General features: G+C 33.5%; 38 protein-coding genes, 1 tRNA gene and 1 rRNA gene. 10 read left to right on the forward strand and 30 right to left on the reverse strand.

Translation table 11 applies throughout. From position 1 onward, the window contains the following. Positions 1–194 precede the first annotated feature (194 nt). Both B8963_RS11295 and B8963_RS11300 read left to right on the forward strand, forming a co-directional pair. Positions 195–1,019, forward strand: coding sequence for an SGNH/GDSL hydrolase family protein (locus B8963_RS11295; RefSeq protein WP_084061624.1), 825 nt, complete (start codon positions 195–197; stop codon positions 1,017–1,019). A gap of 127 nt (positions 1,020–1,146) precedes the next feature. Next, a complete protein-coding gene (locus tag B8963_RS11300; protein ID WP_084061625.1) occupies positions 1,147–1,572 on the forward strand; it encodes a DUF1801 domain-containing protein in 426 nt (141 codons plus the stop codon). Positions 1,573–1,655: 83 nt separating this feature from the next. Here B8963_RS11300 and B8963_RS11305 read toward each other — a convergent pair whose 3' ends face one another. The 3 genes from B8963_RS11305 to B8963_RS11315 form a co-directional block, all read right to left on the reverse strand. Then, positions 1,656–2,288, reverse strand: coding sequence for a response regulator transcription factor (locus B8963_RS11305; protein WP_084061626.1), 633 nt, complete (start codon positions 2,286–2,288; stop codon positions 1,656–1,658). Between the two features lie 781 nt (positions 2,289–3,069). After that, complete coding sequence (locus B8963_RS11310) at positions 3,070–4,860, reverse strand: PorP/SprF family type IX secretion system membrane protein (protein WP_084061627.1); 1,791 nt, start codon at positions 4,858–4,860, stop codon at positions 3,070–3,072. An 85-nt stretch (positions 4,861–4,945) separates the two neighbouring features. Further along, complete coding sequence (locus tag B8963_RS11315) at positions 4,946–6,187, reverse strand: cell envelope biogenesis protein OmpA (RefSeq protein WP_234989656.1); 1,242 nt, start codon at positions 6,185–6,187, stop codon at positions 4,946–4,948. Between the two features lie 247 nt (positions 6,188–6,434). Between B8963_RS11315 and B8963_RS11320 the strand changes: the two genes are divergently transcribed. Beyond that, on the forward strand, positions 6,435–7,286 hold the full coding sequence (locus B8963_RS11320; RefSeq protein ID WP_084061629.1) for a glycosyltransferase family 2 protein: 852 nt from the start codon (positions 6,435–6,437) through the stop codon (positions 7,284–7,286). 3 nt (positions 7,287–7,289) lie between these two features. Here B8963_RS11320 and pafA read toward each other — a convergent pair whose 3' ends face one another. Beyond that, positions 7,290–8,975 carry an alkaline phosphatase PafA gene (gene pafA, locus B8963_RS11325; RefSeq protein WP_084061630.1) on the reverse strand — a complete coding sequence of 562 codons (1,686 nt, stop codon included), beginning with the start codon at positions 8,973–8,975 and terminating at the stop codon, positions 7,290–7,292. A gap of 184 nt (positions 8,976–9,159) precedes the next feature. Here pafA and B8963_RS11330 point away from each other — a divergent pair, with 184 nt between their 5' ends. Beyond that, positions 9,160–9,897 (forward strand): MlaE family ABC transporter permease, encoded by a 738-nt coding sequence (locus B8963_RS11330; RefSeq protein WP_084061631.1) that lies wholly within the window; start codon positions 9,160–9,162, stop codon positions 9,895–9,897. Position 9,898: 1 nt separating this feature from the next. Further along, positions 9,899–10,666: an ABC transporter ATP-binding protein gene (locus tag B8963_RS11335; RefSeq protein WP_084061632.1), complete on the forward strand. Its 768-nt coding sequence runs from the start codon at positions 9,899–9,901 to the stop codon at positions 10,664–10,666. 16 nt (positions 10,667–10,682) lie between these two features. Here B8963_RS11335 and B8963_RS11340 read toward each other — a convergent pair whose 3' ends face one another. The 9 genes from B8963_RS11340 to porV form a co-directional block, all read right to left on the reverse strand. Then, positions 10,683–12,149 carry a DUF389 domain-containing protein gene (locus tag B8963_RS11340; protein WP_084061633.1) on the reverse strand — a complete coding sequence of 489 codons (1,467 nt, stop codon included), beginning with the start codon at positions 12,147–12,149 and terminating at the stop codon, positions 10,683–10,685. 7 nt (positions 12,150–12,156) lie between these two features. After that, entirely contained in the window at positions 12,157–13,239 is a 1,083-nt protein-coding gene (locus B8963_RS11345) for a mannose-1-phosphate guanylyltransferase (RefSeq protein WP_084061634.1), read from the reverse strand. A 4-nt stretch (positions 13,240–13,243) separates the two neighbouring features. After that, the gene (locus B8963_RS11350) at positions 13,244–13,846 is read right to left on the reverse strand and encodes a SprT-like domain-containing protein (protein WP_084061635.1); all 603 of its coding nucleotides are present in this window, start codon (positions 13,844–13,846) and stop codon (positions 13,244–13,246) included. A gap of 53 nt (positions 13,847–13,899) precedes the next feature. Beyond that, complete coding sequence (locus B8963_RS11355) at positions 13,900–14,580, reverse strand: SDR family NAD(P)-dependent oxidoreductase (RefSeq protein WP_084061636.1); 681 nt, start codon at positions 14,578–14,580, stop codon at positions 13,900–13,902. A 2-nt stretch (positions 14,581–14,582) separates the two neighbouring features. Further along, positions 14,583–15,617 (reverse strand): M28 family metallopeptidase, encoded by a 1,035-nt coding sequence (locus B8963_RS11360; RefSeq protein WP_084061637.1) that lies wholly within the window; start codon positions 15,615–15,617, stop codon positions 14,583–14,585. 83 nt (positions 15,618–15,700) lie between these two features. Next, positions 15,701–17,341, reverse strand: a complete 1,641-nt coding sequence (locus tag B8963_RS11365) for a pyruvate dehydrogenase complex dihydrolipoamide acetyltransferase (RefSeq protein ID WP_084061638.1) — start codon at positions 17,339–17,341, stop codon at positions 15,701–15,703. 4 nt (positions 17,342–17,345) lie between these two features. Then, positions 17,346–18,344 carry a pyruvate dehydrogenase (acetyl-transferring) E1 component subunit alpha gene (pdhA, locus tag B8963_RS11370; RefSeq protein ID WP_084061639.1) on the reverse strand — a complete coding sequence of 333 codons (999 nt, stop codon included), beginning with the start codon at positions 18,342–18,344 and terminating at the stop codon, positions 17,346–17,348. 192 nt (positions 18,345–18,536) lie between these two features. Continuing rightward, positions 18,537–19,022, reverse strand: coding sequence for a cytidine deaminase (cdd, locus tag B8963_RS11375; protein ID WP_084061640.1), 486 nt, complete (start codon positions 19,020–19,022; stop codon positions 18,537–18,539). A 144-nt stretch (positions 19,023–19,166) separates the two neighbouring features. Further along, positions 19,167–20,321, reverse strand: a complete 1,155-nt coding sequence (porV, locus tag B8963_RS11380) for a type IX secretion system outer membrane channel protein PorV (protein WP_084061641.1) — start codon at positions 20,319–20,321, stop codon at positions 19,167–19,169. 432 nt (positions 20,322–20,753) lie between these two features. Between porV and gldJ the strand changes: the two genes are divergently transcribed. Beyond that, positions 20,754–22,412 carry a gliding motility lipoprotein GldJ gene (gene gldJ, locus B8963_RS11385; protein WP_084061642.1) on the forward strand — a complete coding sequence of 553 codons (1,659 nt, stop codon included), beginning with the start codon at positions 20,754–20,756 and terminating at the stop codon, positions 22,410–22,412. 69 nt (positions 22,413–22,481) lie between these two features. After that, a complete protein-coding gene (locus tag B8963_RS11390) occupies positions 22,482–23,756 on the forward strand; it encodes a UDP-N-acetylmuramoyl-tripeptide--D-alanyl-D-alanine ligase (protein WP_084061643.1) in 1,275 nt (424 codons plus the stop codon). 28 nt (positions 23,757–23,784) lie between these two features. On the opposite strand, the gene B8963_RS11395 is transcribed toward B8963_RS11390, so the two are convergent. The 16 genes from B8963_RS11395 to B8963_RS11470 form a co-directional block, all read right to left on the reverse strand. Then, positions 23,785–25,527 (reverse strand): hypothetical protein, encoded by a 1,743-nt coding sequence (locus tag B8963_RS11395; protein WP_084061644.1) that lies wholly within the window; start codon positions 25,525–25,527, stop codon positions 23,785–23,787. Next, positions 25,520–27,739: a DUF4175 family protein gene (locus tag B8963_RS11400; protein WP_084061645.1), complete on the reverse strand. Its 2,220-nt coding sequence runs from the start codon at positions 27,737–27,739 to the stop codon at positions 25,520–25,522. The genes B8963_RS11395 and B8963_RS11400 overlap by 8 nt, the downstream gene beginning before the upstream one ends. Beyond that, on the reverse strand, positions 27,739–29,037 hold the full coding sequence (locus B8963_RS11405) for a BatA domain-containing protein (protein ID WP_084061646.1): 1,299 nt from the start codon (positions 29,035–29,037) through the stop codon (positions 27,739–27,741). Before B8963_RS11405 ends, B8963_RS11400 begins: the two co-directional genes overlap by 1 nt. After that, positions 29,037–29,936 carry a DUF58 domain-containing protein gene (locus B8963_RS11410; protein ID WP_084061647.1) on the reverse strand — a complete coding sequence of 300 codons (900 nt, stop codon included), beginning with the start codon at positions 29,934–29,936 and terminating at the stop codon, positions 29,037–29,039. Before B8963_RS11410 ends, B8963_RS11405 begins: the two co-directional genes overlap by 1 nt. Continuing rightward, the gene (locus tag B8963_RS11415; protein WP_084061648.1) at positions 29,933–30,943 is read right to left on the reverse strand and encodes an AAA family ATPase; all 1,011 of its coding nucleotides are present in this window, start codon (positions 30,941–30,943) and stop codon (positions 29,933–29,935) included. Before B8963_RS11415 ends, B8963_RS11410 begins: the two co-directional genes overlap by 4 nt. A 10-nt stretch (positions 30,944–30,953) precedes the next feature. Next, positions 30,954–31,574: a DUF4159 domain-containing protein gene (locus tag B8963_RS11420; protein ID WP_084061649.1), complete on the reverse strand. Its 621-nt coding sequence runs from the start codon at positions 31,572–31,574 to the stop codon at positions 30,954–30,956. Between the two features lie 99 nt (positions 31,575–31,673). Next, on the reverse strand, positions 31,674–32,990 hold the full coding sequence (locus tag B8963_RS11425) for a TldD/PmbA family protein (RefSeq protein ID WP_084061650.1): 1,317 nt from the start codon (positions 32,988–32,990) through the stop codon (positions 31,674–31,676). A gap of 27 nt (positions 32,991–33,017) precedes the next feature. After that, complete coding sequence (locus B8963_RS11430) at positions 33,018–34,658, reverse strand: TldD/PmbA family protein (RefSeq protein WP_084061651.1); 1,641 nt, start codon at positions 34,656–34,658, stop codon at positions 33,018–33,020. Between the two features lie 325 nt (positions 34,659–34,983). Continuing rightward, positions 34,984–36,636, reverse strand: coding sequence for a glycerol-3-phosphate dehydrogenase/oxidase (locus B8963_RS11435; protein ID WP_084061652.1), 1,653 nt, complete (start codon positions 36,634–36,636; stop codon positions 34,984–34,986). A gap of 236 nt (positions 36,637–36,872) precedes the next feature. Continuing rightward, a tRNA-Val gene (locus tag B8963_RS11440) sits at positions 36,873–36,947 on the reverse strand. Positions 36,948–37,026: 79 nt separating this feature from the next. Beyond that, positions 37,027–38,238: a bifunctional folylpolyglutamate synthase/dihydrofolate synthase gene (locus B8963_RS11445; protein ID WP_084061653.1), complete on the reverse strand. Its 1,212-nt coding sequence runs from the start codon at positions 38,236–38,238 to the stop codon at positions 37,027–37,029. 3 nt (positions 38,239–38,241) lie between these two features. Beyond that, positions 38,242–39,129: an energy transducer TonB gene (locus B8963_RS11450; RefSeq protein WP_084061654.1), complete on the reverse strand. Its 888-nt coding sequence runs from the start codon at positions 39,127–39,129 to the stop codon at positions 38,242–38,244. Next, entirely contained in the window at positions 39,129–39,515 is a 387-nt protein-coding gene (locus tag B8963_RS11455; RefSeq protein ID WP_084061655.1) for an ExbD/TolR family protein, read from the reverse strand. Before B8963_RS11455 ends, B8963_RS11450 begins: the two co-directional genes overlap by 1 nt. 9 nt (positions 39,516–39,524) lie before the next feature. Next, on the reverse strand, positions 39,525–40,217 hold the full coding sequence (locus B8963_RS11460) for a MotA/TolQ/ExbB proton channel family protein (RefSeq protein ID WP_084061656.1): 693 nt from the start codon (positions 40,215–40,217) through the stop codon (positions 39,525–39,527). Between the two features lie 50 nt (positions 40,218–40,267). Further along, the gene (gene nhaD, locus B8963_RS11465; protein ID WP_084061657.1) at positions 40,268–41,638 is read right to left on the reverse strand and encodes a sodium:proton antiporter NhaD; all 1,371 of its coding nucleotides are present in this window, start codon (positions 41,636–41,638) and stop codon (positions 40,268–40,270) included. Between the two features lie 14 nt (positions 41,639–41,652). Then, entirely contained in the window at positions 41,653–42,879 is a 1,227-nt protein-coding gene (locus B8963_RS11470; protein ID WP_084061658.1) for a Glu/Leu/Phe/Val dehydrogenase dimerization domain-containing protein, read from the reverse strand. Between the two features lie 322 nt (positions 42,880–43,201). Between B8963_RS11470 and B8963_RS11475 the strand changes: the two genes are divergently transcribed. From B8963_RS11475 to B8963_RS11485, 3 genes are all read left to right on the forward strand, one after another. Next, positions 43,202–44,344, forward strand: a complete 1,143-nt coding sequence (locus tag B8963_RS11475; RefSeq protein ID WP_084061659.1) for an acyl-CoA dehydrogenase — start codon at positions 43,202–43,204, stop codon at positions 44,342–44,344. A gap of 329 nt (positions 44,345–44,673) precedes the next feature. Then, positions 44,674–49,182, forward strand: coding sequence for a glutamate synthase large subunit (gltB, locus tag B8963_RS11480; protein ID WP_084061660.1), 4,509 nt, complete (start codon positions 44,674–44,676; stop codon positions 49,180–49,182). A 9-nt stretch (positions 49,183–49,191) separates the two neighbouring features. Then, on the forward strand, positions 49,192–50,661 hold the full coding sequence (locus tag B8963_RS11485) for a glutamate synthase subunit beta (RefSeq protein ID WP_084061661.1): 1,470 nt from the start codon (positions 49,192–49,194) through the stop codon (positions 50,659–50,661). 165 nt (positions 50,662–50,826) lie between these two features. Here the strand turns inward: B8963_RS11485 and rrf are convergent. Beyond that, positions 50,827–50,938, reverse strand: a 5S ribosomal RNA gene (gene rrf / locus B8963_RS11490). Positions 50,939–51,008 lie beyond the last annotated feature (70 nt).

Genomic DNA, 51,008 nt, shown 5'->3' on the forward strand with positions numbered 1-51,008 from the left:
GCATTATGAATATTAGAAAACGAGTGAATGGAATACAAAAAAATAAAGATAACCCTCTAAATAATTTATAGCTCGTTTTAGCTTACTTACGAAATTCCTTGCGGATTTTCTAGTCGGTTTTTATTTGCTAAATTAGGTGTTTACACCCAAAAACTTTCCCTTACTTTCAACACAGATTACACAAAAAACAAGCAATGAATCTTAGATATATATTAGGAGCTTTTGTTTCTTTTCCTTTATTACCAATTATGTATTTTCAAGGAAAGCGTATACGCGCTAGTGTGCCAAAACTACCCGAAGCAGAAGGAACAGAAGGTTTTTGTGATGTATGTAAAAATTCGGATCATGCAATGAATGTGATATTCCTTGGCGAAAGCACCTTTGCCGGCGTAGGTGTTGATACCCATAAAGAGGGTTTTGCAGGTACATTTGCTAAAGAACTTTCTATGCTGTTTAATACAAATTTATCATGGCGTGTTTACGCACGGAGTGGCTATACTGCCAAAAGATTAACCGACAAACTGATTCCGAAAATAACCGAAAAAAATCCAACGCTAATAGTTATTGGTTTAGGTGGAAATGATGCCTTTACCCTAAACAGACCTTCTAAATGGAATACAGAAATTAGATTGGTAATTGAATCTCTGACAGCCAAATTTCCTGGCGCAATGATAGTATTTTGCAATATGCCTCCAATAAAAGAATTTCCTTCCTTTACATCGCTTATTAAATTTACGGTTGGTAACCTTGTTGAGATTTTGGGTGAAGAATTACGTAAAACGGTGAAGGAGTATGACCATGTGTTTTACTTTGGCGATAAAATTACCTTACAAGGTTGGATAACTAAGTTTAATTTAAATAATAAAAAGCAAGACTTTTTTAGCGATGGAGTGCATCCTTCTAAATTAACTTATCAAATTTGGGGAAAAGATATTGCCAGTGAAGTATTTAAGAATGAAACACTGAACAAAGCTCTAACAACAAAAACCACAGCGCAAAAAGCCTTAAAGAAAAATTAAATTTAGATGGCTTTCTGCTTTAGTATAAAGATTTTACTTTCTTAATTTCATTCGCTATTTTAGTTACTTCATAAAACTAGATTTACCAACCAAATACTTTCAGCTGTATATAAAAAAACGATATCAAATGTCCCTAGAATTACATTCCAACCCAGAAGTTGAAAAAGTATTTAGCAACTACCCAAAACTGGTGCAAAAACAAATGTATGCGCTCCGTGAATTAGTATTGGAAACAGCAAAGGAAATTGAAGAAATTACAAAACTAGAAGAAACTTTAAAATGGGGAGAACCTAGTTATATTACCAAAACTGGCAGTACACTTAGAATGGACTGGAAAGCTAAAACACCAACCCAATATGCCCTATATTTTAAATGCACTAGTAGATTGGTAGAAACATTTAAATTACATTTTAAAAATACGTTTACGTACGAGGGAAAAAGGGCTATTGTGTTTAATTTAGAAGATGAAATTCCGAAAGAGGCGCTTAAACATTGTATTAAAGCAACATTGATGTATCATAAAGTTAAACATTTACCAACATTAGGCATTTAAATTACCCTCTAATAACAAGAAGCCTTTTCAGAAACGTTTAAGTTTCTAAAAAAGCTTCATCAACACTGAAATTAAATCCTATTTTAAGTATATGCTTCCATTTCTTTTAATTTCACCAAAGCCTCTGATTTAGAGTTTACATTAAGTTTTAGGTAAATATTCTGAATATGAAAATTCACTGCACTTGCTGTGATGAATAATTGTTGCGCAATCATTTTATAGGTATTTCCTTGGCACAGATATTCTATAATTTGATTTTCGCGTTTAGAGAAAGAAGCATATTTTTTTTGCTGAAACATAGCGATTAGCTTTTTAGCAATTTCATGACTCATAGCGGCACCTTCAAACTTTATAGAGTCTAAAGCATGATGCAATCGTTGCTTAGTTACAGGTTTAGTTAAATAACCATGAGCACTGTTTTTGAAAGCGCGTTTAACTTGATCAAAATCACTATCAGCACTCAGCATGATAACATTTATGTTTGCGTTTAATTTTCTAAAATGTTTAATAGCTTCAATACCGCCAATTTCTGGCAAAGCAACTTCCGATACAATAATATCGGGGTTTACAGAGTTAAAGTTTAGTAAGGCTACTTTTACAGAAGTATACATACCAACTAGTTTATAATCTGTGTAGGTCTGAAAAAAATAACGATAGCCTTCATGATATTGCGTTTCGTTATCAATGATCATAATTTTAAGAACATTTGACTTCATATTGTAGGGGTTTTAGTAGTAATGTCTCTAGTGTTTGGGCAACAAAAGACATTAATAGTTATACTTAATTTAGTTTAAATACCTCGAAAAAAAAGACAAGAATTCCTATGGGATAGTTATGGGGAACTATCCAAATAAGCTAAAGTAATGACTACATCTAAAATAAAGGGGGACTATATTTAGACGAAAAAATTACAATAAAATTGCCTTGATTAAGGGAATTAAAGTTTATAAAGTTTGATGGCTATGCCTAAAAAACAAAGCCTTGGTTTCGAGTAGCTGAACCGTTTCTTTTATAAATGTAAAAGTGTCTTTGCTTTTTTTGAAATGGAGTTTAAAAAATCCGTGAATAGGATGATTTTTGAGTAGTACTGTTTTCATAAGATTGGGGGATTAAAAATTTAGTAAAAGTATTTTTATATGCTTGTATTTTTAAAATTAAACTTTAGTGTCTACTATATTTATATTGTTTGCCTATTCTAAATTTAACAAATAATAAACAAACTTAACACAAATAAGTAATATTTTTCCTACAAAATGAAATAAATATTGCGGTCTGAAACGTAGTTCATCTACAACATATTGTTTTTCAACAAAATAAATTTATTTTTTGCCCAATGCAGTTCATCGAAAAGTTTTTAGACGCAGTATTTATATCCTTTTTAAAACAAAAAAATCTACTAAATCACCTAGATAGTTTAGAACCATCTTGGGTAATTTAGCAGATTTTAGACTTAAATTAAAACTGACTAACTCAAATAAAAACTATTGAAATACTTTTTTAATCTTCATATACATTAGCTACAGTAGCTGTTGCATTCATATTATCTATCTGCATAATCCACTTTTCGTCGTTGTACTTTCCGTTTAAATTGGAAACAAAAGCTGATTCTGCATCTTGCTTAACATCATAATCTGCTAAGTAGACATAGTAAAGTCCATTTTCTTTATTGTAAAATTTCTTAGGACTAAGACCTCTATTTTGTAAGTTCTTCATAAAGGCATTTAAATACTTTTCTGTTTTATAAACATTTGCAATAACATAATAACCTGTTTTTACACCTTCTATATTTGCCTGATTCAACACCTTTATTGGTAATTTTTCATAGCTTTTTTGATTGTGATCGTTATTAATTGCATAGGTTTTCTTAACCGCAGCGTTATTATTTGCCAAAACATCATTAGGGTTGTTGTAAGCCAATCTTGACATTTCAGTACTATTTGCAGTCTTTACTTCATTCTTTAAAATTCTTACCATAGCTTCAAATCTTTTTTCGAATTCATCATTTCTAGTAGACTCCAAAGAATCTAATCTGTAAATTAATTCATCTAGTATTAAGCTATTTTGGTATGCTAAAGAATTTACATCTTCTTTTACTTCATTTAGGGCCATTCCAGTAGATCCAGCACCTCTTTCTATAGTTTTTCTTCCTTTTCTTGGCGCAGCTTTCTTGTTTGATTTAGATGGTGAGTCGTCTGCCTTTTCCATTGCATTTTCTTTTTCACCTTCAATTTTCTTTTGTTGCTGCGCAGACATTAACTGTAATATTTGCTCTTCATAGTTTCTAATTATAGCATCTACTTTACTGTCTTGTGAACTATCCACATAATCCGCTAAAGTTTGTTTATTGTTCTTAAACGTATACGCAACAGAAAGTTCATGGTTCCAACCCAAATCTGCTTCCGTATTGGCAACATCTTTTTCCATTAAATAACCTAAAGACATTTTATCATTTAAGTTAAAACCAAAACCAGCCGAAAGTCCGTAATCTTGATCAAATGTGGTTTGTAACCAACCATATTTAGGTAGTTCTAAAACCATAGATCCAACGTAAGCTATACTATTATCACTATTACGGGCAACTTGCACCATAGGCGTTAATCTACCATTAGCAAATAAACCTCTTGTAGCACCAAGCATATGTGTATACTGTACCGCTGCTTTTATACTCTTATCATTAAAATTGGTTAAAAATTCATTTGTAGATTGATTGTATTTAAACAAATCTTGTGCATATACACTAAAATCGAACTTACCAATAGATAAAGTAATACCTGGTTGAATAGCAATTTTACTTTCTTTTTGAGCTTGTGCTAATTCTGGATCGCTTTCGTCTGCAACAATTCTGTTTTTATCTAATCCATCACTAAAATACGTAACATTAGTTCCAAAGGTTAAGCTACTTTTATTCCCTAATTGCACCGATGTGGCATAATTAGCGTTAAATCCAAATTCTTGTACAACACCAGACCATTGACTATAGACCCCTAAACCTAAAGCTGTATTCTCATTTATTTTATTGCTAAAACCAATAAAATAATTTTGGTTATTGTCTTCAAAGGTGCTGTATTGATTTCTATGCAAAATATTGATATAAGATTTGTTTTCTCTTACCAAAGAAAAGGTAGGGTTTATTAAAAATCTATTAAAGAACAATTGATTATGATACGTGGTTTTTGAACCAAAATTAGTTGTTGCTTGTTCTTGACCAAGTACACTTTGCATGCCTATAGTAACTACTATTGCAGTAATCACTACAGTTTTATTGAATATGTGGGTTAAGTAGTTCATCTTTGGGGAAATTAATTGGGTTTTTTCAGTTGTTATCTAATGCTATAATTGTAGGATGCATTAGTAGCCGTCATAAATAATGGGGTTATTTATCTTCGAAAATAGAAGTTGCATAGTTTATTTTAGACTCTGTATTTAGTGCTTCTAAAATGCCATCTTCTTTTTTATCAGGAGTAAATCCATTTGCAGATTTAGAGTAACTAAAGGCCACTTTTTGAGATTGTCCTTTCTCCTCTCCTCTATTTAGCAATACATAGCCAACTCCGTTTTCGCTAACAATATCTAATGAAAACTCATCTTGGTTGCTGTTAATGGGACTACCAAGGTTGACTGACCAGCCAACCTTGTTATTAGCTACTTCCACCATAAAAACATCTAGTCCCCCATAGCCTTTATGCCCATTTGAGGCGAAAAATAGCGAAGTCCCTCCCACAATATTTGGATACAGATCATTTTCATCTGTATTAACTTTTTTACCTAAATTTTTTGCAATTCCAACAGTACCATCTTTACTGATATCTGCAACATAAATATCGAACTTTCCAAAGCTACCTGGCATATCTGATGCAAAAAACAAACGCTTACCATCTTCTGATAATGCTGGATGCATAGCAGATGAATTCTTTGGACCTAAAGCAACTTCTTCAAGTGTTTTCCATTGTCCGGAAACCTTTGCTGCCTTGTAAATTTTAGTTACTAATTCTTTTTTTGAGAACACTCCGTATTCAGGCTTTACATATATAGATTTGCTATAATACGCAGTACTACCGTCTGGAGCTATGGCAATATGCACCTCGTTAGTTGCTGATGTAGTAGTATTACTTGCTGATATTGGCTGTGCTGTTTCGCGAGCAACAAAATCTTCTAATACTTTTCTACTAGCTGTTGGATTAATAAAAAAGTCATTAAACTTACTTTCTCTATCTTCTTTCTTATAATAATCAGACTTAACATCAGCTACCCAGTCCTTTTTCTCAGCAACTTTTTTCACATTAGTATTATCTGTCATTTTTAATGCATGATTGTAGCGCTCTAAATAGCTATTACTTATAGCATTTCCATCGGTTAGCTTAAAAAGCTTTGTATACCAGAATAACGCTGTATCATAATTTTCACTTAAGAAATTAGCATTACCTAAATCTTCATAAATTTCTTGTTCACTATAGCCCAGTTGCTTCAGAGCATTATAGTTTTCTTGGCGCTTATTAGCCTCACTTATTTTGGTAGTTTCACCCTTAAGTGATTTTAAATTTTGAGCTTGTAGTGTTAGGCATGAAAATGCAATAATCACTGCAAGAAATACGTTGTAGGTTAAATTATTTTTCATAACAGTTTCGATAAAGGGGTTAATATCTTCGACAAAATTCACGAAATATTTCAGAGTAATTACTAATAAAATTTCATAGGTTTTTTATGAAATTGTGTATTTCATCGAAAAATAAGACACTTAATCGATGAAATGCTCGAAAAAAATTTAATTACAGCTCATAAAAACCAGTAGCTGAAAACAATTTTAGAGGCAACTGCATAATTCATAATTCAATAGTATCTTTGAAAAATTATAAATTATTAGGATGAATTATTACGTTGTTATTCCCGCGCATAATGAGGAAGCTTTTATAGAAAAAACGTTACAATCTCTTTTAGCGCAATCATTAGCACCTAAAAAAGTGCTTGTGGTAAATGACAATTCTACTGATAAAACAGAAACAATCATTAACCAATACCTTTTAGCTAGTCCAATTTTCGAAAAAATAAATGCTACATCTACAACGGATCACATGCCTGGCAGTAAGGTAATACAAGCTTTTAACAAAGGCTATAATACCTTGGATAGTGATTATGATTTTATAGTAAAACTAGATGCCGATATTATTTTGCCCAATAATTATTTTGAAGTTGTAGCTGCCACATTTGAAACTAACAAAAAAGCAGGTGTTGTAGGTGGGTTTATTTATGAACAAGACTCCACAGGTGACTGGAAACTTAACCACCCCATGAACAAAGATCATGTTAGAGGTGCCATAAAAGCCTATTCTAAAAAATGTTTTGAAGCAATAGATGGCTTAAAAACTGCAATGGGCTGGGATACAGTTGATGAGCTTTTAGCTAAATTCTACGGCTATGATATTATTACTTTGACCAATTTAAAAGTTAAACATCTTAGACCAACTGGCAAAGCTTACAACAAGAAAGCAAAACTATTGCAAGGCAAGGCAATGTATAGTATGCGTTATGGTTTAATAATTACACTTATTGCTTCGTTAAAAATGGCCTGGATGCAAAAAAAACCGAAAGCCTTTGTAGCTAATATGTCTGGTTATTTAACTGCATATAAAGAAAAAGCCCCCTACATAGTAACACCAAGAGAGGGCAAATTTATTCGCAGTTTACGATGGAAAGGAATAAAACAACAATTTATTTAATTGCTATTCTAATACCTCAACTATAGGATTTCCAGAAGTACCATTAGGGTATTCAATACCTAATAATGCCGAAATTGTTGGTGCAATATCCGGAATCTCAGTTCTATTCAATGTTTCACCTTTTTTAATTCCTTTTCCAAAAAACAATAAAGGAGCATGGGTATCATAAGAATATGCCGAACCATGAGTAGATCCCGTTTTGTTATACCCTATTACATTTGGTTTCATTACCATTAAAATATCGCCAGATCTTTGGTGATTGTAACCATTTTGAAGAACATAAGAAACTCCACTAGTATAATTATTCTCCCACATCTGTACTCCTGTATACACACGATCGTAAATACCATAAGACATTAATTCTCTAGCTATTTGTTTTTCAACCTCTTCCAATCCTAAATCAAGGTTTTTAACAATTTTATGATCTAGAAATATTTGATCGTTGGATATGTTTTTTACAATGTCTGTAGTTCCAAAAGAGTACTTTAAATAGTCATTAAATTTCTCTTTTATTTGACTGGTTTTAAAATACCCTGCAGGTATTTTTTGATCTGCTAAATATGCCGGAACATCTACCGCTGCATGGTCCGATGTTAAAAAAACAGTATAGGCACCTTTACCTACTTTTGCATCTAACGTATTAAATAGTCTTTCTAAATCAGCATCTAACCTAATATATGTATCCTCTACTTCTTTAGAATTTACGCCATACATATGCCCAACATAATCAGTACTGGAATAACTAATAGCTAAGAAATCAGTAATAGCATCAGAACCTAAATTTTCTCCTTCTAGAGCAGCTAAAGCAAAATCGGTTGTTAAATTATTGCCATAAGGTGTAGCTTTTATTAAGTCGTACTGACCATTAGCATCCCATAGCGCAGGTACATCATGCGGAAACGCAGAATTTACTTCTCCTTTAAATAGTCCTTCATAGGCGTTAGCATCAGTACCACTTGCCGTATATGTGTTACTATTTTTCAAGGTTGTCCATGGCTTTTTATAAGATTCTGCTTTATCAGCAGCATTAAAATCAACTACCCATTTTGGTAATTCGTTCATATAAAAAGTACTGGTTATCCATTTACCTTCATCTTTACCATGAAACCAATAAGCTGCATTGGCGGTATGACCTCCAGGCAATACAGCTCCCCTATCTTTTAATGCTACGGCAATTACTTTTCCTTGCATCTGTGTATGTAATCGCAATTGATCGGTCATGGTCGTAACATTATTTCTAAAAGGAGACATTTGTCCAGCATCAGAAGTTGTCCCTACTGATGCGTAAGAATCGTCAGAAACACAGTATACTTCTTTATCTAACTCCTTATCATACCAGTTATTACCAATAATCCCATGATTAGAAGGTGTTGTTCCGGTATACACAGAAGCATGTCCGGGAGCGGTATAGGTAGGCACATAATTAAAGAAATTATTCTTGCAATTAAAACCTTCATTTACCATTCTTTTAAAACCACCATCTCCATATTGGTTCCAAAATCTATTTAAATAATCAAACCTCATTTGATCCACAATTATTCCCACCACTAATTTCGGAGATTCAAATGGAGCCTCTATTTTTGTGTCTGCTTTAGATTTATTTTTTGATTTTTTCTGTGCTTGTACCAGCAAACTATTTAACCCAAAAAACATTAAAAGAAATAAAACAACACACTTTCTAGTATTCATAAACCTAATTTTAGGGGCTAAAAATAATTAATAAAATACTTTTACAAATGAAATAAAAGTTAAATGAATTTAAATTCTAGGGTGACAATTTTAAATGTTAGTTATTATGATTTTCTTTTCTTCGAATAAAAAGTGGCAAACGATATAATATTATTATTTTTACACGAACAAGATTATTTAGTTAATGAACTACCTAGCAGCTATTGGCAGTTATTTTATTATGATTCGTGAGGTTTTTAAAAAACCTACCAAATGGAGAATAATGAAATCTCTTATCTTAAAAGAAATAGATGAACTTATTTTTGGTTCTCTTGGTATCATCATTTTTATATCATTTTTTATTGGTGGTGTTGTTGCCATACAAACAGCACTCAACCTTACCAACCCACTATTACCAAGAAATTTAATTGGGTTTGCAACAAGACAATCAGTTATACTTGAATTTGCTCCTACTTTTACCTCTATTATTATGGCTGGAAAAGTTGGATCTTATATTACCTCTAGTATTGGTACTATGCGTGTTACCGAACAAATAGATGCCTTAGAAGTTATGGGTGTAAATTCGCTAAACTATCTGGTATTCCCAAAAATAATCGCTTTATGTTTTTATCCGTTTGCCATAGCAATTGGTATGTATGTAGGTATTTTTGGTGGTTGGCTAGCTAGTGTATTTGGTGGATTTTGTACTAGTGCAGATTTTATTGAAGGAATACAATTAGATTTTATTGCATTTCATGTTACCTATGCTTTTATAAAAACCATTCTATTTGCTTTTATCATTGCAACCATTCCATCATTCCATGGTTATTTTATGAAAGGTGGCGCATTGGAGGTTGGTAAAGCAAGTACAACATCATTCGTTTGGACCAGTGTGGTAATTATTCTGGTAAATTATGTATTAACACAACTTTTACTAGGCTAATATGATAGTAGTTAATGACATCCATAAATCATTTGGTGATTCTGAAATATTAAAAGGTATCAGCACCACTTTTGAAAAAGGCAAAACCAATTTAATTATTGGACAGAGTGGTTCTGGTAAAACAGTATTTTTAAAATGTTTGCTAGGCCTGTTTGAACCCGAGCAAGGAATCATTTCTTATGACGGAAGAGATTATTCTAGTTTAACGGGTGATGAAAAAAGAGACCTTCGTCAAGAAATGGGGATGGTTTTTCAAGGAAGCGCATTGTTTGATTCTATGACTGTTGAAGGTAATGTGATGTTTCCTCTAGAAATGTTTACCAAGCAATCTAAATCTGAAATGCAAGAGCGTGTAGACATTGTATTAAAACGTGTTAACTTAATTGATGCTCATAATAAGTTTCCAGCGGAAATTTCGGGAGGTATGCAAAAAAGAGTTGCTATAGCCCGAGCAATTGTTATGAATCCGAAATATTTATTTTGCGATGAACCTAACTCTGGGTTGGATCCAAAAACAGCAATACTTATAGATAATCTTATTCAAGAGATTACCGAAGAATATGATATTACCACTGTAATTAATACCCATGACATGAATTCTGTTATGGAAATTGGTCAAAAAATATTATTTCTTAAAAACGGACTTAAAGAATGGGAAGGAACCAATAAAGAAATTTTCAAAACCGATAACGCAGCGGTTACCGATTTTGTTTATTCTTCTGAATTATTTAAAAAAGTAAGGCAAATGTATATTGAAGAGCGTAATTAATGTTCTTTCTTTAATCTTACTTAGTAGTTGTTCTAACTTGAATTTTATTATTTTTTAATCTAAGTTTTAACCAATCACTTAACTTTTTAGAATCCGTAGCTATTTGTTCTGGTTTAGTATTTTCTTTCCAATGCACATCAAATACAGGAATCGTATCTTGCTTTTGAAAATTGGTTTCTATGGTGTAGGCATAACTAAAAGAAGCTAAATTTTCATAATTCGTTTTTGCTTCTGCGCTAATATCAGAAAACGGAATTTGCGTTGACGCTAATTTACTTAACTTAAATAAATCTTGTTCAAGTATTTTGATCCGTTCATCTTTTGTCAATAACTCCGCTTTTTTAGCTTCGTATAATTCATTTACGTAATCTAACTTTTCTTTTGAACTGTCTTTTCCTCCCTGATTAACATTTAGAGTGGCATTTTTTAACCTACTAATATCATTTTTTTGTACTCTCCAAGTATCAATAACACTTTGCGGAATGGGATTGTCACCCATACAAACAACCTCAATTACAGGATTTACACCATCATTATATTCTATTTTGGTTAAATTATCTAAATACAACCCACCATCATCAAATTGATAAATACCAATGGTTTCTGCCAAGAACTCGTTCGCTTGTTTTTTAAATAACGATTCGTTAAAAACATTATAAAATGTCCATCCAGCAGGCACCATAACAGCAATTGCTACTAATGAAGCTAATCTTGCAATTAATCTCCTACGCTGCGAATTTGCATAACGCACCATAGGAAAACGCAACAATTTTATAATTAGAAAAGTTGCTAAGCCAATAAAAATAGTATTAATGGTAAATAAATACAAAGCTCCAAAAGCATACTTAAAATTACCAATGGCTAATCCAAAACCAACAGTACATAAAGGAGGCATTAATGCCGTTGCAATAGCTACTCCGAAAATAACACTTGCAATAGTGCCTTTTTTTGCACGCGCTATAACTAAGGCAAGACCTCCAAAAAATGCAATTAATACATCTCTAATATCGGGTGCAGTACGCGCTAATAATTCTGACGATTCTACTCTAAGCGGAAAAAACTCGAAAAACAAAAAAGCTGTGAGTATACTAAGAATCACCATTACGGTAAAATTCTTAATAGAACGTTTTAATGTGTCTATATCATTAGTAGCTAGTGAAAGACCCATTCCAAGAATAGGACCCATTAGTGGCGATATTAACATGGCGCCAATTACCACAGCGGTAGAGTTGGCGTTTAAACCAATAGAAGCAATAAATATGGAACAGATTAAAATCCAAGAGGTATGACCTTTAAAGGGAATATCAGCAACTATAGATTCACGCGTAGCATCTTGATCTGTGTTCTGCGTAATGTCTAATAATTCTGATAAAAATTGTTTTGTAGTTCCTAAAAGACCTTGAAAACTTTTTTTCACCTCTTCTCCCTGTGCCTCTTCATTTTGGTTGGGAGCAATTTGATCCTTATTTATTTCTTCACTCATAAATTAATTAGGTATACTGTTTACCAAATTTATCTTTAACCTTCACAAGCACTTGCTTAATATCTTGCTCTTTAGATTTTGGGTAAATTAACAAAACATCTTCTTTATCTACAATAATATAATCACTAAGACCATCAACAACAACAATTTTACCTTTTGCAGTTCTAATCATATTGCCTTCAGCATCTTGGCTAAGTACACGACCATTTACCACAGCAGTATTGTCTTCATCTTTATCTAATTTATCATAAAGCGATCCCCATGTACCTAAATCATTCCAATCAAAAGTAGCTGGTAAAACATAAATACTTTTCGATTGTTCTAAAATAGCATAATCAATAGAAATATTTTCGGCATTAGGATAATTCTCATTAATGAAATCCTGTTCTGTTGACGTATTATATACACTAATTCCCTTTTCAAATAAAGCGTATTGCGTTGGTTGAAAATTCTTAAAAGCATCTACAATAGTCTTAACACTCCACATAAAAATACCAGCATTCCAAAGAAAATTTCCTTGTGCTAAGAATTCTTTTGCAGTCTCATAATCAGGTTTTTCTCTAAACTGATCTACTTTTTTTAGGCCAGCAACTGGACTATCCTTTTTAAATTCTATATATCCAAAACCCGTATTTGGAAAAGTTGGTTTTATACCCAAAGTACATAAAACATCTTCTTTCTCACACTTATCAAAACACATTTGAACATCCTCAGCGAACGCCGCTTCATCTTCTATCCAATGATCACTAGGCGCAACAATCATTACTGCATTAGGATTCTTCTTTTGAATTTTTAAAGCAGCATATAAAATACAAGGTGCTGTATTACGCATAGCTGGTTCTAAAACTACTTGATCTTGTTTTACTAAAGGTAATTGCCCCAAAACCAAATCGTTATAACGTTCATTGGTTAAAATGAGGATGTTTTCCTTTGGAACAAATTTATTTAATCGCTTAAATGTTTTTTGGATTAAGGTATCTCCAGTACCCAACATATCGTGAAATTGTTTTGGGTTTTCAGTGGTACTAATTGGCCAAAAACGAGATCCTACTCCTCCAGCCATTAAAACGGCATAATAATTATTGTTCATTTATTTAATCTTTTATTAGTTCTACTTCTGCATTGGGTTGAAACAAATATGATTTTCCTGTTGTCAACTCCATACATTCGTAGCGTTTAACTTTTTTATTTCCTTTTTTAAAAATTCTACCATTATGAATTCGGAAAATACTCCCATAAGGTATTTCAAAAACGTAAGATTTTTCTTTAAATTGTGCGTCAAACTCTTTTAAAGCTATTGATAGCTTAGCATCTGTATCACTACTTGCACTCGGATTTCTAAAATGATTTGCTACCAAAGGCAAAACTTTATTTGGAAATACTTCAGGGTGAATAAATGGCAACATTAAATATTGAAAGGTTCGTTTCCACTCTATCCCATGTGGCTTTATTTTTCTACCATATTTTTCAAAAGCTACCAAGTGTGCAATTTCATGCACCAAAGTTATTAAAAAGCGGTATTTATTTAATGATGCATTTACCGTAATTTTATGTGAGCCATCGGGCAATCTCCTATAATCTCCATGCCTTGTAACGCGCTGATTTACAATTTTTAGATTAACACTGTTTACCTTGATCAATTCAATACATGTTTCTATTGAACGCTCTGGAAGGTATTTTTCTAGTGTCTTACGCATGTAGCAAAAATAGAAATGAATTGCGAATTACAAATTAATTATTTCTCTTTAATTTATGGCGTACTACTACTAACCTGAAGTAGTTTACCATTATAAAACTTATGACCTGTTAGCGCAAAATCTTTAATATAACTCGCCATCTCCAATGCTGTATTTGGCGCTTTATATCCTGGAAAAGCCTCTTCGAGCATTTCAGTCTGTACGGCACCAAGAGCCAACACGTTAAAAGAAGGACCAGTTTCTTTAAATTCTTCCGCCCATAATTCCGTTAATGTTATTACTGCAGCCTTACTGGAACTGTATGCTGCCAACCCTGGAAATTTCATACTTCCCTGAACACCACCCATAGAACTTATGGTAACCACATGCCCATTCTTTGGCATTTTTGGTAAAACAACCTTTGTAATACTTGCAACTCCAAACACATTTACGTTATAAACCTCTTGAAATTCTTTCTCAGAAATTTCTAGAAATGGTTTGTTCAATAACTTCCCTGCATTATTAATGAGAATATCAACTTGATGCCAAGTAGAAGATATAAAATCAGAAACAATATCAAGATCTTTTTGAGAAGATATATCAAAAGGAAATGTTGTAATATTTTGATGATTAAGAGCTAGAATAGGTGCGTCATTCCTAGACAAGGCCAACACTTGATGACCTTCATCAGCAAAAAGTTTTGCCATTTCAAAACCTATACCTCTACTAGAACCTGTTATTATAATATTAGCCATAGCTAGTTATACTTTATTTCTTGTGTTGGAGCATCGGCTATGCCTTCAATAATAGCGATTAAATCGTTTACCAACTCTGCCATGTGACTAAAATTCATTAATTCAGCTTCATCATCAACACCGTGATAATGATCAAAATTTGTAAAATCGAATGTGCTAAATGTTTGTGAAGGCACATTAAAAGTATTATGAAATGGGTAATTGTCGGAACGCATAAACAAACTAAACTCTTTAGCTTTTGGTAAAAACCCAGCAAAATTTTCATTAGCATACTCATTTACAACTTCCGCTAGATTTGATTTTTCATATCCAGTTAGGTACATTTTATAATCTTTGTCAACTAACGGAACTCCTGTCATTTCAAAATTTAGCATGGTGTATAGATTAAAATTCTGAGCCTTTAATTTTTCTGCTAAATGCTTAGATCCTAAAAGTCCTTTTTCTTCAGCGCTAAACAATGCAAATAGTAAAGTTCTTTTATTTGTTTTTGCATTTCCAAAATACCGTGCTAATTCTAAAACAGTACTTGTGCCTGTAGCATTATCATTAGCTCCGTTGGCTATATCATCGGCAGGATTACCAGCAACTCTACCAATATGATCGTAATGTGCTCCAATAATTATGTACTCATTTTTAAGTTTTGGGTCATTACCTTCTACCATTCCTACGATATTATAAGCAGTTTCAGGGAAGTTCGTAAGCGTATCTTTATACGAAACAAAATACGGTTGGATATTATTATTCTTAAATATTTTTTCTATAAAACTTGCTGCTTTAGCTATACCCTCACTACCAGTATCTCTACCTTGTAATTCATCGGATGCTAAGAAATTCATTAAATCTCCCATTCTCTTCTCGTTAGAAAATCCGTTTAATTTCTCATCTGCTACGGCATCTTCATCACCGACAGCAACTTCTTTAGTTGCACTAACACTTGTTTTTACAGGTGTGGTCTCCTCTGAATTTATGGGTTTAGATTTAGTACTACCACAACTAATTAATACTATTAATAAAAAACTACTTATTAGGGTTTTCATAAATTAAAATTTTAGATTTTAAAGATAAAAAAAGCATCCTAATTACTTAGAATGCTTTTAGATATATTAAAATATATTTTATACTAAGCCAGCATTGTAACTGGATTCTCAATATAAGATCTTAATGTTTGTAAAAATTCTGCTGCTGTAGCTCCATCTACCGTTCTATGGTCACAAGCCAAAGTAAGTTTCATAGTACTACCAACAACTATTTGACCATTCTTAACAACTGGCTTTTCTATAATTGCTCCTACAGATAAGATAGCTGAATTAGGCTGATTAATAATAGAGGTAAAACTTTCTATGCCAAACATTCCTAAGTTAGAAACTGTGAAAGTACTTCCTTCCATTTCGGCTGGTGTTAATTTCTTATTTCTAGCTTTACCTGCTAAATCTCTTACAGAAGCACCAATTTGAGATAATCCCATTTGATCTGTAAATTTCAACACAGGCACCACTAAACCATCTTCTACTGCAACCGCAACACCTACACTAATATGATGATTATAACGTGTAGTATCTCCGTTCCATGTAGTATTTACTTGTGGGTGTTTTTTAAGTGCCATAGCACATGCCTTTACCACCATATCATTAAATGATACTTTAGTATCTGGCAAGTTGTTTATTTGCGCTCTTGATGCTTTCGCATCATCCATAGAAACCTCAATGGTTAAATAGTAATGAGGAGCTGTAAATTTAGATTCTCCAAGACGCTTGGCAATAACCTTACGCATTTGGTTGTTTTTAACCTCTTCAAAACTTTCTTCACCAACAGGAAGATTTAATGGCGCAACATTTGCTTGAGCTGTAGCATTATTTACAACTGGAGCCGAAGCACTTGCCGCTTTTGAAGGCACAAAATTCTCTACATCTTTCTTAACGATTCTTCCGTTATCTCCAGAGCCAGTTACATTTGCAAGATTTACACCTTTTTCTGAGGCTATTTTTTTAGCCAATGGAGAAGCAAAAATTCGCTGTCCATCATTAGCACTTACTGTAGTAACTGCTTCTGCTTTATTTTCTGTAGATTTTTTTTCTGTAGCTGTAGTCTCTGTTGCAGGCGCGCTTGCTTTTTTGGTCGCAGGCTTACCCTTTAAAACACTATCCACATCAGTACCTTCTGGTCCAATAACGGCTAATACAGCATCTACAGGAGAAGACTCTCCTTCTTGTATACCTATATATAACAAAGTACCTGAGTAAAAAGATTCAAACTCCATAGTCGCCTTATCGGTTTCTATTTCCGCTAAGATATCTCCCTCTTCAACTTTATCACCTACTTTTTTTAGCCAAGTTGCTACGGTACCTTCTTCCATGGTATCGCTTAAACGCGGCATTTTTATCACCTCTACACCTTCTGGTATTTCTGTAGCTCCTTCTGAATCTTCACTTGATTCTTGTTTTGGAGCAACTTCTTCTTCTTTTGCTGGAGCAACCACAGCCGCTGGAGCCGAACCTCCATTCAACAATCCAGAAATATCTTCACCTTCTTCGCCAATTATAGCTAAAAGAGTATCAACTGGAGCACCATCACCTTCTTGAATTCCAATATGAAGCAACGTACCTTCATTGAAAGACTCAAATTCCATAGTTGCTTTATCTGTTTCAATTTCAGCTAAAATATCACCTTCTTCAACTTTATCTCCTACTTTTTTTAACCACTTAGCTACCGTACCTTCTTCCATGGTATCACTAAGTCTCGGCATATTTATTACTACTGCCATGTACCTATAATTTATGTTGTAAAAATGGATAATTCTCTTGCTCGTAAACCATATCATATAATTGGTTTACTGGTGGGAAATCAGATTCTTCTGCGAATTTCTCACATTCAGAAACTAGGTTTTTAACTCTTTTATCTATTGCTTTGATTTCCTCGTCTGTAGCGTATTTCTTTTCCTTAATTACATCTAAAACTTGTGTAATTGGATCTATTTTCTTGTATTCTTCTACTTCTTCTTTTGTTCTGTAATGCTGTGCATCTGACATTGAGTGACCTCTATAACGGTATGTTTTCATTTCTAAGAAAGTAGGTCCTCCTCCACTTCTTGCTCTTTCAATGGCTTTACTCATTTCTTTCGCAACCGTAACTGGATCCATACCATCAACTGGTCCGCAAGGCATTTCGTAACCCAAACCAAGTTTCCAAATATCTGTAGAATATGATGTTCTTGCCACAGATGTACCCATAGCATAGCCGTTATTTTCACAAACAAAAACAACTGGCAATTGCCATAACATTGCTAAATTGAATGTTTCATGCAAAGAACCTTGTCTAACCGCACCATCACCCATATAACATAGGGTAACCGCATCATTCTTTTTATATTTATCAGCAAAAGCCAAACCAGCACCTAATGGAATTTGACCTCCAACAATTCCATGACCACCATAAAAACGGTGTTCTTTAGAGAAGATGTGCATAGAACCACCCATCCCTTTTGAAGTTCCTGTAACTTTACCAAACAATTCCGCCATAACTTTTCTAGGATCAACACCCATTCCAATAGGCTGAACGTGATTTCTATACGCAGTTATCATTTTATCTTTGGTAAGATCCATTGCATGAAGTGCTCCTGCTAAAACTGCCTCTTGACCATTGTAAAGGTGCAAGAACCCTCTAACTTTTTGTTGAATATAAACAGCCGCTAGTTTGTCCTCGAATTTTCTCCAGAACAACATATCTTCATACCATTTTAGGTAGACCTCTTTTGTGATTTTTTCCATCAAATACGTATTTTTATAAAACTAAGATACTCCCATCCAACTTTAGGAGAAAAAAATTGAGAAGCAAAAATACACATATAAATCAATAGGGGAAAAAAATTAAACAAAAAGCGTTGCCCCAATTAAAAAATACACGAATACTATCTCAAAAGTGAGAATTCTTTAAAATTTACTTTATAAAATAAGATTCTTCTATTCTAAAAAGGAATTACTAAAAGCTAATGGCAATATATCTGCTAAGGACTTAATTTTAATTACCTCACCCTTCTCACCCATAAGTAAAATAGCAATAGCTGATTTCTGCTTTTGCTCATATTCTATCATCGACTGCCGACAATTACCGCATGGTGCTGCAGGCTCTTCTACCACATAGTTTTTTGATGTTGCTGTTATAGCAACTGCCTTTATAGCAATACCTGGATATTTTGCCCCAGCCTGAAATATAGCAACGCGCTCTGCACATAACCCTGATGGATAAGATGCATTTTCTTGATTATTGCCAATAACAACCTCTCCGTTTGCTAGCAAAACGGCAGCACCAACATGAAAATTAGAATAAGGCGCATATGCATTTGCTCTTGCAGCTATTGCTTGATTCATTAGACTAGAATCGGTTGCATCTAAATCCTGTAAAGAGGGATATACGGTGTAATCAATGGTAATTTTATGCTTTTTCAATATATTCTTGTTATGATAAAATAATTTTACGAAAGATAATAAATTTAATTTCCTGCACTAGGCTAAATTGGATATGTTTAAAACAAAAAAAATCCAAACTAAAACACGAATTCTAGTTTGGATTTTAAAATATGCTAAACATTTTTAATCGTTGATAAACTCTTCTCCTAAATTAAAGGTAAGAGAAAAACGCAAAGTATTTTCTAATGGGTTTTGAATTTTTGAAGATGAGAATAAATAGGATAAATCTATCTGTGTTGCTTTGAACTTAAAGCCTGCTCCTAAAGAGAAAAATTTTCTTGATCCCTTTTCTTCACTCTCATTAAAATAACCCGTTCTAATCATAAAAGATTCTTGGTATGCATACTCAGCTCCAAGTGCCCAAGTTATTTCTTTTAATTCTTCAGAAAAACCGTCAGGGGCATCTCCAAAAGATTTAAACACGCCTTGCAAGAAACCTATTTCTTGGTATTCAGCATTATCATCACCATTTACCACACCATCATTATTAAAATCTTGAGGCGTTGGTACTAACAACTTATTAAATTCAGAGTTTATACTTAGTCTGTTATCCATATCTAATATAAAGTCAAAACCTGCACCAAACTTTAAATTTGTTGGCAAAAAGTTTTCTTGTCCACCTTCATCATAGGTGATTTTATTACCTAAGTTTGAAAGGTTAAAACCTGCTCTCCAACGACCATCAAAGTTATTATAAGCAATTTCTCTAGAACGATAAAAACCTGCTACATCTACAGCAAATGCATTTGCTGCTTGAGTATCTGCAGAACCGGTCTGATCAGGAAATTTTAAATTAGAACTGATAAAGCGTCCGGCAACAGCCATAGAAAATGTTTCACTTAACTTTAATGAATACGAACCATCTATTGCTAACTCGTTAGGTTTAACTGTTGTACCAGGATCATTGGCAAATTGTCTTAATTCTATTTCACCTAAAGTAAAATATCTTAAACTTAATGCAAATGCACTTTGGTCATTTATTTTATTATAGAAATTAGCATTTAATAATGCAATATCTGTAATTATACTTTCTAAATAAGGAGTGTAACTAACACCTATACCCATTTTATGCTCTGCGAATGCAAATTTTGCAGGGTTCCATTGTTGAGAAAAGGCATCAACCGAAGTTGCCACACCTATGTCCGCCATTCCAGATGCACGTGCATCCGCAGCAATAGTCAAGAAAGGAACTCCAGTAGTTATTACCCGATCATTTGGATCTTGAGCAGTTAACTTTGCAATACTTAATAATAGTGTAACTAATAGTACTTTTTTCATCTTACATTTTCTAAACTTAAATATTTATCTAAACTTTTTAGGAGCAACAAATAAATATAAATGAAATTATATTATTAGTGTAACGCTTGTTTTAATAAAAACTTATTCAATGTAAGAAAAAAAACAGCTTTTTTTTATCAGGTTATATAATAGGGTTTATTCAACATTAGCATTTACAACAATTGTAGTGTAAATATTACAAATGAAAATAAAAAGAAAAGCCTTGAATACTAATACGATTTTAACTGCGTTATTACCTTAAGTATTGCCTTTTTGGCTAGACTGGTAAAAAAACTTTAAAAATTTTAGTTCAAATAAAATATTCTAAAGAAAACATCGTTCTTAAAGCCAAAAGCAATAATTGCAAACCAAAATAAATAGATTTACTAAACTACTTAATTGTAGTTATTTTATTGAACTCAAGTCCTAATTATGAAAAAACAATTCATCAAAGTTGTACTCTCTTGCGCTGTTATAGCGGGTGGTTTTAGTAGTTGTAAAAATTCTTCTTCTTCAAAAAACACCTCCAGAGCTACAGGTTGGAAAATAAATGCGAAAGAAGGTGGTTTTCAACACAACACAGACTTTAAAGAGCAAGAAACCGCTCCTGGTTTAGTGTTTATTGAAGGTGGTACTTTTACTAAAGGTAAAGTACAAGACGATGTTATGCATGATTGGAACAATACTCCTACGCAACAACACGTACAATCTTTCTATATGGATGAAACCGAGGTAACCAATGCTATGTATTTAGAATACTTGGATTATCTAAAAAGTGTTTACCCTCCGGAAGACCCAAGATATGCAAATATTTATACTGGTGCTTTACCAGATACATTGGTATGGAGAAATCGTTTAGGGTTTAATGAAACTATGACTAACAACTATTTACGTCATCCAGCATATGCAGAATATCCTGTTGTTGGTGTAAACTGGATTCAAGCTGTGCAATTCGCAGAATGGAGAACAGACAGAGTTAATGAAATTATGCTTGAAAGAGAAGGATATCTTTCTAAAGAAGCTAAATACAAAGTTGTTAACGGAGAAATTGAAGGGACTTTTAGTACTGAAGCTTATCTAAACAGACCAGAATCTGTTTATAATGGTCAAATAGATTCATTACAAGGTAAAATGAAGAAAGATTCTATTTCTAATTTTGCATCAAGAAGCACTGGAGTTATATTACCTGAATATAGACTACCAACTGAAACTGAATGGGAATATGCTGCACAGGCTCAAGTTGGTTCTAGAGAATATAATAACTATAGAGGAAGAAAAAAATATCCTTGGGAAGGTGATTATACCAGAAATGGGCAAAGAGTTGGTCGTGGAGATCAATTAGCAAACTTTAAACAAGGTAAAGGTGATTACGGCGGAATCGCAGGATGGTCTGATGATGGTGCAGATATTACAGCTCAAGTAAAATCATACAAACCAAATGATTTAGGTTTATATGATATGGCAGGTAACGTTGCAGAATGGGTTGCAGATGTTTATAGACCAATTGTTGATGATGAAGTAAGTGATTTCAATTATTACAGAGGAAACGTTTACATGAAAACCGCAATAGGTGAAGATGGAAAAGTAAATGTAATTAGAGATTCTATTGTGTATGACACACTACCAAACGGAAAAGTTGTAGCTGTAAATTTACCAGGCGAATTAAAAATGGTTCCTGTTGACGAACAAGAAACTTACCTAAGAACAAACTTCTCTTCTAGTGATAATAGAGGTTATAGAGATGGTGAGCCTGGATCTTCAAGATTTTATGACAGATTTAGCGATGGTGAAGAAGAAAATCAAAAGAAAATGTACAATTCACCTAAACATAAAGTTGAACGTGATTCTCTAGGTGAAGTATCTCGTCAGTATGACAAGTCTAACTACAGAACAACTTTAATAAATGATGAAGTTAGAGTTTACAAAGGTGGTTCTTGGAGAGATAGAGCATATTGGTTAGATCCAGCACAACGTAGATATTTACCACAATATATGGCTACAGATTATATCGGCTTTAGATGTGCAATGTCAAGAGTTGGTTCTAAATCAAAAACAAAAAACAAAACGGTAAGAAGTAAAAAAGCAAGATAAAAGCTTATACAAGCAAAATTATTAAAAGTCCTGATACAAGCATCAGGACTTTTTTTATACCTTAGTTTTATGAAATTAGAAAAGCTTTACGAACTGTTTTTACAGTTTCCTGTTGTTTGTACAGACACCCGTAAAATCACAACCAATTGCATATTTTTTGCACTTAAAGGAGATAATTTTAATGGTAACACTTTTGCTAAAAAAGCTATAGAAAATGGTGCTGCCTATGCCATTATTGATGAAAAAGAATATCAAACCAATGACCAAACCATATTGGTTAATGATGTTTTAGAAACTTTACAAAAACTAGCCAATCACCATCGCAAACAATCTAGCGCTAAAATTATTAGCTTAACCGGAAGTAATGGCAAAACCACAACCAAAGAATTAATAAATTCTGTTTTATCAACATCTTATAAAACAATTGCAACAGTTGGTAACCTCAACAACCATATTGGCGTTCCTTTAACGCTACTTTCTATAAAAAAGGACACAGAGATTGCCATTGTTGAAATGGGAGCAAACCATCAAAAAGAAATAGAATTTTTAAGTAAAATTGCAGAACCTGATTACGGCTATATCACAAATTTTGGCAAAGCACATCTTGAAGGTTTTGGCGGTGTAGAAGGAGTTATTAAAGGAAAAAGTGAGCTTTATGATTTTCTAATTGGTCACAATAAACATATATTCTTTAATGCTGATGATGCCATTCAATTATCAAAGTTAAATAGTTACATCAATAAATATGGCTTTAGTCAAACGAACGAGAAGTACTATAAAATAATACTACTTTCCGCTAATCCATTTGTTACTATTCAAGTAGAAGATATAGAAATTACCACTAAATTAGTTGGTACCTATAACTTTATCAATTGCTGTGCTGCAATTATCATGGGCAAATATTTTAATGTTACGCTCGCCAATGTAAAAAAAGGAATTGAAAGCTATATTCCATCCAATAATCGCTCACAGATAATAGAAAAAAATGGACATCGGATTATTTTAGATGCCTATAATGCCAACCCTAGTAGTATGAAGGTTGCATTGGAAAACTTTGCTAACTTAGAAGCCGAGCAAAAAATAGTTTTTTTGGGTGATATGTTTGAGTTAGGATCCTCTGCAAAAAAAGAGCATCAAGAAATTGCCGATTTAGCTTCTTCAATGAAGTTTAATAACACAATACTCGTTGGTAAAAACTTTTCAGCTACAAATACTAAAGAAAAGACCTTTGAAATATTTGATGACTTATCTAGTTATTTAAAAAATACATCGCTTTCTAAAAGCGCTATTTTAATCAAAGGATCAAGAGGAATGGCATTGGAGCGCATATTAGATTTACTATAAATTTCAAATAATTAAGGCTAAAAATAGTTTATAGCTTTGGTTTCAACCACAAATAACCAATACCCAATAAAAAAGTAATATAAAACCAAACTAAAGGTAGCTGCTTTAATCTTTTCACTTTTGGACTTTCAATTAACTTTTGAGATCCAAAATAGTTGAGATTTGCTTTTGTTTTAAGATGGTTCCGTAATGTTACTCGCTGCAAACTATCAAAAACAAAATAATTGAATACAGAAGTACTGTCGCTTTTAATTTTAAGCTGATTCCACCCCGTAGTTCTTGGATAACTCACTCCCTCCCATTTAGATTTAACATGTATATCTTGCAGCAAAGGAATTTCACTTTTATAATTATTAAAAACGCTCGGGTTTTCGTCAGAATTGTATAACTCAAAATTAAAAGGCTCGTTTACTCCCGGATATGCAGTTGTTGCCTCCCATGTAGAATTCGCTAAATTTTTCTTTGCAATGGCTTCAATTAAATTGGTCCATATATTATTATAGGTACTTTTTTCTCCTTTTAAAACAAGCTCATACGTATCAGCTAAATTGGTTGTAGCGACTTTACCTAACCCAATAAATTTTGTAGCTCCAATTTTCACTTCTGAATGTAAAAATATTGGAAGCACATTTGATGATTTCTCAAAATCATACGGCAGTTTATCTAATATAATGGAAGAATTTTGATCCAGATTTATTTTAGTTTTGGCATCATATTGAAACTTAAAAAATGATTTGCTTTCCGGCAATTTAAAATATGTAGCATTAGGCTGTATAAATAATCCTAGGCCAGTTTCTCCAATGGCTTTATCCAAACTATTCTTTGAAGTCGACGAAAGACTTTGAAAAGCATCAACATCCATAATTACTGCATCAAATTGTTGCAAAACATCCGAAGTAAATCCGAAAATAGGTGTTTTAAGTGTATTGTAATATTCAAATTTATAACGCTCTTTGGTTAATTGATTGCGAACAATTAGTTCATGACCTCTGCTTAACAAAAAGTTTTTTAAATATTTTGATTCGAAGGTTGGGTACGTATTAATAATTAAGAATCTCAAAGCGCTTTTTTCAGATACCACAACGGGCAATGGTTCCTTTAAAAAAACATTCCCTGCAACATCTTTTTCAATTAAATTATAAACTAAGTTACCTGTTACTTTTAATTCACTTTTTAAGCTAAAATTTTGAAACATTTCATTTTTAAACCTTAAACTATCCAATGCATTACCGCCTGGATCTGTTAAAATTAGAAAATTGCCCATTTTAGGATTTCTATATTCTCCATTCACTACAATATCTTCACCAACTAATGCAGTTTTAGAATACTGTAATTTTGTAAGTCCGTCTTGTGGTGGCGCGGGTAAATAAGTGGTTGGCAAGCTATCAAATTGCCATAAATCATAGGATGCAACACCATAACCAAGTATAACTGCCGATTTTAAAGAATCTAAAGTTTGATGTATATTCTTTTGAGTATTATAATCCATCACAATTATTTCCTTGTTATTAGCTTTTAAACTATCTAACAATTCTGATTGAAAACCATCAGTAAGAATTACTCCTTGCCCTTCAGAAATGTCTTTTTCATATGCTGGTTTTAATGCAATACACATTAAACTTAAAATTGTAATAAATGAAACAAGCACACGCAACCATAAACCATCTTTATTCGGCCATTCCTTCCAAATAAAAATGATCCACAGCAATAGCGCAGCACCAATAATAATTGGATAAAAATTATGATTAATAAATACTATTGCACTATTCATAACCCGTAAGTTTATTTAAGAACAATGAGTTTATTTCATTTTTAAAGTCTTGCTTTGACCCAGGTTGTTTTTCTGTTTCGGGCAATAATGCTAATAATACTTTTTGAATAGCGTTATACTCCGATTTGGAGTGCATCTTATTTTCAGATATTGTTTTTATCTTTTGTAGCGTAGTCAAATATTTTCCTGGTTCTTCTATGGCCTTTAGTGCCAGTTCGTTTCCTGCCATTTGAAACAAAATGGCATCTGATTTTTCATAGTTGCCATTTGTATTTATAAATTCATCTAGTCTAACTATAGCTCTTCTAATGTTTACAAATTCTTGTTCAAACGAGTTGGATGCTGTTTTCTGGTAATTTTTTATGCCTTTTATATCTCCAGTAAGCCTTTTATCTTCTTTAATTGGTGGCGGATCAAAACCAATACGATGCACATAAATTCGGGCACTATTTTTAATCTCTTGAATTAATTTTAACGCTTGATATTGGTAGGGTAGTGATTTTTCAGGATTATATAAGCGCAAATGTAGTTCTGCGTCCCACATGATGTTCAACGCTTTTCTAAGCTTTGTTTTTAGCGATTCTTCAAACAAAGCTGCCTCTTCTGGATCGGAATGATTATGAATATAATCGTGCAATGGATCTTCTTTTTCTTCAGCTTTCTCAGGAACCAAATGTTGCTCATTAGCACCATCATGATCGTGCGTGTATTTTTCCAAAGGATCATCATCTTCATGATTTTCCGATTCTTGATCATGCTCCTCTTCATTTTCCATTTCATTTGGCGCAACATCCATTTCGGATTCATCACCCATAAACTGGCCATATTTTAACCGAAGTGCTTTTTGATCAAAGCCAAGTTCATTACTCTTAAATTTAAAATCTTCCTTGGTTAGTTTAGATCGCTCTTTAATTAATTTTTCTGTATCAATTATCAATTGGCGTTGACTCCTAAAATAATCTGGCATTTGGTCTACTCCCAAAGCACCTTCTACTGCAAATAAATTAGTACTGGTATCTTTAATAACCGCAAAAAATGTTTCACTCCTGCTTCTGTTTGGTTTCGGTTGTTTTTGATCAAAGACTTCTACATAAAAATAGAGTTCATCGCCCATTTCCATTTTTAAATCATTCAGCCTAATTTTTTTACCTAATTGAAGCTGCTTTGCACCTTTTTTAATTTCATTATTAAAACTAATTTTCTCTTCTCTAAACTTTACTGATTCTCCCGTTCCTTTGCTTACGGTTGCAATAATATAAGCGTCGTCTATTCCATAATCATCAATAAGGCTTGTAGTAAATTGTATTTGATTATCTTGCCCAAAATCGAAGTATGAATATTGTGGAATACCAGAGATTTCAACTTTCGGAGCTTCATCTTCCACAGCTTCTATCGAATATAAATCAGACAAATATGTATTACGGTTTAGATCTTTAAAACGAAAATTATAAATCCCCGATTCCATTACTTGTAATTTAATATAGTAGCTATCTTCTGTTAATTCAAGAGGCTGAGTTTTACCATTTAACTCCATGATCACTTCTGACACCTTTTTATCAAAAGATAATTCCCAAGAAACCGATGAATTTACTAATGCTTTAACATTAGGGTTCTCTGTGGTAATTTTAGCAACTCTGGCATAATTAGGAGCTGCAATAGTTATTTTTTGACTTGATAATTCTGGTTTTAAAACAGCGTTTTTGAAAACTGAATCTATTGGCGTGAAAATAATTTTACTTTTTTCTTTCGCATTTAATAATGGATTAGAAAAACCTTTGAACACATTAGTTTTATAACCTAAACCACCAATTATAATAAGTAAACATGATACAAGTAATGCTCGTCTTATAGTATTAGGAGGAGTTAAAGTTTGTAGTTTTGATTTAATTTCTTGAGAAACTTTATATTGCTGCAACTTTGACAAGCTGGTTAATTCTTGATCAGAAACTAAAAGAAGTCCACTACTATAGGTTGCCTCTTTTAAATTCGCATCTATAAAACCAACTGTTTTATTAATATCCTTTGTCCATGGTTGTTTTATAAAAGTTACAATTACAGCGACGACCAAGGCACTAATTATAGCTAGCACACTATTTAAAAAAACACCATAAAGTAGTGCAAAAACTCCAATTGCATAGATCAAAACCTCAGCATACAAAATAAGTTGCCAACGGTATTTAAATTTATATAATAGCTCTTTACCCAACCCCATTATTGCTTTCTATATTTAGCGATTACACGTTCCAAAATCATAAAAAACAATAAAGCCATCCAAAACCATTTAGAAATATCCAATGTTGCTAGACGCGTATCTGAACTCTTTTTACTCAATCTATTTGCAGTAATTTCACTTGTAGCGAATTGTCTTTGGTCAGCCCTTTTAATTTGGTCTTTTAACTCCGAGTCTAGTTCTAAAATTTTCAACAAGGCTTCAATTAAATTTCCATCAATACTATTTTCTATATTTAAATGAGAAGTTAGTTGAAACCTATTGTTATATTTTGTTTCCTGAATAAGTCCATCTGCAAATTTATCTTCATTAAACACCAATATTCGTTTGGCATTATTGGGTATATCAGTTTCGCTAAACCAAACTACTAAATCATATTTTGAAAGGTCTTGGCCAGCTGTTTTTTCTATTTCACTTACTATAAATGGTCTATTTAGATATTCTTCAAGAACTTGAAAAGATGTAGTTATAAATGACTTATTCATCTTTAAGCTATCCGTAAAATTTAGCAATATTTCTATAGGCTCTTGCTTACTAATTGCCAACTTTTTCGATGTTGTATTACCTAATAGCGTTACACTATCTCTGGCATTATTGAATTGCACAGTACTATTGTTAGCCAGAATATTTTCTTTAATAATAGCTGTTCTGTTCTTGCTCGTTAAAACGGATCGCAACTCTAAATTTTCACTTTTCTGTATTACTTGAAGCGGCAACTTTAATGTATTAACTGAATCCATCTGAATCCAACGAATTGGTTTAAAAATCTCAGGTCTTTTACCTTTAAAATCTTGTAGAAAGGCATGTGACAAAACAACAATACTGTCTGAATCTAGTGAATTCATTTCCGAAATTAACTGCCAATAATTAGTCGCATGATTTTTAGAATTAAAAATTGCATCATCTTTCCAAACTGGTAAATTTATGGTCAAAATTCTAATTTCTGTAGTATCGTTAGGTTCTGAAACTATTTTGGCTATCGTTTCGGTGTTTAGCAATATTGGATCTACAATATAAGTGATTGATATGTTTTTTGATTTGGATTGCCATTGCGGCTCTGATAGAATAATTGCAAGAATAGAAATGATGAACATTCTTAAAAAAAGAAGCCACAATTCATTCAATTTTAGACGACTGGATTGTTTAGAATCGGAAGGGGTTAAAAATTTAACACTTCCTATTTTAATAATTTTAGCCTCCTTTTTACTCCATAAATGAATAGCAATGGGAACTAATAGTCCCAATAATGTCCATAAATAAAAAGGATTACCAAACGTCATTATCGTAATTTTTTACGCTCCTTTAAAAATACTTGAAGTGTTTCTCCAATCGGTGCATCCATACGGATTACATGATAATCTATCTGGTTTGAAAGTAGAAACTCCTTAATTTCACTAATCCGTTTATCCATTAAAGTAACGTATTGTTCTTTAGCATGTTTGGTATCAACTTTCACTTTTAATCCAGATTCTAAATCTTCGAACGTAACATCACCTTTAAAATCAAAATCCATTTCTGCACTTCCCATAATTTGCAGTACTACAACTTCATTTCGAGTAGTTTTTGTGTTTTTGATAAAAGTGGAAATTTCACTTTCAACCTCATACATATCAGTAATAATAAAAATCAATTCCTTAGCCCCTCTGCTTGCCATTTTAGTAGCATTCAAAAGCTTTTCGGGCCACTTTCCAGACGAAGTAATTTTTAATAACTCTAATAGCAGCCTATTGTATTGCTTTTTACTCGCCTTAGGATATACTGAAAGAATATTATTATCATTTATAGCAAATAATCCAACGGAATCGCCTTGATTTTGTGCTAAATAAGCTAAGCTAGCCACTAAAACTCTTGCGAATTCTCTTTTACTTAAATCTTCCTTTTCTTTAAATTTCATTGAGGCACTAGCATCCACAACAAACTTTACTGTAACTTGACTTTCAATTTCTGATTGTTTTATATAATACCTACCAGAACGAGCTAGCATTTTCCAATCCATTAATCGTAAATCATCACCGGGATTGTATGCTCTATATTGACTAAATTCCATTCCCGAACCAACACTTCTACTCTTTTGTAGTCCAGTTAAATATCCATCAACCACTATCCTTGAAATTAAGGATAAGCCAGAAACCGTGTTTATAATTTCTGGTTTTAATAATTGACGATAATCTTGTTTCATCCCTGTGAACCTTTAAGCTTTATTGCGTTTAAAATATTTAGAGCTACCGCATCTGAAGTAATCCCCTCGGCTTCTGCTCTAAAATTTACAATTATTCTATGTCGCAGCACTGGCAATGCAACTTGCTTAATATCTTCTAAAGTAACAGCCAATCTGCCTGCTAAAAGCGCGTTTGCTTTAGCGGTTAATATCATAGCTTGTCCAGCTCGTGGTCCAGCTCCCCAATCAACCCAATCTTTCACATAAACATTTGATGTGGTTTCTGGCCTTGTTGCACGTATTACATCGCTTACATATGCTATTAATCCGTCGCTGATTGATACTTCTCGTACCAATTGTTGCAACCGAATAATATCATCCCCAGAAATAACCTTTAGTAGCGTTTGTTTTTTACTTCCGGTTGTAGCTTTCAAAATGGCAGTTTCTTCTACTTCGGTTGGATATCCTATTTTTATATACAAAAGAAAACGATCTTGCTGCGCCTCTGGCAACACAAAAGTTCCCGATTGTTCAATTGGGTTTTGAGTGGCTAAGATAAAAAAGGGCTTATCTAAAGCGTAGGTTTTATCACCATAGGTGACTTCAAATTCTTGCATTGCCTCTAATAATGCAGCCTGCGTTTTTGGTGGTGTTCTGTTTATCTCATCAGCCAATATGATGTTAGAAAAAATGGGCCCTTTATTGAATTTGAAAAACTTTTTACCTGTAGAATGGTCTTCTTCCAGTATTTCTGTACCTATAATATCAGACGGCATTAAATCTGGCGTAAACTGAATACGTTTAAATTTTAGATCAATAGCATTAGCTAAAGTTCTTATCATTAAAGTCTTTGCCAAACCGGGGACACCTTCTAATAAGGCATGCCCACCTGCAAGAAAGGTAATAAGTAATTGAGATACCGTTTCTTCTTGCCCTATAATAACTTTAGCAATCTCTTTTTTTAAAGCCTCAAGCTTATTAGAAAGCATAGTAACTTCCTCTTCTATTAGTTGTAATTCTTTATTCATATGCTATTTTTTAAGAGGTTAAGGCATACAAAACTATATTAACCCCAAAGCGTGTATTATCAATTTTATACCAACGTTTGTTCCTAAAATCATAATCCCATTCGCAACCATAATCCTTATTGCTGTACAAAACTCCAATTCTTCCGTCTATTTCAATGGCTTTTAAATAGTCATGTACTAAATCATCTCCCCAACCATTTAATTCTTGCGATGTAGTCGGCGGACCATCTTCAAAATTGAAAAATATAGAATAAATTTCGTGATTATTTGGTATTTTCTTTAGCTGATCTGCACCAAAAATCTCCTCCATTTGTTGCTCAAAAGATTTTGCAAATAATCCATCTATATCATGATTGCAATCGTCTGCAAAAACAAATCCTCCGTTGCGCACATAATTTTCAAAATTCTCCCGCTCTTTTTTAGTGAATTGCACCAATTTGTGTCCTGAAATATAACAAAACGGACTTTTGAAGATATCATCACTTGCCAGTGTAATAATCTTTTCTTGTGTGTCTACTTTTAATGTAGTGTATTCTACTAATGAATTTAAAAGATTTGATGGCATGCGTTGGTCTACATCCCAATCTCCAGATTCATATTGTAATCTAGTAAAGAAAAACTCGTTGCTCAATGCGTTGGAAACTTTTTTAGATTGATGATTTATTTCGTAAATAAAAAACTGGCTATCATGAAAAAATCATAAATAACCAGCTTATAATTATTTTACCGATTATACTGCATCGGACAAACTCGTGAAAGTAAAGTCACGAATCTTCATATAAGGAATTAAATTACCATCTATTCTAACTTGTTTACCAAGAGTTTCTAGGTTATTCAACATAATAATTGGACTTTCATTAAATCTGAAATTCTTAACAGGATATTTAATTTGTCCGTTTTCAATATAAAAAGTTCCATCGCGTGTAAGTCCTGTATACAATAAGGTTTGCGGGTCTACGCTACGTATATACCATAAACGTGTTACTAAAATACCCTTTTTGGTGCTTTTAATTAAATCCTCAAGACTAGCGTCTCCTCCTGCCATAATTCCGTTAGATGGAAATGGCACTGGATCTAGTCCTTTTTTATCTGCCCAAAAACGGCTATAGGCTAAGTTTTTTACAACTCCATTTTCAATAAACATTCTTTTTTGCAAAGGTTGGCCTTCTCCATTCCACGTTGCAGTTGGCACATCAGGGTGCAAAGGATCTGTCCAAATCGTTACACGCTCATCAACTATTTTCTGACCTAATTTATTCGCACCATCTGGTGCAGACATAAAACTTCTACCTTCATCTGCCGAACGCGCATCAAAAGATCTAAACATGTTTTGTAATAAATCAGATGCCGCTGCCGGTTCTAAAATAACTGTATATTTACCTGGCTCTATAGCTTTTGCCTCTCTTGACATTACCGCTTTATCAATAGCCACTCTTGATGCTTCTGCTGCATCAAATTTTGAAATATCATTAAAATCTCGAGAAACCCATCCGGAACCTGTTCCATCATTGGTTCTCATTGTAACTGTAAAATCAGTATTGGTAGATCGGTTATATGCAAACAAACCTTTGGAATTCATCATTGCACTGAAACTATCAGAATCATTAAAATATCCTGCTGCCGTTACGTCTTTTGCTGCCGCTGGATCAATGCTACTTTTTGCAACTTCCGCTCTATATTCTGGAGAAACATTTGATGTTGCTTCATTAAAACTAATAGATTCATCATAAGTTTGCGGCCCTAACGGCTCCATAAACTCAGGATTTTCTGGAGATAGCTTTGCCAATTCTTCGGCTCTGCGGACCACTTTTTCTAAGGATGCATCATCAAACTCATCAATAGTAGCTGTTCCAGATTTTTTTCCGTAACTGGATTGAACCACTAGCGTTTGATTGGAACTGTAACCAGATGTGGAAACAGAATTTCTTGCATATCTAATATTACCGCTATTGCTTCCTGTTAAATTAATTTCACAGGTATCGGCTTTAGAAAAACTCAACGCTTTTTCTAGTATTTTTTTTGCTTCTTCTTTTGTATATATTGCCATCTTAATAACTTTTTAAAGGAAGACCCATTAAATGGTTCTACCAGTGTTAATTACATTTACATCATTAAATCTAGCGGTAGAACTACCATGAGAGACTGCACTAACTTGTGAAGGCTGCCCTTTACCATCGAAAAATGATCCGAACAAGCGATAATCACTCTCATCACATATTTTTACACATGAATTCCAAAACTCTTGTGTATTAGATTGGTAAGCTACATCATCTAACATTCCCACAATTTTTCCGTCTTTAATTTCATAAAAAACAGTACCACCAAATTGAAAATTGTAACGTTGTTGATCGATTGAGTAAGAACCACGACCGGCAATATAAATTCCTTTTTTTACATCTTTTATCATTTGCTCTATAGAGTACTTTTCCTTACCAGGTTCTAAAGAAACATTAGGCATACGCTGAAACTGAACATCGTCCCAACTTTGCGCATAACAACATCCGTGAGATTCGTTCTGATCTATCATATGCACTTGATCTCTTATTGCTTGGTAATTTTTCAATACTCCATTACGAACTAAATCCCACTTTTTAGTTTTTACACCTTCATCATCAAATCCAACAGCACCTAAAGAACCTACTTGAGTTTTATCAGCCACTAAATTGACAATATCACTACCGTATTTGAAATCGCCAGATTTCCATTTATCTAAAGTTGCAAAACTGGTTCCAGCGTAATTAGCTTCATAACCTAATACACGGTCCAATTCTAATGGATGCCCAACGGATTCATGAATTGTTAAACCTAAATGATTTGGTTCTAGTACTAAATCATATTTACCCGCATCAACTGATTTGGCAGTTAACTTTTCCTTAGCTTGTTGTGCAGCTAGTGTAGCATCTTCTATAATGTCATAACTATTTCTATACAATTTCATACCAGCAGGCCCTTCTAGCTTTTCTGATGCTACTCCATCCATATATTCATAGCCCATACCCATTGGCGCACTCATGGCTTCTCTAGTTTTAAATTTACCAGCGGTACGATCTACTGCAGTTACACCAAAAGTTGGCCAAATACGATGAATATCTTGATCTATATAAGAACCATCCGTAGAGGCAAAGTATTTTTGTTCATTTACCATAAACAGTGCGGAATTCACAAAATTAGCACCGTTTGCCATGGCAGCAGCATTTGCGCTCAATAGCAAATCTACTTTTTCTGATACTGGTACATCTTTAAAATTTTTAACAATTGGTGTCTTCCAAGAAACCTCTCCTACTCCAGTAACAGGAGCAAGAACTACAGGTTCTTTCTGAATTTTTGAATTAGCTTTTGCGATGGCAACAGCTTTTTCTGTTGCTTTCTTTATACCTTCATCAGTAACATTATTCGTTGATGAAAAGCCCCAAGTTCCATTAGCAATTACACGAATACCAATTCCAAAAGATTCGGTATTCACAACATTTTGAACTTTATCTTCTCTTGTAAATACATATTGATTTAAATATCTACCAATTCTAGCGTCGGCATAGGTTGCCCCTAATGATTTTGCAGTATTAAGAGCTACATCTGCCAATTGTTTTTTTAGCAGTGTATCCATACCTGGTTCTAAAAGTGCCTCCGCCGGAATATTATTCCCTAGTAGCAGAGAAGGCATTAATAAAGCTCCAGCTCCCATACCTGCGTATTGCATAAAATCTCTTCTTTTCATAAAATGCTGTTTATCAAGTTAGTCTCGGATTAAAAATTTAGCAAATCGCTAATCAGATTATACAAAAGTTAAAATCCTGAATAACGCATACTTTTTCAATTACTCTTAAAAGTAAATAGTAGTTGACTAAAATTATGTTAAGATTAACATAAAACATCTAAAAAAGATAGATTTTTTAACAAAACCAGCTTAGCTTCAATAATTCTCAAAAAACCTTACTTAAAATACAGTTCTACACAATAGTTACTAAAGGAATACCTATTATCCAATAGCAATCGTTAAAGAAAATCTTAAAACTGATTAACTAAAATATGACAACTTTTTGTTAAAACTTAGAATGAATAGTAATGGCTTTTGCTAAATCTGATTTATAATTTTCAATCTGAGCATCACTTAAATTATAGATCAATTTAAATTTCTCCAAAGCCACTTCCATATATTGCTTAACACTATCAATATTAAAATACATCCTACCTGTTCTTCTAATGAAAAAATCTTCAGGTGTTACTATCATCTCATTATAAATACAAAATTCAAGCTCCGAAAGTATCATACGCTCTGCATTCGTTTCTCCTGGCATTGTGCTGTATATTTTTAATATTGCTTCGGTTTGTTTGCCATAAGTAGTTACCAAATACCAGGCTTCATGTTCATCGAAAAAATCTTCTTTAAGTCTATGGTTAATTTTTTCTATGTACTTTTTTACTTCTTTGTATTTTTTCCACGGTCCACCGACTAGAGGAATTTCATTGGTAAACACTTTTTTAAATGTAACTTTAGATTCATTTTCTAATTTCTTCTGAAGCTTATCCACTACTCTTTCTGCCATTTTGCGATAGCCCGTAAGTTTTCCACCAGCCATACTTAATAATCCAGAGTCAGATAAGAAGATTTCGTCTTTTCTAGATAATTCAGATGGCGATTTCCCTTCTTCATGAATTAATGGTCTTAAACCTGCCCAAGAAGACACAATATCTTTACGCTCTAAATGAACACTAGGAAACATATTATTTATAGCATTCAGTAAATAGTCCGCATCTTCAACTGTAGTCCGCACATCATCTTTAGACAAGGTGTAGTTGGTGTCAGTTGTACCCGCATAGGTTACCTTTCCTCTAGGAATTGCAAACATCATACGTCCATCAGGAATATCGAAATAAACAGATTGCTTTAAAGGGAGTTTCTCTTTAGGAAATACCAAATGCACCCCTTTTGTTAAATGCAATTCTTTGCCTTGCTTAGAATGGTCAACTTCTCTTAAAGTATCGACCCAAGGTCCCCCGGCATTGATCACGAATTTAGAATTAATCTGATAAGATTCTCCAGTCACCACGTCAGTTACAGCAACTCCTGAAACTTGCTCGTCACGATCGTACATAAAATCATCAACCTTGGTATAACTAATTGGTATACCTCCATATTTTAAAGCTGTTTTTATATTTTCTAGTGTTAATCGAGCATCATCAGTTCTATATTCGGCATAATACCCAGAACCCTTTAAAATATGCTCTGGCAAAAGAGGCTCCAACTTTAGAGTTTCCTCTTTATTCATCATCTTGCGCTTATCTTCTTCTACTACATTTGCAAGAATATCATAAACTTTGAGTCCAAATGAAGTCATCCACTCACCATAAGATCCATTCTCGATAAGTGGTAAAAGCATTTTTTCAGGAATAACTAAATGCGGTGCAATTTTATGAACAATAGCTCTTTCAGTTCCAACCTCTTTCACTAAACTCAGCTCAAATTGTTTTAAATAGCGTAATCCACCATGAATAAGTTTTGAAGATTTACTGCTAGTTCCAGAGGCAAAATCGCCTTTTTCAATAAGAGCAACTTTCATTCCTCGAGAAGAAGCATCTAGTAAAATTCCTGCTCCAGTTATTCCTCCTCCAACAATTACTAAATCAAAAGTGTTTTCTTTTAATTTATTAATGATGTTATTTCTATTCAGGTACGTGAAATCTTCTTTTTTCATAATTTGATATTACTTATAAAAATAGTGAATCATTTCCCTAAACAAGCACAAGAATAAATCCTTTTTATGATTTCAAAGATTTATTTATAATCTTAGAAATTATATTTAGTAAAGAAAATCTTAAGCTGCAGAACTAAGAATAATATATTCAGAGCTTAATCTTATGGATTGGTGAAGTATACTGAGACAATGAAAATAAAAAAACCCTTCAATTTCTTGAAGGGTTTTAATTTCTGTGGGCCTTGTAGGATTCGAACCTACGACCCCCTGCTTGTAAGGCAGGTGCTCTAAACCAACTGAGCTAAAAGCCCGAAACGTTAACATTGTTTCGTTAAGCGAGTGCAAATATAGAATAGTTTTTCATTTCCCAAAAGAAAAAAATAATAATTTTTAAACTATTTCTGCAACAACAAAAGTACTCCCGCCTATATATATAAAATCTGAAGCTTTAGCCTGTTTTAAAGCAGCATTAAGTGCTTTATTTACAGATGAATATGCTTTTCCTTCCAATCCATGTTCTTTTGCTTCACTTTTTAGAGTTTCGGCATTTAATCCTCTATCTATCGCTGGAGAACAAAAATAATAATTCGCATTTTTAGGGCAGAGTGGAAAAATAGCTTTTAAATCCTTCCCTTTTACAAAACCTAAAACAATATGCAGATTTTCAAATTTTTGCTTCTGAACTTGATTCATTGTTACACGCAACCCTTCAGCATTGTGTGCTGTATCGCAAACTACTTTAGGGTTTTCTGCTAACACTTGCCACCTACCTAACAATCCAGTATTTTCAGTAACACGGAGTAATCCTGTTTTAATATGCTCCACATTAACGTGAAACCCCTTTAATACAGAAAACACTCCTAATACTCCTTTTAAATTTTTAGATTGATAATCTCCTAACAAAGATGTTGAATAGGATTCTTTTATTTCTTGATCTGCGAACAGGATTGAAGCCTTTTTATTTTCTGAAATTGTTTTAAAAACGCTCTTCGTTTCATCTTGCGACTCGCTTATCACTACAGGAACGTTTTCCTTAATAATTCCTGCTTTTTCTATGGCAATTTTTTCAAGTGTATCACCAAGAAAATCTACATGATCAAAGCCAATATTGGTTATTAAAGAAACTTCAGGTACTATAATATTTGTAGAATCCAATCTTCCTCCCAATCCTACTTCAATAATAGCAATATCAACATTTTTGTTGGCAAAATAATCAAATGCCATTCCCACTGTCATTTCGAAAAATGACAGTTTATTTTCTTTTAAATATTGACTATGATTTTCAATAAAATTAACAACCAATTTTTTACTTATTGGCTTTCCGTTAATCTTTATGCGTTCGCGAAAATCTTTTAAATGTGGCGAAGTGTATAAACCAACCTTGTACCCTGCTTCTTGCAAAACAGAAGCTAGCATATGACTACTAGAACCTTTACCATTGGTGCCAGCAACATGAATACTTTTGAATTTTTTTTCTGGATTTTTAAGATAGACTGAAAAGTCAATAATAGACTCTAATTTACCAGAGTGCGCGGAAGCACCTTTCTGTTGATACATCGGAAGTTGAGCGTACATCCAACTCAAAACCTCTTTATAAGTCATGGATTACTCGCGTAATTTAAAATTCACAACTACAAAACCTACTTGTTGGCTTGGAGCATTAGAATCTGGCTTCCATTTATGTAAACGAGCAGTTTGTTCTGCAGGTTTCATTAGACATGGGTTTGTGTTAGTAGTGCCTTTTACACCTGGAGTAGCACTAACTACATTTCCATTTCTATCCACTACAATTTGCACAACAACTCTACCTTCTTCGTTACAATCTTGTTTTACCGAACTACTACCAGCTAAAGAGCGCCCGTTTAAGCCGTAGCCACCGGTGCCACTCCCTGATCCTGGAGCACCATAATAACTTGTTGCGTATGGATCGCCATTAGGATTACCTTTATCACCTGCTTTATTATCATTACCTTCACTACCAGATGCCGAACCATCAGACTTATTAAGTCCTCCCATTAACTCATCAAGCTTTCGTTTTTTTGCATCTTGTTCTTTCTGCGCTTTCTCTTTTGCCTCTTGTTTTTCTCTAGCAATTTTATCTGCCTCTGCCTTTGCAGCTTTTTCAGCAGCATCTGCTTTTCGCTTAGCTTCTTTCTGCTGCTTCATCACTATAGATTCCTCACTTTCCTGCGTAACAACTTTTTCTGCTGGCTGGTCATTTGAAGAAGCTTCCTTTGGTACAACTTCTTCTACTTCCTCTTGTTTTGAAGGAGGTACAATAGGCTTATCTAAAGGTTCTGATTTAATTTTTTCTGTTGGCTGAACTGTACCACTACCAAAATCGGTGGTTCCAAAATTTATAGAAATACCATTTTCTTCTGGCGGATCTAAATAAGTTAGACCTACATAAAAAAGCAATAACAACAGTGCGCTTAAAAGCACTGTTGTTAAAGTAAATGATTTTTTCTCGTGTCTCGTGTTTAGTAGTGACATTAATTTGGTCGCACCGCCAAAATTACCTTGTATTTATTTCTATTAGCTATATCCATAACGTGAACTGCTTCTTTAATGGCCACGCTTTCCTCAGCTCTTAAAATAATTGTTGGGTTTTCTTGATCTTTTAGTGCTTTTTTTAGTTCAATTTCAATGTATTCTCCGTTAATTTTCTCACTATTTACGAAGTATTCTAAATCTTTATTTATACTAACAGATACATTCTGCGTATTGGTAGATTTTCCTTTTGCTTTTGGCAATAATAAATCTAATGCATTTGGCGAATTAGAAGTTAGCATGAAAAACACCAATAACAAAAAAACAATATCTGTCATCGACGCCATACTAAAATCTGGGCTAACTTTATTTCTACTTTTTAGTTTCATAGTTAGAAATTATAGCGGTTCATTCAATAAATCTAGAAAATCTACTGCGTTAGCCTCCATTTTATGGATAACCTTATCCGTTCTATTCACTAAATGATTATATCCAATATATGCAATAATACCAACTACCAATCCTGCAACCGTTGTTGTCATTGCTGTGTATATACCTGATGCTAATGAACCCATTTCAGCTTGCCCTCCACTTGAGGCCATTTCATGAAAGGCTAAAATCATACCAATTACAGTTCCTAGGAAACCAATCATTGGAGCAGCTCCAGCTATAGTAGCCACAATACTTACGTTTTTCTCTAGTTTATAAACTTCAAGAGTACCTGCGTTTTCAATGGCTGTATTTATATCATCTAGAGGTTTGCCTATTCGAGAAATTCCTTTCTCAGTAAGTCTAGCCACAGGAGAATCTGTTTGAGCACATAACAACTTAGCAGCCTCTAATTTACCATTACTAACATGATCTCTAATTTGGTTCATGAAGTTTTTATCAATTTTTGATGCAGCTTTAATCGCAAATATCCTTTCAAAATAAATATACAAAGCAATAAATAGCATAACAAAAAGAATAGCTATAATCACAATACTTCCTACACCACCATTTACAATTAAATCTATAACTGAAAGTGTTTTTTCTTCAGCTACTTCACTTCCTATTTGAGCCCCTTCAACAAGGTCTTGAAACAATAACATATAATTATCCTATTTTAAGTTGCTGTTATAACGGTAATTTATCGATTAAATTATACGTTTAAAATAAAATTTCTAATTAAAATAAAAACAGCTGCTCCTGCTAAAAATCCAACCAATGCTAACCATGCAATTTTCTTAAAATACCAAAAGAAATCAATTTTTTCCATACCCATTGCAACAACACCTGCTGCAGAGCCAATAATTAACATACTTCCTCCAGTTCCTGCAGAATAAGCAATAAAATGCCATGCTGGTTCGTCTGTTCCGACTTGGAACATACCTATACTAGCTGCAACTAAAGGAACATTGTCTATAACTGCAGAGCCAGCTCCTAATATTAAAACAACTAGATCAGAAATTTTTGTTGAATGTAGCTCAGTTCCCATTCCTGGCACTGTCTCATTTAATGTTCCTGCAAAATGATACAACATACCTAAAGACTCCATTGCCGCAACCGCCATCAAAATCCCTAAGAAAAATAGAATACTTGGTAATTCAATTTTCGATAACGCCTTATGCACCGGGCTGTAATGCGAACCATCATGAACTTCTGAGCCAGTACTCACCTCTGATATACTGAACTTTCTATTACTATATACTTCTGCAAATGCCGCAACTACTGCTAATGAAAGCATCATCCCCACATATGGAGGTAAATGCGTAATAGTTTTAAATATTGGCACAAATATTATCATCCCTAATCCTAGGTAAAACATAGTTGCTCCATATTTAGATTTTGGTTTGTCATCATCACCCTCAACCACATCAATCTCTCCTTTAAATACTGACATTCTCGAAGCTAAGAAAGTTGGTATTGCATAGCAAACGATAGAAGGAACTAGTACATGCTCTATAAGTACTGCCGCCGTAACTTTATTAGCAATCCACAACATAGTTGTTGTAACATCTCCAATAGGTGACCAAGCACCACCTGCATTTGCTGCAATAATAATGATACCCGCAAACCATAATCTAAGTTCACGCTCTTTAATAATTTTTTGCAAAATTGTAATCAATACTATTGTAGCTGTTAAGTTATCTATAATCGCAGATAAGATAAATGCTAATGTTGCAATGATCCATAAAAGACTTTTCTTTTTTCTAGTTTTGATAAAACTTTTAATTGTGGAAAATCCATCAAAATAATCGATAATTTCTACAATAGTCATCGCACCAAGTAGAAACACTAAAATCTCAGCTGTTTTACCAAGATGATGTAATAGAATTGCCTCTAAAGAACCTCCTTCTAATTCTTGAAGTTCTGTATTAACCTCAAAAACAGGCATATGATTTAGGGCAATTACAGCCCATAATAACGACATCATAGCTAATGCCGGTATCATTTTGTCGATTTTTAAATTATGTTCTAATGTAATGGCTAAATACCCAAGTACGAATAAAATTATAATAATGGTTTCCATAAAAATTAGTTAGTTTAAATTAATTGTTTCAATGCTATTTCAAAAGCGGTTTTACTCAAATTTGTTTTAGTGGAATTTTTGCTAAAGATATTCAAAATTGCATTTCTAATAGTTGTAGATGTATCATTAAATATTAATTCATCATCCATAGCCACCCGCCCTTCCATAAAATATGCAAAAACTCGTGCCATTCCACAATTAGAAATAAAATCTGGAATAAGACTTACTCTTTCATCTGTATATTCCATAATTGGACCAAAGAAAATTTCTTTATCAGCGAATGGAACATTTGCCCCACAGGTAATAACCTCTAATCCTGTATTAATCATTCTTGTTATTTGCTCTTTTGTAATAAGTCTAGAGGCTGCGCATGGAGCAAATATTTCGGTTTTTATATCCCAAATGCGATTATTGATTTCATCAAAAGAAAGCATTTTGTTGGAAACCAATGTATTACCGTCCTTATTATTATATAAAGTCACTATTTCATCAAAAGTAAATCCGTCTTCATTAATAACTCCTCCAGCTCTATCAATAATACCCACCACTTTTGCACCCATTTTTGACAAATAAAATGCTGCAGCAGCCCCAACATTACCAAAACCTTGAACTATAGCTCTCTTACCTTCTACGGTACCTCCAAAAATATCATAATAATGTTTTACTGCTTCGGCAACACCGTATCCAGTAATCATATCGGCTACTGTATATTTTCTTTTTGTGTCTGGCGAAAAATTATCACCTTCTAAAACTTTAACAACTCCAAGTCTTAACTGCCCAATTCTATTGATCTTATCTGCCTCTGTTGGCTTAAAATGCCCATTAAATACTCCTTCTTGTGGATGCCATACCCCAGCATCTTCGGTAATTGGAATAACTTCATGTATTTCATCAACATTTAAATCGCCACCAGTACCATAATAACTTTTCAGTAATGGTGCAACAGCATTATACCAACGCGTTAAAACACCTTTTTTTCTTGGGTCTTTTGGATCAAAATTTATTCCGGACTTAGCACCACCTATTGGAGGGCCAGAAACAGTAAATTTAACTTCCATTGTTTTAGCTAGCGATAATACTTCATTCACATCTAATCCCTCTCTCATTCTTGTTCCACCACCTGCAGCACCACCTCTAAGGGAATTAATTACAGTCCAACCTTCTGCTTCGGTTTCTGTATCCTTCCAGTTAAATACTATTTCTGGTGGTTTATTTTCATATATAGCTAGTAAATCTTTCATGTATTTTGAATTTTAAAAATTTAATTAATTTGACTACGCTAAATTCTATTAGCACTCTTCTAGAAAATAATAAAGTTATCCCCCTAAGGGGTTACTGTTGTCTCATATTTTAAATTTTAAAATCCTCTTTGTAGATTATTGCTAGCAAATATAAAAATAATGAAACGCAATAAAAGATTTATAGCAAAAAGTACACGCCTTTTTAAATGTTAAAGTTTTCAAAATCCTCTATTAACAAATTCTTTACTTGAGACTGATTATTTTAAATAAATAATAATTTTCAATTATATTTGCTGTAGTTTTTTAATTATATCGCAATCATATGGAATTTACATTATCAGAAGAACAATTAATGATTCAACAAGCAGCTCGAGATTTTGCTCAAAATGAACTATTACCAGGAGTAATTGAACGAGATGAGGAACAAAAATTTCCAGCTGAGCAGATTAAAAAACTAGGTGAGCTTGGGTTTATGGGAATGATGGTAGACCCTAAATATGGAGGAAGTGGACTTGACACAATGTCTTATGCCATTGCCATGGAAGAACTATCTAAGGTCGACGCATCAGCATCAGTAGTTGTTTCTGTAAACAATTCTCTAGTTTGCTGGGGACTTGAAACATTTGGCAATGAAGAACAGAAAAAAAAGTATTTAACAAAACTTGCCACTGGAGAAATAATTGGAGCATTCTGCTTGTCTGAACCAGAAGCAGGAAGCGATGCAACTTCGCAAAAAACTACTGCTATTGACAAAGGCGATCATTACATCTTAAACGGTACAAAAAACTGGATAACTAATGGAGGCACTGCAAGTGTTTATCTTGTAATTGCTCAAACCGATATTGAAAAAGGCCACAAAGGCATCAATGCATTAATTGTAGAGAAAGGTATGCCTGGTTTTGAAATAGGTCCAAAAGAAAATAAACTGGGAATTAGAGGTAGTGACACCCACTCCTTATTATTTAATGATGTAAAAGTACCTAAAGAAAATAGAATTGGTGAAGACGGATTTGGGTTTAAATTCGCAATGAAAACACTTGGAGGCGGAAGAATTGGAATTGCCTCACAAGCCCTAGGTATTGCTGCCGGTGCATACGAATTAGCATTAAAATATTCTAAACAACGTAAAGCATTTGGTACAGAAATCTCAAATCATCAAGCGATTGCTTTCAAATTAGCCGATATGCACACGCAAATAGAAGCTGCAAGATATTTGGTTTACAAAGCTGCATGGGACAAAGATAACGGAAAAAATTACGATTTATCTAGCGCAATGGCAAAGCTATATGCTTCACAAGTTGCAATGGAGACCACTGTTGAAGCAGTTCAAATACATGGTGGCAACGGTTTCGTAAAAGATTACCATGTGGAAAGGTTAATGCGTGATGCTAAAATTACACAGATCTATGAGGGTACTTCAGAAATTCAGAAAATTGTAATCTCAAGGAGCATTTTAAAGGACTAAAAGTTGATTAAAAAATAAGTGAAACCAAAAACACCCCTAAATATTTAGGGGTGTTTTTGGTTTTTTTATGTTTATCTTAAATAAACCCCCTAAAATATCAGCTTTTTAAAAGAAAAAAATGACTTTTATCTGAATTAACCCCTGAATTTAACAGCTATAGCATTCCATAATGCATGTTATTATCATAATCTTAAATTAACCATTACTTAAAATTAAAAATGATTTTTTTTTAATGATTTATTCCAAACGCTGCTTTTTTTGTTAAATAACAACATATATGGTATAAATAATTCAAGTAAAGTGATATTTTTGAGGAAATACAATAATTTATGGCGTTGGAAAAGCAAGGGTTATACCTACCGGAATTTGAGCATGATAACTGTGGAGCAGGTTTCATATGCAGTCTAAAGGGCAAAAAGTCTAATGATATAATTCATAAGGCATTAGAAATTTTAGAAAAACTAGAACATAGAGGAGCCGTTAGTTCTGATGGAAAAACAGGAGATGGTGCTGGAATTTTAATTGACATTCCTCATGACTTTTTTCAAGAGGTATGTGATTTTGAGCTGCCGAATGCAGGTGATTATGCTACTGGGAATATATTTCTGCCGCAAAAACAAAACCAAAGAGAATTTTGTATTGCCGTTTTTGAAGAAAACATTAAAAAACAGGGATTAAAATTATTAGGGTGGCGTAATGTTCCGGTTAACAAATCCATTCCTGGGCGTATAGCTATGGAAACAGAACCTTATGTTATGCAGATTTTTGTTGCCAAAGAAAATCCCGAACAAACCTTTTTCGATTTTAATCTAAAATTATATATCGCTAGAAAAACAACTGAACATAAGATATTAGCTTCCAAATTATCCGAGAGTAAATTTTTCTACGTACCTAGTCTATCCACAAAAATAATTATATTTAAAGGACTACTAATGCCCGAAGACATAAGTCTTTACTATAAAGATTTAATGGATCCGCGAGTAGTAACAAGACTTGCATTAGTGCATCAGCGTTTTTCTACAAATACATTTCCTACCTGGGATTTAGCTCAGCCATTTAGATACATGTGTCATAACGGCGAAATAAACACTCTTAGAGGCAATGTTACACGCATGCGTTCTAGAGAAGAATTACTAAAGAGCGATTTATTTGGCGATGAAATAAAAAATATTCTGCCAGTTATCTTACCAGGAAAATCAGATTCTGCTACGATGGATATGGTAGTTGAATTGTTATTAATGACCGGAAGATCACTTCCAGAAGTTATGATGATTTTAGTACCTGAGGCGTGGGAAAAAAATCCAGATATGTCTGAAGCAAAAAGAGCATTCTACGAATATAATTCGTGTCTTTCAGAACCTTGGGATGGTCCAGCTTCTATTCCTTTTACAGATGGAAATTATATTGGTGCAGTATTAGACCGTAATGGCTTAAGACCATCAAGATATACAGTTACTAAAGATGGATATGTAATTATGTCCTCCGAAACAGGAGTAGTAGAAATTGAGCCAGAAAATATTGAATTTCATGGCCGATTAGAGCCCGGTAAAATGTTTCTTGTGAACATGGAAGAAGGGCGTATTGTAAATGATGAAGAGATTAAAGAAGAAATAGCTCAAAGACATCCTTACAAAAAATGGCTAGACAAAAACCTAGTTCACCTTAGAGATATACCTTATAATGATTGCCCGTTATTTTTAAACGAAGCATCTTTAGATAAAAGAAAGGCGATTTTCGGATACACATTAGAAGATATAAATACTATTATATTGCCAATGGGTAAAACCGCCAAAGAGCCACTAGGTTCAATGGGTAGCGATACACCAATAGCAATTTTATCTGAACGTCCACAGTTAATTTACAACTATTTTAAACAGCTTTTTGCCCAAGTAACGAACCCTCCATTAGACGGTATTCGTGAAGAACTAATTACTGATATTAGTTTAACACTTGGAAGTGATCACAATATTTTTGATTTTAATGAATTGCATTGTCGTAAATTAAAAATTCAAAATCCTGTAATTTCAAAAGAAGATTTAGATAAAATAAAAAATTACGATGCAAGTCCAGACTATAAGGTTACTTCTATTCCTATTCTTTATGAAGTAAACAAAGGAAATAATGGACTAGAAGATGCATTAGAAACAATGCTAGACCAAGCGAGTAAAGCTATAGATGAAGGTACAAACATAATTATTCTTTCAGATCGTAATGTAAGTAAAGATTTAGCACCAATACCTGCAGTTTTAGCATGTTCCTATGTAAATAGTGGACTTCAAAGATTAAAAAAGCGTTCTAAATTGAGCGTAATAATAGAATCCGCAGAACCTCGAGAAGTACATCATTTTGCATTATTATTCGGATTTGGAGCAAGTGCTATTAACCCATATTTGGTTAATGAAATTATAACGGAACAAATAGAAGAACATGACATTACTGAATTCACAGCAGAAGAAGCTATTAAAAATTATAACAAAGCTGTTGGGAAAGGGATTCTTAAAGTCATGAATAAGATTGGTATTTCTACATTGAATTCTTATAGAGGCTCTCAATTATTCGAATGTATTGGTATAAACACGAAAGTGGTAGAAAAATACTTTCCAAATACCGCAACTAGAATACAAGGTATTGGATTATACGAGATAGAAAAAGAGATTGCCAAGCGCCACCAAAACGCTTTCGAGACTAAAACGGTTGACGCTAATTTAGATTTAGAAATAGGGGGAGAATATAGATGGAGAAGAAATGGAGAAAAACATATGTTTAATCCATTATCCATTGCCAAGTTACAGCAATCCGTAAGAAATAACGAACCAGAATCCTACAAAGAATTTGCCGAAATGGTGAATGAACAATCTGCAAATCTTATGACAATAAGAGGATTGTTCGAATTCTCAAATTACGACCCTATTCCTTTAGATGAGGTGGAACCTTGGACTGAAATTGTTAAACGTTTCAAAACGGGAGCAATGTCTTATGGATCCATAAGTAAAGAAGCTCATGAAAACTTAGCTATTGCCATGAACCGTATTGGAGGTAAAAGTAATTCAGGAGAAGGCGGGGAGGATGCTGAGCGTTTTTATAAAAATCAAAATGGCGATTGGAAAAATAGCGCCATAAAACAAGTTGCTTCAGGTCGTTTTGGAGTTACATCCAACTATCTATCCAACGCACAAGAGATTCAAATTAAAATGGCTCAAGGAGCTAAACCTGGAGAAGGTGGGCAATTACCAGGACCAAAAGTAAATCCTTCTATCGCCAAAACTAGAAATTCCACTCCTTATGTTGGTTTAATTTCACCACCACCACATCATGATATTTATTCAATTGAAGATTTATCACAATTAATCTTCGATTTAAAATCAGCCAATAGAGAAGCAAGAATAAATGTAAAACTTGTATCGGAAGTTGGTGTTGGAACCGTTGCTGCTGGAGTTTCTAAAGCAAAAGCAGATGTAATATTAATCTCTGGATTTGATGGAGGAACTGGAGCCTCTCCATTAACCTCATTAAAACATGCAGGTTTACCTTGGGAACTTGGTATTGCAGAAGCGCAGCAAACACTCGTAATGAACGACCTAAGAAATAGAATTGTTCTTGAATGTGATGGCCAATTAAAAACAGGTCGTGATGTTGCCGTAGCTTGCTTATTAGGTGCTGAAGAATTTGGCTTTGCAACAGCGCCACTTGTTGCCTCAGGATGTATCATGATGCGTGTTTGCCACTTAAACACATGCCCGGTTGGTATTGCAACACAAAATCCAGAATTACGTAAAAAATTCAAAGGCAAACCAGAACACGTTGTAAATTACATGTATTTTGTAGCACAAGAATTACGAGAAATAATGGCTCAATTAGGCTTCAGGACAATCAATGAAATGGTTGGTCAAGTGCAAAAATTGGACAGAAAAAAAGCAATAGACCATTACAAAGCATCAGGTATTGATTTAACTCCTATTTTATACAAAGTCGACGTTCCTGCAGGTACTAAATTTTACAACACCCAAAAGCAAGAACATCATATTGAAAAATCTATTGAGTTTGATATCATTGCAAAAGCGCATCCAGCTTTATTTAGAAAAGAAAAAATAAGTATAGATTACCCAATCACCAATCTAGATAGAGCCGTTGGCGCAATTACAAGTAATGAAATTTCAAAAATTTATGGTGCCGAAGGTCTTCCAGAGAACACTTTAAAATTGAATTTTACTGGATCAGCAGGACAAAGTTTTGGTGCATTTAGCACTAAAGGTATTACAATGATTGTTAATGGAAACACTAATGACTATTTAGGCAAAGGCCTATCTGGAGCAAAACTAATTATTAAAGTTCCAGACAAAGCAACTTTTAAACCCGAAGAAAATGTAATTACAGGTAACGTAACCCTATATGGAGCAACTTCTGGAGAGGCTTACATAAATGGAAAAGCTGGAGAACGTTTTTGTGTTAGAAATTCTGGAGCTAAAGCCGTTGTAGAAGGTATTGGTGATCATGGCTGCGAATATATGACTGGAGGTATTGCAGTGATTTTAGGAGAAGTAGGTAGAAATTTTGGAGCTGGTATGAGTGGTGGAATTGCGTATATTTTTGATGAAAATAAAACTTTCGAGAAGAAATGCAATAAAGAGGCATTAAATATTTTACCTGTAGACGAAGATAAAGATATTGCTGAATTAAGAGCATTAATAGAGAATCATTATAATGCTACATTAAGTCCATTAGCACAAAGAATTTTAGAAAAATGGGAAGTTTCATTACCAAAATTCGTAAAAATATTCCCTGAAGAATACAAACAAGCATTAATTCGTTTAGAAAACGAAAAATTAGAAACTATATAAATCGAACACATGGGAAAGATAACAGGATTTTTAGAATTCGATAGAAAAGTTGAACAGTATGCACCCGTAGAAGAGCGTTTAAAAAATTATAAGGAATTTACGCTTCCTATGGAACAAAAAGAACTTAAAGAACAAGGAGCACGCTGTATGGATTGTGGAATACCTTTTTGCCACAGCGGTTGTCCTTTAGGAAATTTAATCCCTGATTTTAATGATGCTGTCTACCATGGCAAATGGGATAAAGCATCATCTATATTACATTCTACAAATAATTTTCCTGAATTTACTGGACGCTTATGCCCAGCTCCTTGCGAAGAAGCATGTGTACTTGGTATAAATGAAGATCCGGTATCTATTGAGAATATTGAAAAAAACATAGTAGAAACAGCATTTAAAAATGGCTGGATCAAAGCTAATCCTCCAGCTTCAAGAACTGGAAAAAAAGTAGCAGTTGTAGGCTCTGGTCCATCAGGTTTAGCTGCAGCACAGCAATTAAATAGAGCTGGACATACAGTAACTGTTTTTGAAAGAGATGAAAAACCAGGAGGTCTTTTAAGATATGGCATCCCAGATTTCAAGATGGAAAAACATATTATAGATAGAAGACTTGAAGTATTAAAAGAAGAAGGTATCATTTTTAAAACTGGTGTTCATATTGGAGTAGACATCAAAGCAGATCAACTTAAAAAAGATTTTGATGCCGTTATCCTTTGTGGTGGCGCTACAGTTAGAAGAAATCTTCCAATAGAAGGATCGAATTTAAAAGGTGTCGTCCAAGCTATGGATTTCCTGGCGCAAAACAATAGAAGAGTTGATGGTATAAAGGATTTAGGCGAAGAGATAAAAGCCACTGACAAAAACGTTGTTGTAATAGGTGGTGGTGACACAGGTTCTGATTGTATAGGAACTTCATTTAGACATGGAGCAAAATCAGTATCCAACTTTGAAATTATGCCTAAAGGAACTACAGAACGCCCTGAAGATCAACCTTGGCCGTATTGGCCAATGCGCTTGCGTACTAGTACATCTCATAAAGAAGGAGCAGAAAGGTTCTTTAGTATTTCAACCAAAAAATTTATTGGTGATAAGGATGGTAATCTTAAAGGTTTAATTACTTCGGAAGTAGAATGGATTAAACAACCAGGACAAAGACCACAACTTAAAGAAGTAGAAGGCACGGAGAAAGAGTGGAAATGTGAAATAGCATTACTCGCTTTAGGATTTACAGGTTCAGAAATGACCATTGCAGAACAACTAGGGCTAGAAGCCGATACAAGAACAAATATAAAAGCATCTGCTAAAGATTATATGACTAATGTTCCCGGTGTATTTGTAGCAGGGGATCAAAGAAGAGGACAATCATTAATTGTTTGGGCAATATCTGAAGGCAGACAAGCAGCACATCATATAGATGAATATTTAATGGGAACAAAATCTTTATTACCATTAAAAGGTGATGGTGATTTACCGAGAATATAAGCACTCAACAAACACTTAAACTTAGAAGCCACTTACTGTTGTAAGTGGTTTTTTTATGTTATATAGTTTCGTGGTTTGTATTTAAAGCAAGCCATTCTATTACTCCTTTTGTATCTTATATAAACAAAAAAAGTCCTCAATATTTCTATTGAGGACTTGCTTAAAAAAAGGCGACGACCTACTCTCCCACTTGGTATAGCAGTACCATCGGCGCTGATGGGCTTAACTTCCCTGTTCGGAATGGTAAGGGGTGGACCCCATCGCCATGGCCACCTTAAATCTTTAGTTGCGTTTACATATTTAAGTAGACTAACAACAATTTTGTTAACATATTAAAGGGACAAAAT

It is taken from the genome of Cellulophaga tyrosinoxydans (assembly GCF_900176415.1).
Classification (GTDB): domain Bacteria; phylum Bacteroidota; class Bacteroidia; order Flavobacteriales; family Flavobacteriaceae; genus Cellulophaga; species Cellulophaga tyrosinoxydans.

Excerpts from the sequence above, each read along its gene's own strand:
- B8963_RS11295 (WP_084061624.1), top strand. The coding sequence starts at position 195 with ATGAATCTTAGATATATATTAGGAGCTTTTGTTTCTTTTCCTTTATTA.
- B8963_RS11300 (WP_084061625.1), top strand. The coding sequence starts at position 1,147 with ATGTCCCTAGAATTACATTCCAACCCAGAAGTTGAAAAAGTATTTAGC.
- B8963_RS11305 (WP_084061626.1), bottom strand. The coding sequence starts at position 2,288 with ATGAAGTCAAATGTTCTTAAAATTATGATCATTGATAACGAAACGCAA.
- B8963_RS11310 (WP_084061627.1), bottom strand. The coding sequence starts at position 4,860 with ATGAACTACTTAACCCACATATTCAATAAAACTGTAGTGATTACTGCA.
- B8963_RS11315 (WP_234989656.1), bottom strand. The coding sequence starts at position 6,187 with ATGAAAAATAATTTAACCTACAACGTATTTCTTGCAGTGATTATTGCA.
- B8963_RS11320 (WP_084061629.1), top strand. The coding sequence starts at position 6,435 with ATGAATTATTACGTTGTTATTCCCGCGCATAATGAGGAAGCTTTTATA.
- pafA (WP_084061630.1), bottom strand. The coding sequence starts at position 8,975 with ATGAATACTAGAAAGTGTGTTGTTTTATTTCTTTTAATGTTTTTTGGG.
- B8963_RS11330 (WP_084061631.1), top strand. The coding sequence starts at position 9,160 with ATGAACTACCTAGCAGCTATTGGCAGTTATTTTATTATGATTCGTGAG.
- B8963_RS11335 (WP_084061632.1), top strand. The coding sequence starts at position 9,899 with ATGATAGTAGTTAATGACATCCATAAATCATTTGGTGATTCTGAAATA.
- B8963_RS11340 (WP_084061633.1), bottom strand. The coding sequence starts at position 12,149 with ATGAGTGAAGAAATAAATAAGGATCAAATTGCTCCCAACCAAAATGAA.
- B8963_RS11345 (WP_084061634.1), bottom strand. The coding sequence starts at position 13,239 with ATGAACAATAATTATTATGCCGTTTTAATGGCTGGAGGAGTAGGATCT.
- B8963_RS11350 (WP_084061635.1), bottom strand. The coding sequence starts at position 13,846 with ATGCGTAAGACACTAGAAAAATACCTTCCAGAGCGTTCAATAGAAACA.
- B8963_RS11355 (WP_084061636.1), bottom strand. The coding sequence starts at position 14,580 with ATGGCTAATATTATAATAACAGGTTCTAGTAGAGGTATAGGTTTTGAA.
- B8963_RS11360 (WP_084061637.1), bottom strand. The coding sequence starts at position 15,617 with ATGAAAACCCTAATAAGTAGTTTTTTATTAATAGTATTAATTAGTTGT.
- B8963_RS11365 (WP_084061638.1), bottom strand. The coding sequence starts at position 17,341 with ATGGCAGTAGTAATAAATATGCCGAGACTTAGTGATACCATGGAAGAA.
- pdhA (WP_084061639.1), bottom strand. The coding sequence starts at position 18,344 with ATGGAAAAAATCACAAAAGAGGTCTACCTAAAATGGTATGAAGATATG.
- porV (WP_084061641.1), bottom strand. The coding sequence starts at position 20,321 with ATGAAAAAAGTACTATTAGTTACACTATTATTAAGTATTGCAAAGTTA.
- gldJ (WP_084061642.1), top strand. The coding sequence starts at position 20,754 with ATGAAAAAACAATTCATCAAAGTTGTACTCTCTTGCGCTGTTATAGCG.
- B8963_RS11390 (WP_084061643.1), top strand. The coding sequence starts at position 22,482 with ATGAAATTAGAAAAGCTTTACGAACTGTTTTTACAGTTTCCTGTTGTT.
- B8963_RS11395 (WP_084061644.1), bottom strand. The coding sequence starts at position 25,527 with ATGAATAGTGCAATAGTATTTATTAATCATAATTTTTATCCAATTATT.
- B8963_RS11400 (WP_084061645.1), bottom strand. The coding sequence starts at position 27,739 with ATGGGGTTGGGTAAAGAGCTATTATATAAATTTAAATACCGTTGGCAA.
- B8963_RS11405 (WP_084061646.1), bottom strand. The coding sequence starts at position 29,037 with ATGACGTTTGGTAATCCTTTTTATTTATGGACATTATTGGGACTATTA.
- B8963_RS11410 (WP_084061647.1), bottom strand. The coding sequence starts at position 29,936 with ATGAAACAAGATTATCGTCAATTATTAAAACCAGAAATTATAAACACG.
- B8963_RS11415 (WP_084061648.1), bottom strand. The coding sequence starts at position 30,943 with ATGAATAAAGAATTACAACTAATAGAAGAGGAAGTTACTATGCTTTCT.
- B8963_RS11425 (WP_084061650.1), bottom strand. The coding sequence starts at position 32,990 with ATGGCAATATATACAAAAGAAGAAGCAAAAAAAATACTAGAAAAAGCG.
- B8963_RS11430 (WP_084061651.1), bottom strand. The coding sequence starts at position 34,658 with ATGAAAAGAAGAGATTTTATGCAATACGCAGGTATGGGAGCTGGAGCT.
- B8963_RS11435 (WP_084061652.1), bottom strand. The coding sequence starts at position 36,636 with ATGAAAAAAGAAGATTTCACGTACCTGAATAGAAATAACATCATTAAT.
- B8963_RS11445 (WP_084061653.1), bottom strand. The coding sequence starts at position 38,238 with ATGACTTATAAAGAGGTTTTGAGTTGGATGTACGCTCAACTTCCGATG.
- B8963_RS11450 (WP_084061654.1), bottom strand. The coding sequence starts at position 39,129 with ATGTCACTACTAAACACGAGACACGAGAAAAAATCATTTACTTTAACA.
- B8963_RS11455 (WP_084061655.1), bottom strand. The coding sequence starts at position 39,515 with ATGAAACTAAAAAGTAGAAATAAAGTTAGCCCAGATTTTAGTATGGCG.
- B8963_RS11460 (WP_084061656.1), bottom strand. The coding sequence starts at position 40,217 with ATGTTATTGTTTCAAGACCTTGTTGAAGGGGCTCAAATAGGAAGTGAA.
- nhaD (WP_084061657.1), bottom strand. The coding sequence starts at position 41,638 with ATGGAAACCATTATTATAATTTTATTCGTACTTGGGTATTTAGCCATT.
- B8963_RS11470 (WP_084061658.1), bottom strand. The coding sequence starts at position 42,879 with ATGAAAGATTTACTAGCTATATATGAAAATAAACCACCAGAAATAGTA.
- B8963_RS11475 (WP_084061659.1), top strand. The coding sequence starts at position 43,202 with ATGGAATTTACATTATCAGAAGAACAATTAATGATTCAACAAGCAGCT.
- gltB (WP_084061660.1), top strand. The coding sequence starts at position 44,674 with ATGGCGTTGGAAAAGCAAGGGTTATACCTACCGGAATTTGAGCATGAT.
- B8963_RS11485 (WP_084061661.1), top strand. The coding sequence starts at position 49,192 with ATGGGAAAGATAACAGGATTTTTAGAATTCGATAGAAAAGTTGAACAG.